Here is a 56,873-nt window from a genome sequence, read left to right as displayed (position 1 = left end):
TTGACTTTTGCCCACTCAGCCTTGAGCTTGGAGACGAAGGATTCTTTAGGGGTTTCCTTGCAGGCCGTTACCACCAAAGGAGTGATTTTGGCGATACCGTCTACATCCAGCACCGCATCTTCAACTTTGCCCTGTTTGTTGATGGCTTCGCCCAGGCCAACGGCGGTCGGCTGGAAGCTCTCATCCACGGCCAGGAAATCCGCGCACGTCCATTTTGCGACGGGTTGTTTGGTTTCAGCTTGTGCAAGTGTGGAAAGTGCCGCCAAACCCACAACGCCAACTAACAAAATGTGCTTTTTCATATGCCAATATCCCTATTATCAACGATTAAGTAACATTAGTTCTGCCGCAAACAACATAGTAGTGGATGGTGTATCTGTCTATTGTTGCGACAGAATCACCTTCATTGCCTTCTCCTTGGCTGCGTTCCCGAACACCTCGTAAGCCTGGAGGATGTCTGTGAGCGCAAAGCGGTGCGTAATCAGCTTGCCCGCATCGATTTTTCCGGACTGCACGGTTTTCAGGAGCAGAGGGGTGGTATTGGTATTGACCAGCCCGGTTGAAATGGTGACGTTCTGGATCCACAATTTTTCAAGGTGCAACTCGACACTTTTGCCATGTACGCCCACGTTGGCGATGCTGCCGCCCGGGGCTATCACTGATTGGCAGGTGTCAAACGAGGCAGGAATACCCACCGCTTCAATCGCAACATCCACCCCGACGCCATGGGTCAGCTCAAAAATACGTTCAACCGCGTTTTGCGTATTGATATCGATGATATCCGTGGCCCCAAAACGCTTGGCGACCTCAAGCCGGTTTGTATCACCATCCACCATGATCAATTGGGCCGGCGAGTAAAATTGCGCGGTCAACAGCGCTGCCATACCAACCGGCCCTGCCCCCACGATCACTACACTGTCGCCGGGCTTGACCTTGCCCGCGAGCACGCCAATTTCAAAACCGGTGGGCAAGATGTCACTGAGCATCACCAGGGCTTCTTCATCCGCCCCGGCGGGAACTGGGTACAGACTGTTATCTGCGTGGGGAATGCGTACTTTTTCGGCCTGGGTTCCGTTAATCAAGTGCCCCAGAATCCAGCCTCCATCCGCACAGTGGGAATACATCTGACGTCGACAATTGGCGCAGCTGCCACACGAGGTGATGCAGGATATCAATACATGATCGCCGGGCTTGAAATTGCGCACGGCCGAGCCGACCGCTTCAACCACCCCCACACCTTCATGCCCCAAAACCGTGCCGCGGGTCACTTCGGGAACATCGCCCTTGAGAATGTGCAGGTCGGTGCCGCAAATGGTGGTGTGCAGGATGCGCACAATGGCATCGGTCGGCTTGTCGATGACCGGATCGGGGATCTCGGCCCAGGCTTTTTCGCCGGGCCCCTGGTAGGTGAGCGCTTTCATGATGGCCTTCCTTTACCTGATCAAAAATCATCCGTGGCTGCCACTCAGGTACCCCTGTCTGGCAGCCGCCAAAATCACTGATGCAGTTAAGCAGCCTTTTTCTGCTGCGCCCTTGCCACAGGTCACAAAAAGGGTTTTCGGACTAACGGTGCGGGTGCACGGTAAATGACACCAGTTTCACTACAATGGGCCGCACCACCAGGATGCACAGGAACGCAACCGGCATTGCCAGCTGATAAGCATGCAGCGCATTGCTCAGGTAATCTTCCTCAATGCCGGAGTTGGCTGCGGTGATTACCAACGACATCAGAAAGGCCATGATCGTCGACATGTAGAAAGCAAAGACATAAGGCGTAGCTCGCGCGGAGAGCTTCATGCGCTTCGACGAAAGTACGGCGCTGGATGTTTTGGAGGTCATAAAAGGCCTTTTTTGAGCATGTAATAAAGAGATGACGCACCTTAGCAAGATCAAAAACGGTCAACTAGACGTTCTAGGACACTTACTTTATAAAGAAAATCTTACGAATAACCTGTAGAGCCCCTCATGAATCTGCTCGCGGCGATTGCCAGCTTTATTAAAGTGGTCGAAACGGGGTCCATCGTGGGCGCGGCAAAAAATCTGGGGCTCAGTGCCGCCGCCGTCAGCCAGACCATCAACCGCCTGGAGGAGCACCTTGGCGCTCGGTTGCTGCACCGCACCACGCGCAGTATGGCGCTGACAGAAAGCGGTGCGTTGTACTACGCAAGAGTCAGACGCGTCGCTGCAGACCTTGAGTCTGCACAAATGGCCATCAGCGCTGGCGAGACAGAACTGCAAGGGCGTTTGTGCATTGCATCGACCTCCGCGTTCGGCCGCCATGTACTGGCTCCCTTGATTGCCGGTTTTGCGGCACGCCACCCGCGCCTGCGCCTTGAACTGTGCACCACTGACGGCAAAATAAACCATATCCAGGACGGTATTGACCTGAGCCTGCGGATCAAGCCGCAGCTGGAAGAAGGCATTGTTGCGCGAAAGATCGCTTCAGTACCTTTTGTGGTGTGCGCCTCCCCTGCCTATCTGGAGCGGGCCGGTATCCCGCGCAGCCCTGAAGATCTTCAGAGGCATGCCTGCCTGGCCTTTCGCTACCCGCTTGACGGGCGCTTGTTGCGCTGGGGGTTTTTCCGCGAGGGGGAGCATTACTATGTAGCGCTGAACTTCACGGCTATCAGTGACGATATCGACGCACTGACCCAAATGGCCATTTACGGTGCCGGGATTGCCCGCCTGGCAGAGTTCGTGGCTGCCCCCCATGTCGATTCAGGCCGGCTGATTGCACTGCTCAAACACAGTCACGACTCGAGCCAGTCTTGCGTCGAGCCACTGGATATTTATGCCTGCGTACAGGATCGCTCTGCCCTGACGGCCAAGGTCAAAGCGTTCATGGATTATTTGACGGAGAACCTGGACAAGAGATGGCTTAGTGCTACTACCCCAATAACAACCGCCAACTTGCACTCACTTTCAGCTGCGCACTAAAAAAGTGCAAAACTCGTTTAGATGACCATCTAAATTTAATACATTCGAAACAATTTAGTGCAGCTAAAACTTGAGCATGGCGACATTCCTTGCCAGAAAAACACCCTCATACGGAGTAGTCCATTTATCCAAAAGTGCTGATACACTCAAAATATAAAATCTTTCAAGGATGAATAAGATGAGTACTGTAACTAAGCGCGGCTGGAAATGGGCTTATCGCAAGATGCGCGACCTGCACTGCACGCGGCCTTCGGCCTTCTACCGAGCGACCTTGTACGTACTGCGCGGCGATACGGGGACCTTTATGTGTGAACTCACCCGTAAAAAAATCCGCATCAGCCGCTGATGCTGCCCACTTTATAAACTTGCAGCATTGCTTACTAACACTGCAATTCAGGGCATGGCTTTTAAATTGTTCATCCCTACAAATCAAAGGCATTGATTGTCTCTTTGAATGATTGACCTCTGCACGAACTTCGCCCGACTACCGGGGCTTGCAGTTCCAAGGTGTGCACAAAGCACCCTATGAGTGACGCTGCCCACCATGATTGAATATGGGCCTTTCGCAAGATGCGCCGCTCATTCACATCGGCTTTCTACAGGGCAACCCTGTAGGCCATACGCGGAAATACCGGCAGATTTGCCTGCAAAAAAACCCTATGCAAATTCGTATTTGCCGCTGACGGCTTCTCATAGCCTCCATTAAAAGCAGGCTTCTCACGGGCCAGGCGAAATCCTTGGGCCGCTTGCGCTTCAAAGAGAGGTACCTGTCATACCAAACCAGGGTTTTGTGCAGTCAGCCAGCAAACACACTGAATCAGATGCCCGGTGCCATACAACTGTAGCCATACCTATGAGACAATACGCTCAATGTCCGGTTTGAATCCCGCCTTCATTTCCCAGCAGCTTGGCCATAGCGTCCAAATGTTGCTGTCAACGTATGCGCATTGGTTCGACTCAAGCTCAGATTGGAGCGAGCTGGAAAAGCTCCAAATTGGTCCCATATGGGTACCGGCTGAAACCAGCGAACTCTAAGCTATTGATAGGTAAAGTAATTGATCTCCACAGCAAATATCACGATGCAGTTCGGCGCAAAGCCGCTATTCGAGAACGTTTCAGTAAAATTTGGCGCCGGTAACCGCTACGGCCTGATCGGTGCCAACGGTTGCGGCAAGTCCACCTTCATGAAGATCCTCGGTGATGACCTTGAGCCGTCCGGCGGCCAGGTCATGCTGGAGCCGAACGTGCGTCTGGGTAAATTGCGCCAGGACCAGTTCGCCTACGAAGAATTCACCGTGATCGATACCGTGATCATGGGTCACGAAGAGCTGTGGAAGGTCAAGGCCGAGCGCGATCGCATTTATTCGCTGCCGGAAATGACTGAAGAAGACGGCATGGCCGTAGCCGAACTCGAAACCGAGTTCGCTGAAATGGACGGTTACACCGCCGAATCCCGTGCCGGCGAGCTGTTGCTGGGCTTGGGTATCGGTATCGAGCAGCATTTCGGCCCGATGAGCGAAGTGTCGCCAGGCTGGAAACTGCGCGTATTGCTGGCTCAGGCGCTGTTCTCCGATCCTGAAGTACTGCTGCTCGACGAACCCACCAACCACCTGGATATCAACACCATCCGCTGGCTGGAAAACATTCTGACCCAGCGCAACAGCCTGATGATCATCATCTCCCACGACCGTCACTTCCTGAACAGCGTGTGCACCCACATGGCTGACCTGGACTACGGCGAGTTGCGTCTGTTCCCGGGCAACTATGATGAGTACATGACCGTCGCGACCCAGTCGCGCGAGCAACTGCTGTCGGAAAACGCCAAGAAGAAAGCGCAGATCAACGAACTGCAAGCGTTCGTCAGCCGCTTCTCGGCCAACGCCTCGAAATCCAAGCAGGCCAGCTCCCGCGCCAAGGCAATCGACAAGATCACCCTGGCCGAGGTCAAGCCTTCGAGCCGTGTCAGCCCGTTCATTCGCTTCGAGCAGAACAAGAAGCTGCACCGTCAGGCTGTGATTGTCGAGCAAATGGCCAAAGGCTTTGATGGCAAGACTCTGTTCAAGGACTTCAGCTTCACCGTTGAAGCCGGCGAGCGCGTTGCGATCATTGGCCCGAACGGTATTGGCAAAACCACCCTGCTGCGCACCCTGGTCAACGAACTGACCCCGGATGCCGGTACGGTGAAGTGGACTGAAGCCGCCGAACTGGGCTACTACGCCCAGGATCACGCTCACGATTTCGAAGACGACATGACCCTGTTCGACTGGATGGGCCAATGGACCCAGGGCGAACAAATGGTGCGCGGTACTTTGGGCCGCATGCTGTTTTCCAACGATGACATCCTCAAGTCGGTCAAGGTTATTTCCGGTGGTGAGCAAGGTCGCATGCTGTTCGGCAAGTTGATCCTGCAAAAGGCCAACGTGCTGGTCATGGACGAACCGACCAACCACTTGGACATGGAATCCATCGAGGCGCTGAACCTGGCACTCGAGAACTACCCGGGCACCCTGGTATTCGTCAGCCATGACCGTGAGTTCGTATCCTCCCTGGCCACTCGTATTATCGAGCTGAGCCCAAGCGGCGTGATCGACTTCAGCGGCACCTACGATGACTACCTGCGCAGCCAGGGCGTTACGTTCTGATTCAGGCACTGCCTGATCAGCTATAACGAAAACCCCGTCCTGGTGATGGGGTTTTTCGTTTCTGGCCTTTAGCCACTCGCGTGAGGCCTGATACAGCGCAGCGCCTTTATCGCGAGCAAGCCCGCTCCCACAGGCTGTGTGCGTGGGCCAATATTACCGTTAGCCTGCTTTCTTTTATCCCGGGGCCGCGCCATCATGTCGGTTACCGATCGCCAGCCGGACTCCCCGCTAATGCCCGCGCAACACCCTTCCCCTGCAAGCTCCCTGTCGATCACCCTGCAGATCCTGTCGATCGTGTTCTACACCTTTATTGCCTTTATCTGTATTGGCTTGCCGATAGCCGTTTTGCCGAGCTATGTGCATGACCAACTGGGCTTCAGTGCGATCGTCGCAGGGCTGGCCATTGCGTCGCAGTATCTGGCCACCCTGCTGAGCCGCCCCTCAGCCGGGCGACTGGTCGACAGCATCGGCACCAAGCCCGCCATCGTGTATGGCTTGACCGGCATCGCCATCAGCGGCGTGCTCACGTCCCTGGCCGTAGCGCTGCAAGACTGGCCACTGCTGAGCCTGGGCGTTTTGATTGTCGGCCGGGTATTTCTCGGCATTGCCCAGGGCCTGATCGGTGTCGGCACCATCACCTGGGGCATTGCCCAGGTGGGATCTCAACATACCGCCAGGGCTATCGGCTGGAATGGCATTGCGTCCTATGGCGCGATCGCCATTGGCGCGCCTCTGGGCGTGGTGATGGTCGACCGGCTGGGCTTTGCCATGCTGGGTGTAACCCTGTTGCTGCTGGCGCTGGCAGCCTTGGGGCTGATTCGCAAAAAACCGGCAATCCCGGCGGTCGCTGGCGTGCGCCTGCCCTTTTGGTCAGTGTTTGGTCTGATTGCTCCCTATGGCATCAGCCTGACCCTGGCCTCTATTGGCTATGGCACGCTGACCACCTTTATCACCCTGTTTTATATTGACCAGGGCTGGGACGGGGCTGCGTATTGCCTGTCAGTATTTGGTGTGTGTTTTATCCTGGGCCGCCTGATCTTTACCAACAGCATCAGCCGCTTTGGTGGCTACAACGTGGCGATTGCCTGCATGAGCATCGAAACGCTGGGGCTGGTCATGCTGTGGCTGGCACCCAGCACCGCATTTGCCCTGGCAGGGGCAGGGTTGACCGGCTTTGGCTTGTCCCTGGTGTACCCGGCCCTGGGTGTCGAAGCGGTCAAGCAAGTGCCTGTTTCCAGCCGCGGCGCCGGGCTAAGTGCCTATGCCGTGTTTTTTGACCTGGCTCTGGCCATCGCGGGGCCGATCATGGGGGTTATTGCGCTGAACATGGGGTACCCGTGGATATTCTTCAGTGCAGCGGTGATGTGCATTCTGGGATTACTGTTGAGCGTTTGGTTGTCAAACCGAAAAACGCGTTAAAACTTCTTCTGACATGGCGAACTGATTACGCTCAGTAATAATCGGAAAAAGTTAAATCGTTTAGCCATCATTGTGCGAAGAGCACTTAGGGATATTATTTTCTGCGCTGTAATACCAATTATTTTGGATAACACTGCAGAGTATCATATGAAAAAGTATCTAACGATAATGGCAGTACCTTTTTTGTTCATGGGCCTGCAAGCAACAGCCCACGCGGAGTCCAAAGATTTTTATGACTTCCCGCCGGGATGGCCGTGCTGCCCGTTCAGTGATGCGAACCTTAAAACCAATATTCAGCCAATGAAAAATGCCACTGACACGTTACTGCAAATTCAGGGCGTAACTTTCGACTGGAAGGACGGTGACCGTAAAGATATCGGCGTTCTTGCCCAAAACGTACAAAAAGTTTATCCGCAGTTGGTGCGCGAGGATAACAATCAGTTACGCGTCGACTACGAGAAACTTGTCGCCCCCCTGATCGAATCAGTGCGCGAAATGGATGCGCGTATCAAACAACTTGAAGCCGCGCAAAAATAGAACTAACAGTGGCGTGCGCCCAACCGGCCAACAGGGCAAGTCTGGTGGTCGGTTGAAGCGGTTCTGCCCTGTGCTGCAGGTTCCAGGACCTTGCTGAAAAACCTCCCCGCCTCATAAATCAGGTCACGATGGATGTCTTCTCGATCAACCCCTTGAGCATCCGTGCATAAACCGGGCATAACCGCCATTTGCTCGTCGCTGCAGGGCGCCATGAAGACGAAGTGCCCGGCACCGGGGATCATCTTGAACTCAGGTTCCACGGGCAGCTTGCGCGCCAGGGCATCGGCATTCTTATCGGGAAATACCAACTGATCGTTGTCACCGCTGTACAGCAGCACAGGCACATTCACATCAGCCAGGGTTTGCCGGCCGAACATCAGGCTCAAAGGCGCCATCAGCAACAGGGCTTTTACGCGAGGGTCCGAGACAGCTACCAAGTCATCACGATCGGCGATCAACTCGCCCTTGGTAGTACAGGCATCACGGTCTTCAGGGCGTTCCTGGCAATAGCGGCGCAGTCGATCCAGGTCAGGCTGGGCGCCGGCCAGGATCAACGCCGTTTCGCCCCCTGCCGAGTAACCGATGACCCCTGCTTGATCGTCTTGCACATAGGGTGACAAATCGTGATCGGCCAGAGTCGCGCTGAGTGCAGCAGATATTTGCATCGGCCGCCCATAAAGGTTACTCAGTGTGCCCAGACGGCTGTGATCCTTGTAATTGTCGCCAGGGTGCAGCACGGCGACTACTACAAACCCCTTGCGCGCCAATGAGGTGGCCAGGTCATGCAACGCCAGTGGCGTGCCGGTGTTTCCATGGGATAGCATCAGCAGCGGATAACGGCCCATGGCGATTTTCGCGCCTTCGGTGGCTTGCACTTCGTAGCTGCCCATCTTGCTGACGCCTTCGGGATCCGTGGAAGGATAAAAGGCAATGGCGCGCATGGGCTGATCGTCCAGCGGATCGAGAAAGCTCAGGCGATGAAAACCCACGCTCCAGGGGTATACGGGCTCAGCTTGCACCATGACAGGGCAACCTGCGATCAACAACACCAGTACCGCACACAGACGCATCATGGAGGCTCACCTTCAACGGTGCATTGCTCGACAGCATCACACTCTGCACAACCCGGGCCAGACGCAAAAAACTCCGTACCCCGATCCTTTTACAAAGACCAGAATACAGAGTTTAGACAGTGCTGCGCCTGAGATTGCTTACGCTGCGCTGAACAGATCCTGCTTGATATGCGCATGTGCATCGCTCATGGCTTTGCTGCGTACCTCGTCGCCATAGGCCAGGCCGTGGGCGCGGACAAATTCGACGTCGGTAATGCCCATGAAGCCCAGCATCACTTTCAAGTAATCTTCGTGAGCTACGCCGGTTTCCTGACCCGCATGCAGGCCACCGGAGGTCGATACCACTACTACTTTCTTGTTGCCGCACAGCCCTACAGGGCCGGCTTCGGTATAACGAAAGGTCTGGCCAGCAACTGCGATGCGGTCAATCCAGGCCTTGAGCTGGGTTGGAATGGTGAAATTGTACATCGGCGCTGCAATCACCACCGCGTCAGCCGCGAGAAACTGGGCCAGGGTGTCAGCACTCAACTGGGCTTCGTGTTTTTGTGCCGCATCACGCAGCTCGGCCGGAGTACCGGCAGCCACCAGGGTGGCGGCCGAGAAATGTTCAATGGCTTCAGCGGCCAGGTCGCGGTAGCTGACCTCTACTTGTGGATCAGCAGCCTGCCATGCCTTGACCACTTCGCTGCTCAACTGACGGGATGCCGAGTTGTCGCCCAGAATGCTCGAATCGATATGCAACAGTTTCATGGTGATCTCCAGATGATGACCGCCTCTGGGCGATCTCGATGGAGGGATACTACCAATGAAAGCAATCGACGATAAGTTGGCCATTATGCGATAGTTCGTCCCACCTGCAGGACAGTGAGCACGCCATGCAAGACCTTAACGACCTTTACTATTTCGCCAAGGTGGTCGAATCCGGTGGCTTCGCTGCTGCCGGACGATTGCTGGGCATCCCCAAGTCACGTCTGTCGCGGCGCGTGGCCGAACTTGAAGAGCGTCTGGGCGCCCGCTTGCTGCAGCGCACCACACGTCAGCTCAAGCTGACCGCTGTGGGCGAGCGTTATCTGCGCCATTGCCAGGCCATGTTGCTGGAAGCCGAAATGGCCGACGAAGCCGTTGCCAGCATGTCCAGCGAGCCACGCGGCCCCTTGCGTGTGTCGTGCCCCGTGGGGCTGGCCCATGAATTTATGCCCGGGGTGATCAGTTCCTTTCTGCAGGCCTATCCCCTGGTGCAGCTGGAGGTCAACCTGCTCAACCGTCGCGTCGATCTGGTCACCGACGGCATCGATGTGGCCTTACGGGTGCGTGAAGAAGGCGATGAAGACCCGTCGCTGGTCACACGGCGCCTGCGTCAGGCCCGCACCGTGATGGTAGCCACCCCCGAGTTTGCCCGTAATTGGCCGGTTGATAGCCCTGAAGACCTGAAAAAAATCCCGCTGCTGGGCGCGCTCGAGGCCGATCGCATGGTTCACTTGCGCATGCTCGATGAGCACGGCAAGGGTTGCAACCTGGTGCTTGAAGCACGCCTGGGGGTTGACGATTTTATCGTGCGCAAAGCTTGCACCTTGGCCGGCCTGGGTTTCACCGTGTTACCCATGATGTATTGCGAGCAGGAGCTGCAAGACGGCCAGCTTGTTCAACTATTGCCCAAATGGACCCTGCCCGGTGGCTGGCTGCACGCTGTGTACCCCCACAGACGCGGGGTGATACCGGCCGTGCGGGCCTGGATCGACCACCTGGTTGAGTCATTCGAAAGCTGTGGAGACAAACTGCTATGACCGCAATGACCAAACAGGATGTAGCCGAATTCTGCCGAAACCTGCCGGGCGCTCAGGAAGCAGTGAAATGGGGTGGGGTCGAGGTTTTTTTTATCGACGACAGCAAGATGTTTGCCCTGTTCAACCTCAACAGCAACGGGCTTTCGTTCAAGGTCGAGAAAGAACTGTTTCTGGGCTACATCGATCGGCCGGGTATACGCCCGTCGCCTTATCTGGCGCGAGCGTACTGGATCAATATGCAAGCACCTTATCCGATGGGCGCTGAAGAGCTGCAGGACCTGTTGCGCCGTTCCCACCAACTGGTGGTGGGAAAACTGGCGAAAAAACGTCAGATCGGTTTACTGCTGTAACCGCAACAACTGGAGAAACGACCTGTTCAGGAACAGGACGTCGATCCATACCACCTGATGCACAGCCACAATCAACCAGAACAACAGCTGATAAGACAATTTGCGGGTTTTGTGGCGAAACATTTGTTGCGCCACCAGTGCCCCTGGCCAACCGCCCAGCAGCTCAACCCCGTGCAATACTTTCTCCGGCGTGCGCCACTGGCCAGCCGCTGCCTGTTGCTTGTCGTAGCGGTACAGGCCGAACGCCAGCAGGCTGGCCACTGCATAGGCCAGCAACGGCAGCGGGCTGCCCCCGGTGAGCAACACGCTCACCGAGCCACCCATCGGCAAGGCGCACAGCACTAGCAATACCAGCAACTTGAGCTTCAAGCCACGCACCGGTGCGCCGTTATGCCCATTCCTCACGCTGCAGCTGCCGTCCAGTCAATCCAGCCGAACTGCCAGGTGGCCAGGATCAACAGGCCAAAACCAATACGATACCAGGCAAAAACGGCATAGCTGTGATTGGAAATAAACTTCAGCAAGGCGCGTACTGCGATCATGGCGAAGATAAACGAGGTGACAAAACCGATCGCGAAGACTGGCAGGTCGTCAGGCTGGAACAGATGACGGTACTTGTAGCCGGAGTAAACCGCAGCACCGACCATGGTCGGCATGGCCAGGAAGAATGAGAACTCGGTGGCCGCCTTGCGCGACAGACCAAACAGCAGGCCGCCGATAATGGTCGAACCCGAGCGCGAAGTGCCGGGAATCATCGCCAGACACTGGGCAAAGCCGATTTTCACCGCGTCTTTCCAGGTCATGTCGTCCACGGTTTCAGCGCGAATCACATGCTGGCGGCGCTCGGCCCACAGCATGATTACCCCGCCAATCACCAGGGCCGTGGCCACGGTAATCGGGTTGAACAGGTACTCGTGGATCACATCGGCAAAAATCACCCCCAGCACCACCGCCGGCATCACCGCGATAATCAGGTTGGTGGTGAAACGACGTGCCTCGGGCTTGGTGGGCAAACCAACGACAACATCGATGATCTTGCGGCGAAACTCCCAGACCACAGCCAAAATCGCACCCAGCTGGATGATGATGTTGAATGCCATCGCCCGCTCGCCGCCAAAGTTGAGCAAGTCGGCCACAATAATCTGGTGGCCCGTACTCGAGATCGGCAAAAACTCCGTCAAGCCTTCAACGACGCCCAAAATCAACGCCTGAGCGGCAGTCCAAAGATCCATTATTCCCCCATAAAGCCCTGCCTCATGCAGAGCTGATTAGTCTTGATTAAGGTGTTGCAGCCACGGCTCCGGAGCAGGACAAAAGTGCGACATGCGCCCCGACGCGCTGTGAAAAAACTGTCAGAAATCAATAAAGATGAAGCTTTGCCAATTTCGGCCGAGATCCTATCAGACACGTTCCACTTTCGCTGCTATGACATGAGCTCGGTCTCGTCTGACAGGCAAGTCTGAAAAAAGTTGTTCTGTGAATCACCACAAGAAGAAAAACCAGGAGTGAGCCTTTATGAATACCCTGCGCGGGTTATCCATCAGCCGACGTTTATGGCTGATCTTGATTGTGGCCATGGCCATGCTGCTGGCGTTGGGATTGCTGATGCTAAAACAGATACATGACGATTTGTATGAAGGTAAAGCCCAGAAAACCCGGCACGTGGTACAAGCGGCCAGCGGGGTACTCAACTATTACCAGGGCCTGGAAGCTGCCGGCAGCTTGAGCCGTAAAGCCGCGCAACAGCAGGCGCTGACCGTGATCAGCCAGCTGCGCTATGACCACGATGATTATTTCTGGATCAATGACCTGCGCCCTTATATGGTCATGCACCCCACCAACCCCAAACTCGATGGCAAAGACCTGTCGGCCATCAAGGACCCGGACGGCTTTGCGATTTTCAACGAGATGGCCAGCCTGGCCAAAAGCAAAGGTTCGGGCATGGTGGACTACCGCTGGCCAAAACCGGGCGCCGAAGCGCCTGTGCAAAAAACCTCTTATGTACAACTGTTCGAGCCGTGGGGCTGGGTAATAGGCTCGGGCGTGTATATCGACGACATGCAGGCCGAGTTCCGCGCTCAAGCCTGGAAAGCCAGTTGGGCTGGCCTTGGCATCGCGTTGATCATGGCGCTGCTGGTGACCCTGATTGCTCGCAGCATCGTGCGACCGCTGCAAGAGGCCGTGCAGGCCATGGCCAATATCGCCAGTGGTGAAAGCGACCTGACCCGAAGCCTGGATACCCACGGCCGTGATGAGGTCACTTTACTGGCCCATCATTTCAATGCCTTTACCGCCAAGCTGCGCAATGTGATCAGCCATTTACAGGCCACTGCCACGGCACTCGACCAGTCCTCCACGGAACTGGGCAGTGACGCCAGCGCCGCGCAACAGCGCAGCCAGCAGCAAGCCCTGCAAATGGATCAGGTGGCCACGGCGATCAACGAAGTCACCTGCGCCGTGCAAGATGTGGCGAAAAACGCCGAGCACGCGGCCAGCGAAATGCGCGGTGCGCAGTCACAAGCCGAGCTTGGACAGCAGAATATCGATACCAGCCTGGAACAGATCGGCCAGCTGTCTGCCACCATCCATCAGGCCGTCGAGGTGATCCGCACCCTGGCCACGCAAAGCAGCGAAATTGGCAGCGTGCTTGAAGTGATCCGCTCGATTGCCGAGCAAACCAACCTGCTGGCCCTCAACGCTGCGATCGAAGCAGCCCGCGCCGGTGAGCAGGGTCGGGGTTTTGCGGTGGTGGCGGACGAGGTTCGACTACTGGCCCAGCGCACGCAAAAATCCACGGCCGAAATCCAGACCATGATCGAAGGCCTGCAAAAACACTCGGAAGCCGCCGTCAACGTGATCGGCAGCAGCAGTCGCGCCTCCCAGCTGACCATCGAACAGGCCACCCAGGCCGGGCAGAGCCTGACCAGCATCGGCCAGGCCCTGAGCAACCTCAACGACCTCAATGCCTCGATAGCCAGCGCTACCCTGCAACAGGCCCATGTCGTGGAAGACATCAACCTGAATGTGACCCAGGCCGCCGAACTGTCCCAAGGCACCGCCCTGGCGGCAGAGCAATCAAGCGCTGCCAGTGCCCACCTCAAGGAGCTCAGCGTGCAGCTCAATGGGCTGTTACGTCAGTTTAAGGTTTAGAGGCAACCGCAAGCGGCAAGTGACAAGCAGCACGCTTGAAGCTTGCCCCTTGCAACTCGCCGTCAGGCGATGACAATGTCCGTGCTCGCCAGGGAGGCCAGCCCTACACCCACCAGGGTCACCGAGTCGCTGCCAAAGCTGAGCACGGTGTCATGCCCCGTCGCGCTGGCATGGGCCCGGTAGTCCGCGTTGTAGCCACCATCCACCCCCAGGAATACCAACTTGTCACTGGGCTGGTAGCCCAGCAGCGTGTCGTTGCCAAAATGGCCGCTGAACACAAAGGTGTTATTACCGCCTGCCGACTCCAGCAAGTCATTGCCTGCGCCGCCAACAAACACCGTATTGCCGTGCAAACCGATCAAGTGATCGTTGCCGCCCTGCCCCAGCAGCCAGTCACCCTGCTCACCGGCCGTGAGGGTACTGTCCGCAGCCCCTGCCTTGACCGAGTGAGTGTAATCAGTGCGGTCTTTGCCGGCCCACAGCCCCTGATCATCAACTCGATGGCTGACTTCGCGGTGGGTCAGGCCCAGCCAGGCGGGCTCTTCGGTTATCAGGAAACTGATATCACGGGCAATAGTGATCCCGCCGTGGCTATCGCGCACATACAAGGCGCCCTGCCCGTCATTGACCACATCCACGCCGCTCAACGATTTTTGCAAGTCCAGCGTATTGACGCCTTTGCCACCCAGAATGATGTTGTAGCCGCCACTGTCACGGAAGGTGTCATTGCCGTCGCGACCTTCCAGGAAGTCATTGCCGCGTCCCCCTTGAATCAAGTCATTACCGTCGCTGCCTATGATAAAGGTGCTGCCCTTGTGCGGTTCGGCGTTGCGATTGAGGTCCTGCACCCAGGTGTTTTCCCGTGCCGGACTGGACAAGTTGGCGACCACAATGGTCGAGTCCTTTTCGGTCAGGTCATAAAACGCCGAGTCGAAAATCCGCGTCATGCCGCTTTCATAGCCACTGGGCAAGTGGGTGATCCAGGTCGAAATATTGGCAATCGAAAAGGGCATCAGATTCCACGCCGTGGAAGCGTAGTGATCATTGAAACTGACAATATTGTTGGTGGCGGATGGCTGATGCGCGTCATGCACGCCCAGCGACGACAGATTGAAATCCGAACCATTGAGGGCACGGAACACCGGGTCGTTCTCGTAGCCGATATTGAGCACGTTGTCGGTGCTTTCGCTCTGGGTGGGTGAAGCAAAGGCTATGTACTTTGAGTCGCGATAAAACCCCGCCCAATGATCGCCACTCAGGTCTGCCAGGCTGTTGACGGCCAGGCCGCCAAGGCTGTGGCCACTGACCAGTACGTCGCTGCCGCTCAACCCTTGCGCGCTGGCAAAGGTCGCCACTTTGCCCAGGAGCATGTCAAACGCGTTGGCGCTGTAGTTTTTAGCGTAATCGGCAGGCCCGATCGCTGCCAGCAAATCGCTGATGGCATCGCCGATGGAATCGCTAATCAGCGACTCACGCGGTCCGCTGGTGCCGCGAAAACCGATACCGATGGAAGTCAGTTGGCCATCGGCTGCGTACTTGCCGAGGATCTCCACCTGGGCAGTGCCGTAGCCGGCTTTTTCACCAAAAAAAGTCCCGCGCTGATCGACTTTGCCTGTGTAGCCCAACTGTTCTGCACTGATAGGGGTCCACCCGGCTTTTTCGACCGCCTCGCGGGCAAGCTTTTCCGAATCGGGGTTCCAGGGAATCCCCGGCACTACCCCTTGGGCATCGGTACCGCCGAGCAAGGCCTTGACCAGTGTGGCAGGCAGCCCGGTGCCAAGGCCATGTTGCTGGTAACCCACGGCAAAGCCGTTGTCCAGGTTGTGATAGCTGTACAGCATGATTGCCATCGCATCCTTGAACTGTGTTGCCGATACGCTGGAACCCACATCCTTGTAGTCAAACACTGCCATGGTTTTTCTCTCTTCGTTGATCAAATCAATATGCTTGCCCCGGCGCGATAAACGCTTCATCGACCCGTGCCAGGTCCTGTGCGCCCAGGGTGCCTGCGTAAAAATGCAGCTTGGTCCAGGCCAGCAGATAGTCGTAACGGGTTTGCGCAAGGTCACGCCGCGTGCTGTACAGCTGCTGCTCGGCGTTTAGCGCATCGAGATTGACCCGCTCCCCGCCCAGAATGCTCTGACGGGTCGATACGACCAGCGCCTCGGCTGAAATCAGCGCTTTTTGATAAGCCCGTAGTTTGCTCACGCCCGACTGGCAGGCATTGAACTGGCGTCGCAGTTCGATAAGGGTTTCACGGGTTTTGCCTTCCAGCTCGTACTCCACTTGGGCCAGATTGCTGCTGGCTTGACGCACCGAGGCCGACACCCCGCCCCCTGCATACAGCGGCACACTGATTTCAATGCCGATGGTGTTGGTGTCGTAGCGCTGGTTGTAGGTGTTGCCACTGTCGGATTCCATCTTTCGCACGCTGGCATAGGCATTGAGTTTGGGCAGATGCCCTGCCCGGTTGCGCTCAACTTCGTACCTTGCCACTTCCAGCGCCTCACGCTGCGACGCCAGTATCGGATTACTCTCCAGTGCCATTTCATGCCAGCTCGAGAAACTCCCCGGTTCCAGCGGCAATGAGCTGAAACTGCGGGTCAATGGCGTCAGCTCATCGATATCCAGGGTGGCCACGCCAATCAACGCGCCCAGCTCGCGCAAGGCCGCATCCTGTTCGTCATGGGCCTGGATTTCCTCGGCAGTGGCCAGCTCGTAACGCGACTCGGCTTCAAGAATGTCGGTGCGGGTGCCCTCGCCCTGGCGAAACATGTGCTCGTTTTGCCGAAACTGCTGCTCATAGGCTTTTTTCTTGGCCCGGGCATTGTCGATCTGGTCTTGCGCAAACAACGCCTGGGTGTAATGGGTCAGCACCCGCACCAGCAGTTCCTGACTTTTGCTGCGAAATGTCTCATCGGCAAACAGCGACTGGGCCACACCTTTACGATAATTGGCGTACGCCTCGTAATCGATCAATGGCTGCTGCAAGGTCAAGGTCGAGCCATAACTGTTGTAGTTACGGTCGTCGTGGGTATTGCCACGCTCATTCAAATAGGTGGCCTGGGAGTTATTGCGGCCTTTGTTGTAGTTGTACGAGAGTTTGGGCAGCAGCCCGGCACGACCAATATTGCGACTCTCCAGGCCCGCGTCCCGCGCCTTGATCGCGGCGAGGAACTCGGGATCATTGCGCAAGGCCTGTTCATATACCTGAAACGGCCCCAGTGCCTGTGCGCTGGCTGCGAGGCCCGCCCACAGCGCGAGGCCCAGGCCCAACATCGAAGCTGTTTTCATAAATGGCAGCATCCTAGCGCTCAGTCAACGCAGACCCTGCGCGATCCAGCAGCGGTTTAAACAGGTAATTGAGCAGCGAACGCTCGCCCGTGCGTACAAACATCTCGGCCGGCATGCCAGGTTTAATCACCAACCCGTTGAGTTTCTCCAGCGCCTGATCACTCACCGAACTGCGCAGCACGTAGTACGGCATGCCGGTTTTTTCATCGAGCAACTGGTCGGCGGAAACCAGGTTGACCTGCCCCGACACACGCGGTGTGCTGCTTTGATTGAATGCCGTAAACAGAATATCCACTGGCAACTGGCTGCCCACCCTGTCCACCAGATGCACCGGCAAGCGTCCCTCGACCTCAAGGCGTGTGCCCTGCGGCACGATCTCCAGCAGGGTTTCGCCCGCCCGCACCACCGCGCCTTCGGTATGCACGCTGAGGTTGACTGCGATGCCATCAGCTGGCGCAGAGATTTCACTGTGCTGCAGGTCAAACCCGGCCGAAGTCAGTTGCTGCTCCAGGGTCAGGGTTTTGAGCTGGGCATCGGCCAGTTGGCTACGCACTTCCTTCTGATATTCATCGATGTGCTGCGCCAGTTTGAGCCGCGACTCCACAATACCCTGCTCGATACGCCCGCTTTCACCGGCGTTCTGCGCCAGATCCTGCTGCACCTGTGACAGCTGCCGCTCGTATTCCATCAGGCGATTGCGCGGGATATAACCTTTTTCAGCCAGGGGGCGCAGGTTGCTCAACTGCTGGCGCAGGGAGTCGGCCTGCGCTATTTGATCGCTGCGCGCACGACGCATACCGTCCAGTTGCCGGGTTGCGCCTTCGACACTGGCCTTGAGCCCGGCCTGTTCACGGGCAAAGGCTTCGCGCCGGCTACTGAACAACTGCTGCTGCCCCTCCAGTACCAGGGCAAGCCGTGGGTCAGGGTCCAGACTCAATTCCGGCGCAAAACTCACCCGTGCCAGGTTGTCACGCTCGCTTTGCCAGCGCGCCTGGCTGGCCCAGGCCATGCGGTACTGCGCGCGCAAGGATTGCACGTCAGCTTCAACCTGGGTCTGGTCCAGCCGAAACAATACCTCGCCCTGAAGTACTGTCTGGCCCTCGCGCACCAGAATCTGGCTCATCACCCCGGCCCCCAACGACTGCACTGCCTTGCGCTTGCCCGAGACCACCACCGTACCCTGTACCGGTATGCCTTCGTCCAGCGGTGCAAGGCTGGCCCAGAGAAAAAAGCTGCCCGCCCCGACCAGGGTCAGCACCCAGCCTGCCCGCACGTAAAATCCCGCCCCGCGCTCGCGCACGGGTGGTTGATTGTGGTCATTCATCAATCCAGCGTCCTTGCTCATGCTTCAGCACTCTGACGGTTGATACTGGCCGCCTGCGGCGCGGCGTGTTGCTGCTGGGCCCCGGACAAGGCTTTGAGCACCTCGGCACTTGGCCCGAACACCTGGCAACGACCTTCATTGAGTACCAGCAGTTTGTCGGCCTGGGCCAGCGACGCCGAACGGTGCGTCACCAGCACCACGGTGCAGCCCTGCGCCTTGAGGTGAGCAATGGCCCGGGTCAGGGCTGCGTCACCGACGGCATCGAGGTTGGAGTTGGGTTCATCCAGCACCACCAGCCGCGGATTGCCATACAAGGCACGCGCCAGAGCGACCCGCTGCTTTTGCCCGCCCGACAGGCCGCTGCCCTCGTCACCCAGAACCGTGTCGTAACCTTGCGCCAAACGCAAAATCATCTCGTGAACCCCGGCCTGCTGCGCCGCAGCGACCACCTGCCGGGGATCTGCCTCACGAAAGCGGGCGATATTCTCGGCAATGCTGCCGCTGAACAGCTCGATGTCCTGGGGCAGGTAGCCGATATGTGGGCCCAATTGATCGCGGTTCCACTGGTGAATGTCCGCGCCATCCAAGCGCACCGTGCCCGCCAGCGTCGGCCAGACGCCTACCAGTACCCGCGCCAGGGTCGACTTGCCCGAACCCGACGCACCCAGCACACCGAGCACCTCGCCGGCATTGAGGCTAAAGCTGACCTGATGCAAGGTGGGCAGGCGCTGTCCCGGCGGTGCCGCACTGACCTGTTCAAAGCTCACCTGACCCATGGGGGCTGGCAGCTGCATGTTGTCTTCACTGGGCGGATGCTCGCGCAACAGACTGTCCAGGCGTTGATAGGCCAACTTTGCCGAGCTCCATTGCTTCCAGACAGCGATCAACTGATCGATGGGGCTCAGCACACGGCCCATCAAAATCGAACCGGCAATCATCATGCCCGCGCTCATATCACCGTTGATCACCAGCAAGGCACCCAGGCCGAGCACCAGTGACTGCAGGCACAAGCGCAAGGTTTTACTCACCGAACCAATCACTGCGCCGGTGTCACTGGCCTTGTTTTGCTCGGCCAGAAATCGCGAATGCAGGTTAAACCAGCGTTGACGCAACACACCCAGCATGCCCATGGCCTGAATGGTCTCGGCATTGTGCAGGTGGCTGGTAGCCAATTGGCTGGATTGTTGGGAGTACAGGCTGGCCTGGCTCAGGGGCTTGCGCGTCATCACCTCATTGATGCACGCCAGGGCTATGAGCAGCAGTGCCCCAGCCGTCGCCATAAGACCGAGCCAGGGACTGAACAGAAAGATCACGCACAAATAGACGGGAAACCACGGAGCATCAAAGAAGGCGAACAGCGCCGGACCGGTGACAAACTGGCGGATCAGGGTCAAATCCCCCAATGCCTGCCCGGCGTGGGCCTGGCCGCTGAACAGGTTGCGCTCGAACGCGGCGCGGTACACCTGTTGGTTGAACCTGCGCTCCAGCTGGCTGCCGATGCGGATCACAATAAAACTGCGGACCGTTTCAAGCATCCCGATAAAGATGAAAAAACCCACCACCATGAATGACAGCATGGCCAGCGTTGTTGTGTTCTGTGACGACAGTACCCGGTCATACACCTGGAGCATGTAAATCGATGGCACCAGCATCAATATATTGATCAGGGCAGTAAAGCAGCCCACGCTGACCAGAATGCTCTTATAGTCAGCCAGTGCATGTATCAACGGCGCAACGGTGCTATTTTTCAATCGCCTCATGAATCGTCCTTGATCGATAAGTACGGCTTTCGCACATAAATAAAACTGACAGGCGCACTTGCGCCGCTCCTAACAGGGGGCGCCCAGCCTCGCGCGATTGAAGTTACAATTTCAGTACAACTTAATGATTGCCACGCACCATCACCAACACTGTTTCGGGTTTGATCTTTGCTTCATAGTGACCGGGCTCAATCCGGTTCATATGCACCAGTGCTGTTCCATCCTCGCCCATCAGAAACAGACCGTCCGGTGTTGGTGACCAACTTTTTGGCACTTCGCCCAACCATGTTTTCAAACACTTCACTTGCGCACTGAAGGTTTTATGTTCGGCAATCAACTGCACCTTGCAGGCCTCTTTTGCATCGCCCTGCAGGTAAAACGTCCAACTGCCCGCCAGTTGTGCGGGGCTCATCAACAGCAAGGAATTGGCCATGGCGCTCTCTGTGGTAAAAGTCAGCAGTGCGGCGATACACCCCACTGCCCTGAATAAACGGTATGCCAAATGACTCATGATTTCAGGCTTCCTGGCAGAGGGCAGCGCTTGCGCGCTGCCCGTGTACCGGCAGGCTTAGACAACGATGTCGTAAGTTGCCACTTGGCCAACAGTGTTCACCAGGAAGTCGGCAACGGCATGACCGCTGAAATCGACCGCAAAGTGGCCCAGGTTGCTGGCCGTGTCATAGCTGACAATCGCTTCACCGGCACGGCCGGTAAAGGCCTCGACAAAGTTAAGCCCGGCCAGCTTGGTGATGGCCGATACATCAATTTTGTCGATACCGGACTGGAAGTCCATGATGATATCGGCTGCACCCGGCGCAGAGTCAGACACCGCGCCAAACACAAACACATCTGAACCCGTACCGCCCCACAAGGTATCAGCACCGCCGCCGCCATAGATAATGTCGTTGCCGGCGCCGCCCTTGAGCACATTGTCAGCGCTGTTGCCGATCAGCAGATCGTTGCCCGAACCGCCAATGGCGTTTTCCACGGTGACGCCTTGGGCAATCGACACGTTGCCGGTCATGCCGCCAACATCGGAGAACGAGCCTGCAGTCAGGTTGATCTTCTGGTTCTGGCTAAAGCCGGAGAAGTCCAGGGTGTCGTTGCCGCCACCGTCCCACACCGAGAAAATCAGCTTGGAACTGGCAGACGTCGCGCTGTAGAAATCACGATCGGCGGTGGAGTTGAAACCATAGACCGTATCGCCAGCGCGGGTTTCGAGGTTGGCGCCATAGAGTTTCTGCACCGCCGCAATATCATCCAGCAATGGCGCAGAGGCGTAAGCACCTTCGCCACTATTGGTGAAATGCTGGCCGGTGTTGCTTTCACTCCAGTAGCTCATAACACTGTAGGCACGGGTGTCTTCGCCATACACCGCATCCCGGTAGGTCGGGTTGCCATTGCCGGCGTTGTAGTCACCCGGGTGCGACAGGCCCAGTGTATGGCCGATTTCATGGGTCAGGGTCTGGCGACCATAGTTGCCTTCACCCGGGGTCTTGTTGACCTCATAGTCCTTGTTGATCAAGTACCACGACTCACCCTTGCGCGAACTGCTGGGTAGATAGGCAAACGCCGCACCGCCGTTACTTGCACTGAAATTGGCAAAGGTCATGTGGCCATCACCGCCACGGACTGCAGCGCCTTCAGTGAAGGTCACCTTGGCCACATCGGCCCAGGATTCCAGCGACAGCTTGGCCTGCTCTTTCTGCAGCGAGGAGAACTGGCTGAAAGTGCCCAGGCCACGGGTCGCGTAACCCACCGGCGGTGCCGTGAGGAACGTGTAGGTAAGGTTGATCACACCGTCGCCGTTGAGGTCGTGCCAACTGGCGCCGGAGCGCGTGAGCTGATCGGCGGCCTGGTCGGTAGTGAGCGAAGGTTTGCCATTGACCAGATGATCACCACGATCATAGAAATGGCTGAAGTTATCAATCTGAGTGAAGGCAGAACTGCTGGCGCTTGCCGCTTGTACCTGGCCAACGGACAGTGCCGCTTTCTCTTTAAGTTTCGACATGTAAACATTTCCTTGTTTAGCAGTAGAAAGTTTATTGACAGACCACGACGACCCCTTGGCGAGATCGTCCTATCACTCGCCGTTTATGGCGGAGCAAAACTGACACAACCTGAAATATTTAGTCCAGTACTTTTTTACGGCTTATTTGCGCAAACGGCGCAAGTTCCCGGAAACATTGAATACTTGACCGGCAGTATTTTTTTATCCGTTATCGGCCACTAACTGACTGCCTGGTCTAATTATAAAAAGTTAAATTAAACGGCTTCCCGCTCGTCTCTAACCTGGGCCGAAAGCAGATTGATATAACACTCGTCATATAACTTTATCGCCACGGCAACTTCTCGATTTTTATATGTGCAACGTCGCTAACTGACAAGTTTGCGTCGCAACTAGCAAGTTGCCTGATCGCTGTAGCCGCTGAGGAGCGAAGCGAGGCTGCGATCGGGCGCGAAGCGCTCGTAAAACCGGCAATTTCGGTATGCTTGAGAGGTCGAGCGGCCTGGTTTTACGACTGCTGCGCAGCCGATCGCAGCCTCGCTTCGCGCCTCAGCGGCTACAGGTCCGGGTATCCCTAAAACCATTGTCACTTGACGTCATCAGGGTATTTGGGTTTCCATGAAACCGGTTTCAGCGCCCACCCGCGAAATCGCCTGCGATAACACCAATAAAAGGTTTCAGGCCGTGAACAGTTTTTCCGCAGCTCAACGCTCCCGCGTAACCATGCTCGATGTTGCCCAGCGCGCCGGCGTCTCCAAGGCCAGCGTGTCACGCTTTATCGGCGAAGACCGCGCCTTGCTCTCCGTAGCCATCGCCGAACGGATCGAGCGCGCCATCAATGACCTGGGCTATCGCCCAAATCAAATGGCCCGTGGCCTGAAACGCGGACGCACACGGCTGATCGGCATGCTGGTGGCCGATATCCGCAACCCCTACTCCATTGCCGTCATGCACGGCGTCGAAACCGCCTGCCGTCTGCACGGCTACAACCTGGTGGTGTGCAATACCGACCGTAATGACGAGCAAGAGCGTCAGCATCTGGCAGCGCTACGCTCCTACAATATCGAAGGATTGATCCTTAACACCCTTGGCCATGACCCTGACGCACTGCAAGAACTGCATCAGGAAATGCCCATCGTGCTGATCGACCGCAAAGTCGAGCAACTGCATACCGATCTGGTCGGCCTCGATAACGCTGACGCGGTGCGCATGGCTGTGGAGCATCTTGAGCAGCAGGGCTATCGCGATGTGCTGATGGTCAGTGAGCCGGTCGATGGCACCAGTTCGCGAATCGAGCGCATCGACAGTTTTACCCGCCAGTTGGCCGCGCGCCCTGCCCTGCACGGCGCCGTAGTAAAAACCGGTACAGGCCTTCGCGCTGCCATCCAGTCCTTCATGCAAGCACCCGGCCACGGCCCCAAGGCCATATTTTGTGCCAACGGCCTGGCTGCGCTGGCTTGTACCCAAGTGCTGCGCGACTTGAATTGCCGCTTGTTTGAAGACGTGGGCCTGATTGCCCTGGATGACCTGGAATGGTTCCCGCTGGTGGGTAACGGCATCACTGCCCTGGCCCAGCCTACGCAACAGATCGGTGCCAGCGCTTTTGACTGCCTGCTTAAACGCCTGGGCGGTGACAAATCTGCACCCCTGGCACTGGATTTTGCCCCTCAATTGATTGTTCGCGGCTCAACCCGATCACCCATGACTGCCTGACACTTTACCGGCTGACAACCTTGACCCGGTTACCGGCCGTTTGATGCACAACAAAATGAAACCGGTTTCAGAGAATAATGACAATGACTACATTTCCCGTTTCCATCAGTTTGTCGAGCTACGGTGCCGATCTGGTTCGCCAGCGCGGCCAGGCCAGCTTTATTGAAGTGTTGGCCAACGCCGGTGTGTCACGCATCGAACTGCGCGAAGAACTGCTGACCACAGAAGATCCGACCACATTCAGCCAGGCCGTGCAGGATAACGGGCTTGAATGCGTGTTCTCATCGCCACTGGAACTGTGGGAAGCCGGGCAGTCGCGGCCCAATACCCAACTGCTGGCCACCTTGCAGCGCGCCCACGCTTTCGGCGCCCAATGGCTGAAAGTGTCACTGGGCTATTTCACCGAACACTGTGACCTGCAAAACCTCGCTGCCCTGCTCAACCAGCAACCTGTACGACTGCTGGTAGAAAACGACCAGACCTCCTACGGCGGGCGCATTGAGCCCATGCAGCGTTTTTTCGATCAGGTTGAACAACAGCAAGCGCCAATCAGCATGACCTTCGATATCGGCAACTGGCACTGGCAGGATCAGTCAGCCAGTACCGCAGCCCGCCTGCTGGGCCGCTACGTCACCTATCTGCACTGCAAAGGCGTGAGCCGTCGCCCGGACGGCAAACTGGTCGCCACACCGCCAACCGACACCGACCTGCAGCACTGGCAGCACCTGATGACCCATATGCCCCACGGTCTGACCCGGGCCATCGAATATCCGCTGCAGGGCTCGGATCTGGACGGCTTGACCCAGGAACACGTCGCCGTACTGGCGCGCTTGAGCCAAAAACAACAGGAGTTGAGCCATGTCTAAGGTCGATGTGCTGTCGTTTGGCGAAACCATGGCCATGCTGGTGGCTGAAGAAACTGGCGATCTGGCCCTGGTCGAACGGTTCCACAAACGCATCGCCGGGGCGGACAGCAACGTGGCCATTGGCCTTGCGCGACTGGGCTTCAATGTCGCCTGGTTGAGCCGAGTGGGCGCAGACTCCCTGGGGCGCTTTGTACGCCATGCACTGCAAGCCGAAGGGCTGAACTGCCAGTACGTGACCACTGATACGCAACATCCCACGGGCTTTCAGTTCAAATCCCGCGTTGACGACGGCAGCGACCCACAGGTGGAGTACTTCCGCCGCGGTTCGGCCGCCAGCCATATGGACCGCTCCGTGCTCAACCCGCAGTTGTTCGGCGCCCGCCACCTGCACGCCACCGGCATACCGCCTGCGCTGTCGGCCAGCTGCAATGAACTGTCCTTTGAGCTGATGAAGTCGATGCGCGCAGCAGGTAACAGTGTGTCGTTCGATCCGAATCTGCGCCCATCGTTGTGGGCCAGCGAACAACAGATGATTCGCGACATCAATGCGCTTGCTGCCCACGCCGACTGGGTTCTGCCGGGCTTGAGTGAGGGCCGGCTACTGACAGGTTTTGAAGACCCGTCCGATATCGCCGCCTTCTATCTCGATCAGGGTGCTGAAGCCGTGATTATCAAACTGGGGGCCAAAGGCGCGTTTTATCGCACCGCCCAGGTTGAGCAGTTTGTCCCGGCTGTGCCGGTGGCCAACGTTATCGACACCGTGGGTGCCGGTGATGGCTTTGCCGTCGGGGTAGTCAGTGCCTTGCTGGAAAATCTCGGTTTTGCCGAGGCCGTACAGCGCGGCAACTGGATTGGCAGTCGCGCCGTACAGAGCCGCGGCGATATGGAAGGCCTGCCCACCCGCGACGAATTGAACCACTACAACGCGCTGCACGCGCCTCTTGAAACACCGCTATCTGCTTGACCTGTCACCTGCTGCGAAAAAACAAAAACAAGCTCAGGAGCACCCTCTATGCAATCCCTAAAACTCGCCGCCCGTCGTTGGTGGTACATCATGCCGATCGTGTTTATCACCTACAGCCTGGCGTACCTTGACCGTGCCAACTACGGTTTCGCAGCTGCCTCAGGAATGGCCGAAGACCTGAACATCACTCCCGGGCTGTCGTCGTTGCTGGGCGCGCTGTTCTTTCTTGGCTATTTCTTCTTCCAGGTACCCGGGGCGATCTACGCCCAGAGAAACAGTGTGAAAAAGCTGATTTTTGTCAGCCTGATCCTCTGGGGCAGCCTGGCCACATTGACCGGCGTGGTGTCCAACGCCTACTGGCTGATTGTTATCCGTTTTACCCTCGGAGTGGTTGAAGCCGCCGTAATGCCGGCCATGCTGGTGTACCTGTGCCACTGGTTCACCCGTGCCGAACGCTCGCGGGCCAACACCTTCCTGATCCTGGGCAACCCGGTGACCATGTTGTGGATGTCAGTGGTATCGGGTTATCTGGTGCAGCATTACAGCTGGCGCTGGATGTTTATCGTCGAAGGTCTGCCTGCAGTGCTTTGGGCCTTTATCTGGTGGCGCCTGGCCGATGACCGTCCAAGCGAAGCCAAATGGCTGAGCAATCAGGAGAAACAAGACCTGCAAAGCGCACTGGATGCCGAGCAAGTGGGCCTCAAGCCGGTGAAAAACTACGCTGCAGCGTTCCGTACGCCCGCCGTTATCCTGCTGGCCTTGCAGTTTTTCTGCTGGAGCATCGGCGTCTACGGCTTTGTCCTGTGGCTGCCTTCGATTCTCAAGCAAGGCGCGCAGATGGACATGATCGAAGCTGGCTGGCTCTCGGCCCTGCCCTATCTGGCAGCCGTGATTGCGATGCTGGTGGTGTCCTGGGGCTCGGACAAAATGCAAAAGCGCAAACGCTTCGTCTGGCCACCGCTGCTGATCGCGTCTGTGGCGTTCTACGCTTCCTACATGCTGGGCGCTGAACACTTTTGGTGGTCCTACGCACTCCTGGTCATTGCCGGGGGCTGCATGTACGCCCCTTATGGTCCGTTTTTCGCCATCATTCCGGAAATCCTGCCCTCCAACGTGGCCGGTGGTGCCATGGCGCTGATCAACAGCATGGGCGCACTGGGTTCGTTTGCCGGTTCGTACCTGGTGGGTTACCTGAACAGCTCCACCGGCTCGACGGGCGCATCGTTTCTGTTGATGAGTGGCGCGCTGATGATTTCGGTACTGCTGACCCTCATGCTCAAACCCGCTGCCAAAGACCCTGCTGCGCCGCAACACAGCACCTCGCAACGTCTGGCCCACTCTTGAATTCAATGTCGGTGAATCCCTTGAAAAAGAATGTAGTGCTCTACAAAGAACTGTCCCCGGAACTGATGCAGCGCCTGCAAGCCCAGGCCGATGTCACGCTGATCAAGAAGCTTGACGCCGCAGGCATGGACCAACTGCGTGCCGCCCTGCCCCGGGCGCAAGGCATTCTGGGCGCAAGCCTGAAGCTGGATGCGCAACTGCTGGACCTGGCACCGAACCTTGAAGCAGTCGCCAGTGTGTCGGTGGGTGTCGACAACTACGACATCGACTATATGACCGAGCGCAAGATCCAGCTCACCAACACCCCTGACGTGCTCACCGAAACCACTGCAGACACCGGCTTTGCCCTGGTCCTGGCCAGCGCCCGGCGGGTGGTTGAACTGGCCAACATGGTGCGCAACGGTCAATGGCAGAAAAACGTCGGCCCCGAGCATTTCGGCACCGACGTTCACGGCAAGACCCTGGGTATTATCGGCATGGGCCGTATCGGCGAAGCCCTGGCCCAGCGCGGCCATTTTGGCTTCGGCATGCCGGTGATTTACCACAGCAACTCGCCCAAACCCGCAGTAGAGGCGCGTTTCAATGCGCAGTACCGCAGCCTCGACGAGCTGCTGCAAGAAGCCGACTTTATCTGCCTGACCTTGCCCCTGACCGCACAAACCGAGGGTTTGATCGGCGCCGAGCAATTTGCCCTGATGCGCCGCGAGAGCATTTTTATCAATATCTCCCGAGGCAAAGTGGTGGACGAAGCGGCGCTGATCAACGCCCTGCAACAAGGTCAGATCCGCGCTGCCGGGCTGGATGTGTTCGAGCGCGAACCGCTGGAACTGACCTCGCCCTTGCTGAAGCTGGATAACGTGGTGGCCACGCCACATATCGGTTCGGCCACCTTCGAAACCCGCGAGGCCATGGCCCGTTGCGCGGTCGAAAACCTGCTGGCGGCATTGGCCGGTGAACGCCCGGCCAATCTGGTCAACCCGCAAGCATTGCGCTAGTTACTTGCCGCTTTTGATATTGGTCCAGATACGCGTGCGTACCCGGTCAATATTCAGCGGCATGGCCTCCAGGGCAAACAGCTTGTCCATCATGGCGGGGGTTGGATAGACCTTGGTGTCAGCCTTGATTTCAGGGCTGACCAAGGCATCGGCCTGCTCGTTGCCATTGGCGTAGTGCACGTAGTTGGTGATCCCGGCCATTACATCCGGGCGCAGCAGGTAGTTCATAAAGCTGTAAGCAGCTTTTTCGTCAGGTGCATCGGCGGGCATGGCAACCATGTCAAACCAGATGGCGGCACCTTCCCTGGGAATCGAATAACCGATTTCGACGCCATTTCCGGCCTCTTTAGCGCGGGTTTCGGCCTGCAAGATATCGCCAGAGAAGCCTACGGCCACGCAAATATTGCCGTTGGCCAGGTCGCTGGTGTACTTCGATGAGTGAAAGTAGCTGATATAAGGTCGGACCTTGAGCAGCATCTCTTCAGCTTTCTTGTAGTCAGCCGGGTTTTTGCTGTGATGGGGCAACCCCAGGTAGTTGAGTGCCGCTGGCAAGATCTCCGGGCCATTATCCAGAATCGCCACGCCGCAGGATTTGAGTTTCTCCATATTCTCGGGCTTGAAGATCAGATCCCAGGAATCCACCGGCGCGTCATCCCCCAGCACGGCTTTTACTTTGGCGATGTTATAGCCAATGCCGGTGCTGCCCCACAGGTAAGGAAAACCATGTTCGTTGCCCGGATCATTGACCTGCAGTGCCTTGAGCAGCACCGGGTTGAGATTCTTCCAGTTTGGCAACTGGCTCTTGTCGAGCTTCTTCAGCGCCTTGCCCTGGATCTGCCGCGCCATAAAGTGGTTGGACGGAAACACCACGTCATAACCGGATGAGCCCGTCATCAACTTGCCGTCCAGCGTTTCGTTGCTGTCAAACAGGTCATAGCTGAAAGCAATGCCGGTATCGCGCTGAAAGTTCTTCATCGTGTCAGGGGCAATGTAATCCGACCAGTTATAGACTTTTACGGTTTCACCGGCCTGACACAAGGTAGTGGCCAGCATCAGGGGCAACAGGCTTATACGGATCATGATTCGATTCCTTGCATGTTTTGGGCAGCTGTTTTTATAGGCAGGTTTCGGCGATCAAAGGATCAATACATAGGTCTTGCGCACGGTTTCCTGGATATCCCAGATACCGGTGCTGTTGGCAGGCAACATCAGTGCATCGCCCGCTTCTATGGTCAGGGTTTCACCGTTGTCCGGAGTAAAGGTGCAGCGGCCTTGAATGAAGTGGCAGAACTCCTGCTCCATGATCTGCCGGCGCCATCGGCCCGGGGTGCATTCCCAGATACCGGTTTCGACGCCGTCGTTACGCTCCACGCAGGTCACCGAGGTCACCGCCACCGGTGTGCCGAGGGGCGCGGCCACGGGGAAAGACTCCTGCAACGTCACCTGGGCGGTGTTTTTGAACTGGGTAATGCTCATGGCGTGCTTCCTGTTGAACGCAAATGTCGGATTACTTCATAAAGCCTTCCATCACCCCGGCCAGGCGGCGGGCAAATTGCCGACGCCAAGGCGGGCTGTTGGCGTTGGCCAGGGTTTTGTCTTCGTACACAAAGCTGCGAATGATTGCGTTGTAGCCCAGCCAGCGGCACGGCTCTGGCTCCCAGCTCTTCAGCGCACCCAACCCGCCTTCGGTCAAGACCCAGGGCTGGCGGACTTCGAGGGTGTCGCGCTGCAGGATCAGGTCGGCCAGGGTGCGCCCGCCCAGATGGCTGGCCCCCACGCCCTCGCCACCGTAGCCGCCGGCCAGGGCAATGCCCTGCTGCCGATCACACAGCATGTGCGGCTGAAAACGTCGCGACATCCCCAGGTTGCCACCCCATGCATGGCTGATTTCAACGTTTTTCAGTTGCGGGAACAGTTCGCTGAACAAATAGCGACGCAGTTCGATTTCATCGCGGCTGAGGTCAAAGCTCTCACGCAGGCGCCCGCCAAACTGATATCCGCCCCGGGCACCAAATACCAGGCGGTTGTCGGCCGTGCGCTGGCCGTAAGTGACCTGACGGCTGCTCTCACTGAAGGCCTGGCCCTTGCACAGGCCAATCTCGTCCCACGTGGCTTGAGGCAATGGCTCTGTTGCCACGATCAGACTCTGTACCGGCAGTTGATAGCGGCCCAAAGGCGCCAGGGTGTTGGCATAACCTTCCACGGCAGGCACCACCCAGCGGCTGCGCACCTGCGCCCTGGCCGTGCGTAGGAACCCTGCCTGCCACCCGGATACCGGGCTTTGTTCGTAGATCTGTACACCCATGCGCTCAACGGCGCGGGCCAAACCACGCACCAGTTTGGCCGGGTGAAGGGTGGCGATGTGCGGTGTGAAAATCCCGCCATAAGGCCGGTTGATGCGGATCTGTTGCGCCAGTTCGGTCGGGGTGAGCCAGCGGTAGTCGGATTCGTTCAGGCCTTCGGCATGCAGGCTGGCCAGATAACTGCGCAAGCTGGTCTCCTGCTCCGGGTAGCGCGCCGCGCAATACAAGGCGCCCCCTTTACGGTAATCGCAGTCGATACCCTCACGATCGATAACATTCTTCACTTCATCAGGAATACCGTGCAACAAGCCGAAGGATTCCCGGCGTTGTTCCCCAGGCAACCCTGCAAGCAAGCGGTCTTCGCCCAGCAGGTTGCCCATCAGCCAGCCGCCGTTGCGTCCGGAGGCACCAAAGCCCGCTGTTTGTGCCTCGACGATGGCAATGCTCAGTTCAGGCGCATGGCGCTTGAGGTAGTACGCGGTCCACAGCCCGGTATATCCGGCGCCGATGATAGCGACATCGACATCCAGATCGTGCTCAAGGGACGGTCGGGGTGCGAGTTCCTCCCCAAGCTGGTCCATCCACAAACTGATTGAGCACCATGCTGGCATTGCCGACTCCACACCGATCCAGGAATGGCTCGATCCTAGTCGCAGGCATCAGGGCGCGTCTTGCGTGCGTGCCCGCAAAGAAATTTGTTTGGCATAGGCTTTGGGCGATTGCCCGGTGTGCTGGCGAAAACAGCTGTAAAACGCCGAAATCGAGTTGAAGCCTGCTGCAAAGGCCATTTCATCAACCTTGACCGGAGTAGCAGCTACGTCCATCGCCGCCAGAACATGGCGCAGGCGCGCCTGATTCACATAGCGGTAAAAGCTTTGTCCGAGCACCTGATTAAGCAGATACGACATTTGATTGCGCGTATAACCGCAGGCCCTGGCTACCTGCTGCAGGTCGAGTTCAGGGTCAAGAAAGGGTTGCTGGCGTTCAAAGTAGGTTTGCAGGTCTTGCGCCATAAAGCTCAGCTGACGGGCCGACAGCCCCAGACGGCTCACCGCCGGGCGCAACGAGCCCTGCCGGGCCGGGCTGGCCGCCGCTTCATGCACCAGCGAGGCGTACTCATTGACTTGCCAGATGAGCCCGTCGCGCACGGTAATCGCCTCACTGGCGCGAAATGACACCAGACCCTGGCTGCCGCGCAAAGTCATGCGGTATTGAATAAACGCGGTATTGCCATCCAGACGGATGCGATCACTGTGCTCAAGGGCTTCATCCGGTTCTCTGGGCATGGACGACTGCACATAATCGCGCAGTTCATTGAACACCATGACCCGATTCTGGAAGAAGTCGTTGTAGGTCACATCGGGGTGATACAACGCCATTACCCCGTCCAGATCCCGATGCTTCCAGCACAGGTGGTAACGCAGCACGGTTTCGCCGGTGGCGCGGGTATTTTCGGGACCGTCGTCTGGAGCTGGCATGGGGGGCTCGAAGGTAAAAAAACACAGAGTGCCGAGTTTGCCCATGGGCTTCAATGGGTACTGGCTGCGGATAAATAACCTAAGTGCATGATTCACATCAAAGTACGGGCAAACAACCGGGTTGCGGGAAAAATAAGGCTTAGCAGCAACTCTCCCGGGTGGTAGGTTTGATCACGAAATACTTGAAAACCTATGCGGTCAGAAACAACCGCCCCTTATCTTGAGCTAAAGGAATTGCTCTATGTACCCCATGGACAACATCAACAAAGTCACCTTCCCCAATGCCTGCCAACTGATGCGCTGGCATTTCCACCCGATGGGCTTCGAGGCAACCATGGACGCACCAGGCAGCATGGTCGCCCGCTTGTTTGACCGTGCCAGTGGTGAAACCGTGATTACCGTCGCCGGTATCCCCTGCTCGGCGGTCATGACCCCCGGTCAAGTGGGGCGCCTCATTCAATGCGTAGAAGACGAACTCGAGAGTTTTGTGCCGCCGCTGGCATGGCAGGCACAGGCCTGATTTTGCAGCGCCTGTAGATGCTCTGTGGCAGATCAGTACCCTCTCCGTGCGGGAGAGGGTTGGGCTAAGGGGCTTTTGACTGCGTATCAATCCCCTGATGCTGTACCTTCACGTCGCGGATCGGCACCACCAACCCAGCCGTTGTTGTCACGCACAATAATCTGCGTGCCACTGGTCATTTCGATCAGCGCCACCTTGTGCCCGCGGTCTTGTAACTGTTGCACCAGCGCCGGGCTGAACCGGCCAGCCTCAAGCTCAGTGTCCACATTGCGGCTGCCAAAGTTGGGCAGGCTGATTGCGTCCTGGGGGTTCAGCTTCCAGTCCAGCAGGCCAACCACCGACTTGTTGACGTACTCGATGATTTGCGAGCCACCCGGTGAACCAATAGTTGCGACCAATTCGCCACTTTTGCGTTCGAACACCAGGGTCGGGGCCATTGAAGAGCGCGGGCGCTTGCCCGGCTCGATGCGGTTGGCCACCGGCTTGCCGTTTTCTTCGGGAATAAACGAGAAGTCGGTGAGCTGATTGTTAAGGATAAAACCCTGGGTCATTACGTGTGAACCAAACGCAGCCTCAACCGAAGTGGTCATGGCGATCGCCCCGCCCTGGTCATCGACAGCGGATATGTGGGAGGTCGAAATGCGCAGTGGCGAGCGATCAGGAGCCAGGGCAAGGTTAATGCCTGCCGGAACACCGGCCTCGGCACGGCCCATGCTCTTGTCACCGATCAGAGCGGCCCGCGTCCTGAAATAGGCTTTATCCGTCAGCCCTTTCACATTGACTGGTACGAAGTCGCTGTCCGCCAGGTACTGTGCCCTGTCAGCGTAAGCCAGGCGCTCGGCTTCTGCGATCAGGTGTACCGCTGAAGGCGAAGGCTCAAGACCTGCACCGGAGCTGCTCGGTACGGGGGGCATGCTGGCGAGATCGAGGGCCGGGGATTTATCTTGCAGGGCCTCAAGAATCCCCAGGGTCTGCAACACCGCGACACCGCCCGAAGACGGTGGTGGCATACCGCAGACTTGCCACTGCTTGTAGTCCGCACACACCGGTGTGCGCTCCCTGGCCTGGTAACCACTGATATCCGCCAGGGACAGGGTCCCGGCACGAGGGTGGGATCGAACGTTGTCGACCATCGCCTGCGCGACGGCCCCCTGGTAAAACCCATCGGCGCCACGGCTGGCAATTGTTTGCAAGGTGCGTGCAAGTTCCGGGTTTTTCAGCAAGGTGCCAACCGGCAACGCTTGCCCTTGAGGTGTAAGGAAATACCGGGCCATTTCCGCCGAGCCGGCGATAAACCTGTCGGCGGCGATTTGCGTATGCAAGCGCTGGGAAACAGGAAAACCTTCGCTGGCCAGTTTGATTGCCGGTAGGAACAGATCACTCCAGGGCAGTTTGCCATGCTGCTGATGGGCCATTTCCAGCGCCCTGAGCACCCCGGGCACGCCGACTGAACGTCCGCCTATCTGGGCCTCGGAGAAAGGCATCGGTTGACCTTCTGCCCCCATGAACATCCCCGGGGTGGCACCAGCCGGAGCAGTTTCGCGGCCATCATAGGCCTGCACCCGCTTGCCGTCCCAGTACAGAATAAACGCACCGCCGCCCAGGCCACTGGACTGGGGTTCAACCAGTGCAAGTACGGCTTGCATAGCGATTGCTGCATCGATTGCCGAGCCGCCCTTGCGCAGTATTTGCTGCCCCGCCTCAGTGGCCAGCGGGTTGGCTGCAGCAGCCATATGCCGGGTGGCGTGTACCGGGGCCATATCGGTACGCAAACCCGAGGCTATTTCGGGCGCAGGTGGCAACTCGGAGGGCTTGTGCAGCTCGGACTCCCCGGTACTGCATCCGGCCGTCCACAGGGCCAGGGCTGACAAGGCGAATACGCGCAGACTGTTGTTTTTGGCAAACAGGAGATCAATCAAAAGGTATTCCTTCAATTATTGTCAGTGAGTCGCAAGTCCTGAAAGAACGCCTTGCCCTGGGGCACACGGTCCGAGGCCCTGGGGATATTCGGACCCTGGGCATCCTGGTTTTCCACATACCAGTAACAATGCTTCACTGCCCGGGTAATACCGACATAGGCCAGACGCAGGATTTCATCTTTCTGGGCATTGTCATACGGCTCGGGGTCACCCTCCTTACCCAGACCGGCCATGCGGTAAACCTGGTTCTTATAAGGTGAGGTTGTCAGATGCTGACAATCCCCCAGCAGGAAAACAGCATCCGCCTGCAAGCCCTTGGAGCTGTGATAGGTCAGCTGCTTAAGCCTGCGATCTTCCGGCGCCAACCTCGAATCAACATTAACTACTGACTGAATATCCTTTTCTATCATTAACTTATCGCTGCTTTTTCGAAACAACATCAAGATACTGTCCCCGGCGTTGTAATGCTCGATCAACTGCGCGGCCAACCCCTGGTCATCGCGATGCAGCACATTGACCGGGACTGCCACCTTGGGCTCACCGCTGGCCTTGGCCCGCTTGCCGGCAATGGACGGCGCGGCACGCACGATATGTTCTGCGGCATCGATGATGTGTTGATGGCTGCGAAAGTTGTCACTGAGCATCACCCGGGTGGTGGCAGGTGACGGAAATTCCTTGTTGAACTCCATGAAGTATTTGGGCGAACTGCCCCGCCAGCCGTAGATCGATTGCCAGTCATCGCCCACACACAACAACGATGAACGCTGGGCTCCACGGCCTACATGCATGGCCGGGCCACGGCTGCGGATCTCGCGCAAGCTGGCGCGTAGCCAGGACACGATCTGTGGTGAGACATCCTGAAACTCATCAATCATCAAATGCGACAACGGCCGCAGTTGCTCATGGCTGAGCAGCTTGAAGTTCTGCGGGGTGTTCTCGCCAAACAGGGAGAACATGCGGTTATAGGTCATCACCGGCGGGGTCTGTGCCAGCAGGTGGTCTTCCAGCGCCCGCCAGAACAGGCTCAAGGCCTCAAAAAAGAAACGGTCCGGATCATCCTTGGCAAAGCGCATATCGCCCACTGCGGCGGCCACGTCCAGCCCCAGGTTTTCAATAAAACTGGCGGCGGCGACAAAACTGTCGAGCAAAGGCGCCGAGCCCAACTCACCTTTGAGCTTGTAATCAAAGCCGGGGCCTGCGCTGGCATCCCCAGCGAGGGCACTGACTACACGCTTCGCAGATTCGTAGTTTTCCAGCCATATCAATGGCTTGCTGCAAAAAGCTTGAAACAGGGTGCGCTTGACTGCCCACTCGGCGCGCACGCTGAGCTTGGCACCGGGGCGGCAGATCTGCGGGTTTTCACGGGGATCGAAGCCCAGTACCACCCAGGCATCCAGCTCGGCAATATAGCCGTGGCAATGGAACTGCGCGCCATTGATCTCGATGGTTTCGCGGTTGGGCTCAATGCCTTTGATCGGCCAGGCGCCGGCGGCAAACCAGAGGTCTTCCAGGGTGTCGCAGAGTTCTTCGTCGCGCCTGGCGGCCAATTCGGTCACCGCCATGCGTTTTTGCACATCAGGATGGTCGCGCTCCAGCTCCTTGAGCTGCAAGGCATGCAGTCGCAGTGGTGCGAGGGTCTGACGGAAGCGCTCATCGCGGTTATATAGCCCGTGATAACAGGCATTCAGTTGCTGACGCTGGGCATCGTTGATCCGCAGGTCAAACGGGTTGCTGTCGATCTCGTCGTCGTTGAGCAGGCTGCGGCTATTCAGGGTCTCGAAGGCCTGTAACTGGCTATAGCCGGGCAAGCTGCGCACCATGGGCAAAATCCGCGAGTGAAAGGTACGCACCACATCCCGGGCTTCCTTGAGCGACAGATTGCGCCCCCACAAGGCGAAGATTTCCTGCAGCTTCTTGATAAAGTCCTTGCGCGACTCCCGGGTAAAGGTCACCACGGTCATCGAATCGAGTTCAAAGCCCAGGTAATGGGTCAGTAGCAGAATGCGCAACACCAGCGAGGTCGACTTGCCGGCTCCGGCGCCTGCAACCACCGAGGTCGACGGGGTATCACTGAAGATCATCTTCCACTGTGCGGCACTGGGCTGGGCATGCTCGGGCAGGTTGGCAGCCACGTCGGCCTTGATCAGCTTTTTCAGTTCCGGGCCCAGCGGCAGGCGCCAGTCATCGAACAGATTCTCGTCGATCCCGGGAGCACGCAGCTCCTGCGGGCGCATATCGCTGATAAACAGCACCTGGCGACCCTCTTCGAGCCCTTCGGCATGCCCCTCCTTGAAACCGTAATCCACCCCGGCACTGTGCCCGCTGCGGAACCCGTCTGCCTGGCCCTGCAGCCAGGACGGCGCATGTTGCGCGCGCAAACGGCTCAAGCCACTGCCAAACACACGCGCGGCAAGGCGCTTGAGCAAGGGCAATTGGGTAATGGGGGCAAGGTCTTCAGGCAGTTCGGGATTGTGTTGCGGCACGCTGACTCCAGGGTGTGAGGCTGTCCGGGTGGAGGGGCTATGGTCACCCCATTGCGCGCCGATTTCTAGCTAATTGCTTGGGCATCAGCCGTTTAGAGCCTGTATTAAAGGTAAATAGCGATTGACTGGCTTGCTAATGCATCTAGTAAACCGATTGGTTTAACGCATTTTTTCAGCTTTTTATCGATATGTTGCTGATGGAGAATCACCTCATCGCCAACCGGTCAACCCTTGGCACCCTTCTCAGGAGAAGCATCATGCTTGAACTCAGACCTTTCAATACGCTGGGCGGAGCAAACCACGGCTGGCTGGACGCCCATCATCACTTTTCGTTTGCCGAATACTACGACCCGCAGCGGATGAACTGGGGCAACCTGCGGGTCTGGAATGACGACGTGATCGCCCCCGGCACCGGCTTCCCGAAACACCCGCACCGCGACATGGAAATCATCACTTATGTCCGCGAAGGTGCTATCAGCCACGAAGACAATCTGGGCAACAAGGGTCGTACCGAAGCCGGTGATGTACAGGTGATGAGCGCCGGTACCGGGATTGCGCATAGCGAATACAACCTGGAGTCCACACCGACCCGGATCTTCCAGATCTGGATCGTACCCAACCAGCAGGGTGATGCTCCGGCGTGGGGCGCCAAGCCTTTTCCCAAGGGCGGCCGTGAGGGTTTTGTGACCCTGGCCAGCGGCAAGGATGGCGACCCTGAAAGCCTGCGCATTCGTGCCGATGCGCGACTGGTAGCGGCGAACCTGAAGGCCGGGGAAACCGCCGAGTACCGTCTGGACAACGGCCGGCGAGCCTACCTGGTGCCTGCCACCGGGGTGATTGAAGTCAATGGCCTGCAGGCCAGCGCACGGGACGGTGTGGCCATTGTCGATGAGACCGTGCTACGGGTCACCGCGATTGAAGACAGCGAGATTGTGCTGGTGGATGTGGCCTGATTCGCCTGTTGCGGCGGTCGACCAGCCTGTTAGAAGCAAGAGTGCGCTGCGTAATCTACTGTCGCCGCTGCCGAGGAGCGCAGCCTTCGTTGCCGGCAGCGGCGACAGGATCGTGGCAGGCTTTGCGCCTTTAACATCAGCCGTTTCGTACGACGTTTCGCTTTCATTCCAATGAAACATCCTAGAAAATCTTGCTCGCTTGCGCCGCCTAAAATCGGGGAATAGTCTCGTCCCATCGCTGCAAAATCAGCGGTCGGGTTTAGTAGCCCGGTTTTAGTGTTTGGCGCAAGGCGCCACCTCCGTGAGGCGCTTTTTACGGCCTGCGTTTTATGGTGGCCGTGCGCAGGGTGCCCTCGGGCACACCGGTTCCCAAACACGCCGGTCTACTAACCTGTGCACGGCTGCCACCCATTCGTTTAGTAGCTAAAAGTGGCAGCTTCCTTAACGTGTTTGGAGTTAAGCCATGAAAAAGATCACCCCCGACCCACCCGTTTTACCCCTCGATGCTGCTGACGGTAACGACCCGTTGCTGGACCGTGCCGCCACCGACCGTGCGCTCAATTTCTACCTGCAAGGCCATAGGCCCGTTCGCGCTTCGGGCACGGCCCTGTTTGCCATCCCGTCCAGTGTCAATTCAGAAGCGGCCCTGGCCCAGGCGTCAGACTTGTTGCGCTGTGCGGGTGCCTGCGCGAATGAGGCGGGGAATGGTTTGAGCGGCCCTGCGCGCGACCTGGTGTTGTCGACCCTGCACCTGGTGGAGCTGGCCAAGGGGTATGTCGACAAGTCGCTGGACACGCTGGTAACGCACTAAAGCAGCACGCGCCTGATTGGCGACAGGCGCGTTATTTCTTTCAGTGTGTTTGCTCCTCCGGGATCTATGGCCACGGGTTTGCAGCCCTCAAACCTGCAATAGCGGTGAGCAGCCACAACTGCTCAAGGTCAAAAAAGACCCCGGTGGGTATGGGGCAGCAAAACTTGATTGGGAGCGGGTTTTAGCTTCTTATCGATTCGCTCTGAACTTATCAGAGTCGTTATATCTAAATAGCCGTAAACATTTTTATCTACGTCATGGAGACATTCACGAATGCTTACCGCAAAACTGCTGCGTCACACCTGTGCCCTGGCGCTGTTCGGCGCACCATTGGCAGTGATGGCAGCCCCAAGCACTGACCCGCTCTTCACCGTCGGTTTACTGGGCTCCTACACCAAGTTCAAATTCGAAGGTGGTAGCAAATCCGACAAGGAGGATATGGGCCAGGCCGGTGTGTTCGCCAACTTTGGCAACAAGATGACCGCCGAATCCGGTTTCATCTACCAGATCGGTGGTGAAGCCAAATACAGCAAGAAAAACGACAACAAGCTCAAGGAAGCCCAGGCCGACCTCGACCTTGGCTGGCGCGCAGCGCTGGATGCCCGCAACTTCGTCGACGTTATCGTCGGTGGCGGTTACAGCTGGACCCGTTTCGAACCTGAAATCAACGACCTGGACACAACGTTGACCTTCAAATCGCCGTTTGCCAAGGCCGCACTGGGTTACAACCACCAGTTCGACACCTCGACCCTGCGTGTAGAAGTAGGCGCCCGTCACGCTATGGATGGTCGCGCACGGCTGAAAGTCGACGGCTTCGGCAGCGGCAACGTCGACATGAAAGACCGCACCAACCCCTACGCTGAAGTTTCGCTGCTGATGAACCAGAACGGTGATATGCCGATCAATGCAGGCGTGTACTACACCCGTACGGAGTACAAAATCGACGAAGATTCGCCAATTGCCGACAACACCAAACTCAAGCGTGACGAGTTCGGCGTGAAGGTCGGCCTGGCATTCTGATCGCTTCTGGCAGGTCCCTTCAGCTGTCGGGGCCTGCATCGGCCGCATCGCCGCGGCTGCCCTTGCCTGATTCAGGCATCACTCAATGAGCCTTTTGCTGCGGAAAATCTATTTAGCTTCCTGCAAATAGAGGACGCTATGCCGTTATCGAACTTTATGCCTGGTAAGCCGTCAAATTCTGCACAGGCAGGATTCTTACTCTCCTGCATACATCTCTTGATCACTTTCGATTCAGGTGAATGACATGCGTATTACATTACCCGCCCTGGTGCTGGGCATCGTGATTTCGCAGGGAGCAATGGCTGCCGGGGATGGATCTGCCGCGGTCGGAGGCGGTGTTGGCGGCGCACTGGGCAATATTGTCGGTCAACAGCTGGGCGGCTCTTCAGGAGCGGCCATCGGTGCAGGTGTGGGCGCCGCTGCCGGTAGTGCAGTGGGTGCACCCAGAGGCAGTAAAACCGAAGCCGCCATCGGTGGCGGCGTCGGTGGCGCTGGCGGCTCGCTTATCGGCGGTCAACTGGGCGGTTCCACCGGCTCTACCATTGGTGCCGGGCTGGGTGGCGCAGTAGGTGGTGCAGTGGGCAATAACCTTGGCGACGACGGCGACAGACACAGCTCCGGCGGCAAGGGTAAGCACAAGCACAAACATAAGCACCGTTGACTTTCCAGTGTCCAATGGCCAAGAGCCCGACTTCGTGTCGGGCTTTTTTATTCGATATCTGGCGGCCCGCCTTTAGAAGTCAATGGTCGCGGACAACTCAAAGGTACGCGGCGCACCCAGGCCCAGGCTGGACAACAGCGGCGTCCCCCAATAGGCCTTGTTGGTCACGTTGTTCACACTCCCACGCAACGTCACCGGTTGGCTGGCCACCCGGGTGCTGTAGCGTGTGCCCAGGTCGTAGACCGTGTAGCCCGGTATCGACTGGGTATTATCGGCGCTGATGTATTGCTTGGACACCGAGGTGGCGTTGGCCGTCAGTGTCAGGCCTTCGATGACCGGGGTGTCCCATTCCACACCCAGCTTGCCCTGCAGCCGGGGCTGGCCAATGGCGGTCTTGCCCTCGTTGGTGCCGCCCTGGGCCTTGGTGATTTTCGGGTCGACATGGGCCACACCGCCCATCAGGCGTACGTCGTGCAGCGGCGAGCCGAAAAAGCCCCACTCGACCCCTCGGTTACGCTGCTCGCCGCCAAAGGAAAAGATATTGGTATCCGGGTCCAGGTAGCTGCTGGGGCGGGTAATTTCATACAGGCTCAGGGTGTGGGTGAAGTCACCGAGGTCTACCTTGAGGCCTACTTCCTTCTGCTTGGACTTGTAGGGGGCGAACACGTCACCGAAGTTTTTCGCCGTCATCGGTGCCGCCGCGCCCTCGCTCAGGCCTTCGATGTAGTTGGCATACACCGACACCTGGTCGGTGATCTTGACCAGCAGTGCCGCTGCCGGGGTGGTGGCGCCTTCGTCATAGCGGTTGGTGCGTGCGCCGGTGGATGTGCTGAAGCTGTCGGTCAGCACTTGCTGGCGACGTACACCCAGGGTCAGTTGCACCCGGTCTTCGAGAACCGACAGTGTATCGGCCAGGCCATAGCTGGTCAGGCGGCTCTTGGTATGGGCAATGTACGGGAAGCTCTTGGCCGCAGCTGGCCCCCACTGTGGGTGGTAGATGTTGGTGACCCAGTCCGCGCCCGGCACCGAGCGGCGCCCGTAGTCCTTTTGAGTGTCGCCGTAGTGTGTGGCATTGAGGGTCCATTGATGCTTGATCGCGCCAGTGTGCAGGTTGCCCTTGAGGCCGACCTCGCCGGAGGTTTTCTCCAGGTCCATTTTCAACTGGCCCATGGAGGTCTTGAAGTCACCCGCGTCGTTGAACACCGTCGCCATCATGGTGCCGCTGTACTCGTAATGGGTTGTGCTCATGCCATACGCCGCATAAGCCATCAGGTTGTCGCTCAGGTCGAACTCACCGCGCACGATGGCCCCCCGGTCCGTGGTTTGCACATAGGCCCAGTCAGGGTTGAGCAGGGTGTCGGCCTTGGGCGGTTTGGGCACGGCCACGCCGGAAGCCAGGTTGATACCGCGGTTCTGCCCGCGCACACGGTCTTCACTTTGATACAGGTCGGCAGACAGCCGCACGCGTTCACCGCGCCAGTCCAGGCCCAGGGACGTGAGCTCGGCTTTCTGCCGCTGGTGGTTGATTGCGCCGTCACCGTCACGGTACACACCGTTGAAGCGTACGCCGAATTGCTGGTCTTCACCGAATCGCCGGCCCACATCGAGATGGCCACCGAACTGCGCATCGGACATATAGGTGCCCGTCAGCCGTGTCAGCGGTTCGTCGCCCGCCCGTTTGGGTACCAGGTTGACCGCCCCTCCGACCGAGCCTCCCGGCGGCATGCCATTGAGCAAGGCCGACGGGCCCTTGAGCACTTCGATACGCTCATACATTTCCGGTGAAATCCGGTAATACGGGGCCACCCCAAACAGCCCGCCCATCATCACGTCGCTGATATTGCTGGCGAAGCCACGGATAGAGTAGTTCTCACTGAAGGTCCCGGTCAGGCCGTTGCTGAACACCGAGGGATCGGTCGCGGCAATCACCTGGGTGATGTTCTGTGCCTGACGGTCGGCAATGTACTGCTCCGTATAGCTGATGGTACTGAACGGGGTTTCCATAAAGTCCTTGTTGCCCAGCAGCCCAACCCGGCTGCCATAGGCCACCTGCCCGCCTGCGTAACCGGGCGGCAAGTCGGCCGGGGTGGCCATATGGCCCTCAACCATCGTGGCAGGCAGCGTTGATGCGCCGGGTTCTTTCTCGTCGGGGATGGTCTCGGCATGGGCTGCCAGGCTTGTCATGGCCAGCGTCAGCAACACGGCATGTACCGCCGTGGCGGTACGGTTCAGGGCAAAAACTGCGCGCGGGGGCGCAATGCGGGTAGGAAAATGACAGTGACTCACGTGAAGACTCCGTTGGACTGGCAGGGAATGGTTTTTGTTAATCTGAATCTAAGGAATGGTTTTAATGAGAATCGTTATATGGCCAGAAAAATGCCTGGCAGCCGCCTTCAGGCGTTAGCCCTGATAGCCCTTGATGACATCGTCGATTACCAGTTTCAGGGCGGTCGGACTGGCACCTGTGACGTACCAGGCCTGGGGATCGACAACGATCACCCGGCCGTTTTTCCAGGCGTTGGTCTGGCGCAGCAACGGGTTGCCCAGGCTCTCGATAGCCATTGCCGGGCGGTGTTCCATTACCGCCGTACGGTCCACGATGTAGATGATGTCGGGGTTGGCCTGCTGGATAAATTCGCTGGATACCGGTTGCCCATGCAGCCCCGCCTCTGCCGTAGGGCTGGCGGGTTTGACACCCAGGCCGGTGAAAATAAAGCCGTAGCGCGACTGCACGCCGAAGGAGCTGAACGCGCCGTTGTTATGCAGCACCACCAGCGCTTTTTCAGGGCGCCCGCGGGTGATGCCTCTCGCCTCCTCGACTTTCGCGTCCAGTGCCCGGGCTTTTTCCTCCGCGAGCCCCTGTTTGGCGAACATCTGCCCCAGGGTCAGCAGGTGCTGCCTGATCACCTCGATATGGCGGGTCTCGCTGTCACGATAATCGACATCGAAATGAACGGTCGCGGCCATCTCGCTCAAGGCTTGATAGTGGTTGGCCTGCAGTGAGGTGATCAGGATCAGGTCCGGCCTGGCGGCATGTACCCGTTCCAGGTTGGGCTGCACAATCGACCCCAGATCCTCGACACCCGGTGCATCCCGATAGCGGGCGAGAAAGTGCGGGATGAAATCCTTGGGCATGCCCGCCACGGGGACACCCAGTTGATCGAGGAAGTCGACTTCATTCATGTCCAGTGCAACCACCCGCTGCGGTACACGTTCAATGACCGTGGTGCCCAACTGGTGTTGCACCGTAAGCGGCGCAAAAGGCGTCTGCACGGCTTGCACAGCGGTGGCGGCCCGTGGGGGCTCTGCCGGTTTGTCATTGCAGCCCTGCACTGCCACGGCCGCGCCGAGCAGCAGGGCCAACGGCCATAACCGATCTTTGTTGTGGATCATCATTTCGCGTCTCTTTCCAGGGGGTTGAAGTAGTTGCACAAGCGACCGCGCGGGCTGTGGGTGATCTCGAAGTCCAGCCCGTAGAGTTCGCCCAGCCGCGCTTCGGTGATCACCTCGTCAACGCTGCCGGCGCAATGCACCGCGCCCGCCTTCATCGCAACGAAGTGATCGCAGTAGCTGGCGGCAAAGTTGATGTCATGCACCACCAGAATCACCGTGCGCCCCTGTTCGTCGCACAAGCGGCGCAGCGCCCGCATAATCTGTACGGCGTGCTTGATATCGAGGTTGTTCAGCGGCTCATCGAGCAGCAGGCAATCGGTTTGCTGGGCGATGGTCATGGCCAGAAAGGCCATCTGCCGCTGCCCGCCGCTGAGTTCGTCGAGGTAGGCATGGCGCAGCGCTTGCAGCGACAGAAAGGCGATGGCCTCGTCGATGATCCGTTGATCTTCGCCGGTCAACACACCACGGCTGTATGGGAAGCGCCCGAAGGCAACCAGTTCCTCCACCCGAAGGCGCAGGTTGAAGTCCGGTGACTGGCGCAAAGTGGCCACGCGCCTGGCGTAATCGCCAATCGCGATACCCGCGACCCCACGCCCCTCGATGCGTACTTCACCGGCCGTGGGCTCCATCAGCCGCGCTATCATCATCAACAGCGTGGTTTTGCCCGCGCCGTTGGGGCCGATCAGCGCCGTCAGTTGCCGGGGCGGGAAACTCGCGTCGACACCGCGTAGTACGGTCTTGCTGCCATAGGTTTTATGGATGTCGTGAACAGTGATCATGGAGCTCCTCGGGTACGCACCATCAACACCAGGAAATACCCGCCGCAGACCAGGTTGACGAGAATGCCGACGGTGGTTTTGTAGTTGAAGACATGCTCGACCAGCAGTTGCGCAACGATGAAAATGCCGATGGCAATCACGCTGCCCAGCGCCAGCGTGACCCGGTGCCTGAAGGTGCGGGCCAGCGCATAGGTGATGTTCGCCACGAAGATGCCCATAAATGCCGTGGGCCCCAGCAGGCTGGTTGAGACCGCCACCAGTGCCGCAATCAGCGCCAGGTGCAGGCGCACGCTGCGCCGGTAATCGACCCCCAGGGACATGGCCTGGTCGCGCCCCAGCGCCAGCACATCGAGGGTTGCCAAGGTTCTGCTGCCCACCAGGCACACGGCGCCCACCAGCAGCCCCGCAATCAGCAACTGCTGCGGCTGGACGCGGTTGAACGAAGCCAGGCTGAAACCCTGCAAAACCGAAAACTCGCCGGGGCTGACCTTGAGCTGGACAAACTGGGTGAACGTGCCTATCACCATCGTCAGCACCAGCCCGACCAACAGCAGGAAATACACGTTGCTCTTGCCGTTGCGCAGCAGGTAACGATGGATAAGCCACGAGTAGCCAAGCAACAGCAGCACAGACACCAGAAAGTTGCCGTTACTGCCCAGTAACACCGCACTGCCGGTGCCCAGCAACAACACCAGCAAGGCTTGCAACAGCAGGTAAATGGCCTCGTAGCCCATGATTGCCGGGGTCAGTATCCGGTTGCCGGTGAGGGTCTGGAACGTGATCGACGACCAGGCGATGCACACACCGCCAATCACCATGGCCATAAGCCGGGCGATCCGCTTGGGGATTACATAATCAAAATCCATGCCCGACCCCAACAACACGAAGGTCAGCGCCAGGGCCGCCACCAGAACCCATACCCCATGCCGGGGTTGCAGACGCCTCATCGGTGCCTCCAGATGATCAGTGCCAGGAACAGCACACCGCCCACGCTGCCTGCCATCAAGCCGATGGGCACTTCAAACGGGTAAATCAGCAGCCGTCCGAGGATGTCGCACACCAGCAGCATTGACGCGCCGCCCAGGGCAACGATGGGCAGCGTACGGCCCAGGTGGTCGCCATAACGCAGCGCCACCAGGTTGGGAATGACCAGTCCGACAAAAGGAATCGCCCCTACCGTGATGACCGTGGCTGATACTGTGACCGCCACCAGCAGCAAGCCCAGGGCAACGTTTGCCGAGTAGTTCAGGCCCAGGCTTGTAGCCATGCCCTCACCCATGCCCAGCACGGTGAAACGGTGGGCATACAGATAGGCCAGGGCAACAATCGGCAAGATCAGGTAGATGATCTCGTAGCTGCCCTGCACCACCCTGGAAAAGTCGCCCAGCAGCCAGCCCTGCATGCTTTGCATGATGTTGTGGTGGTAGGCGTAGAACTCGGCAATGGCGCTCAGCACGCCGCCATACATCAGGCCGATGACCGGCACCAGCACCGTGTTTTTGAATCGGATCCGGCGGATGATCACGACAAATATCAACCCCGAGGCGAAGCAAAACACCAGCGCAAACAGCATGCGCCCTGTCATGCCGGCGCCGGGCACCGCAGCCAGCGATACCAGGATGCCGAGCCTGGCCGCATCCAGCCCGCCCGAAGTGCCTGGCTCGACGAACTTGTTGTGCACGATGTGTTGCAGGATCACCCCGCACACTGCCAGGCCAGCCCCGGTCAGCACCAGCGCCGCCAGGCGCGGCAAGCGGCTGGCCGTGAGCGTCAGCCAGGCATCGCCCGACAAGGACCACAGCTGCGACCACTCCAGTTGCCGGGCCCCCACCAGCAGTGATGTGACGCAGAGCATGGCAAATACCCCTAGCCATCGTGCCCGCATCATTGCAGCTCACTGCCGCTTGCCACCCGCCAACCCTTGGCAGCCCGACGCTGTTCAAGAAACTTCGCGTAACGCCCCTTGGCGGCAAGCAATGCCGCGGGCGTGCCCTGCTCGGCCACCCGGCCTTGATCGAGCACCACGATCCGGTCGGCCATCGACACCGTAGACAGTTGATGCGCAATGACCACCAGCGTGCGCTGCCCGCGCAACCTGGCCAGTGTCCGGGCGATCACGTGCTGATTCTCGGCATCCAGCGCCGCAGTGGCTTCATCCACCAGCAAGATGGCCGCCTCCTTGATCAGTGCGCGTGCAATTGCAATACGCTGGCGCTCACCGCCCGACAGCCGTGCACCACCCTCGCCCACCGGTGTGTCGAGGCCTTGCGGCAAGCGCCCGATAAGTTCGCCAAGCCCGGCCTGCTGCGCCGCCTCGAGGATTTCGTCAGCATTGGCGGTGGGGTTGCCGATGCGGATGTTGTCGGCAATGCTGCCCTGAAACAGGTAACAGTCCTGGAATATCTGACTGATCTGACCCGCCAACTGGCTGTCGGACATGTGCCGCACATCCACACCACCCACGAGCACGCACCCTTCGCGCGCATCGAAAAACCGTGCGATCAGCCGTACCAGCGTGGTCTTGCCCGAGCCCGAAGCACCGATCAACGCTGTCATGCTGCCCGGCTCAATACGCAGGCTGACATCATGCAGCACATCGGGTTGATCGGGCGCGTAAGCCATGCTCACTGCGCGCAACTCTATAGAGCCATCCCGTGGCGGTTGTGGCTGATCCGGCTCCGGCAAGGGCCGGGCGGCAAAGATGGCCTGCACCGCGTCAAGTTGACCGCTGGCACTGCGCAGGATCTCGGCATAACCGGCCACGTCCAGCAACGGCTCGATATAGCGGCTGCTCAACAACAGCGCAACGACTACCGCAATCACCGAAGCGTTATCCCGCGTGTCGCCCATCAGGCCGTTAAGCCACAAGGCGGCTGCGATCAACAGGGCCGCAAAGATCACCTGCACGACCCAGGTATTGAGTACCACCGAAAGCGATGACTGATAGATCAGGCGCAGCCCGGACTGGCGCTGGCGCTCGAGCGCCTGTTCCAGCAACTGCGTCCCGCCCCCTTCGCCATTGAACGCGCGCAGTACCGATTGCGCCTGGGCAAACTCGACCATGCGCTGGCTGGCATCCGCGAAGTGCCGCTGGAAAGCCCGGTCAGTACGCTGCCCCAGGCGCGCGCTCAACAGCAGCGCCCCTGCCAGTACCGCAAGCCCCAGCAGCGCAATCAGCCCCAGTGGCCAATGCACGGCAAACAGTGCGGCGACGATCACCAAAGGCGTCACCGCGCCACTGATCACAGGGGTGAAAACGTGCGCTGGCAACTGCGCCACCGCCATCATGCCCTGGGTAATTACATGCCCCAGATGGCCGGTGTTCTGCGTCGTAAACCAGCCCAGGGGCAATCGCGCCACATGGTCGCCGATGCGCTGGCGCGCCCCCTGCAAAAGGGCCACGCCCACCGCGACACCGGCGCGCTCCACCCGGCGCCGGCAGGCCCAGCACACAGCCATGCCGGCAAGCGTCAACAGCAGCCACAATGCTGCACCTCGTAGATCGTTAGCGAGCAAATGCCCCAGCACCGGTACCAGGGTGGTGAGTGTCAGCCCGCTGAGCAAACCATAAAACACTGCCATCCCGACATAACGATGCAGCACGGACGCGTCGTCGCCCAACAGTTCTACCAAGGGTTTCAGCATGACGGCACCGCCAGTTCTGCAGAGAATGAGTAGTCGCCCTGCGCCCACAGCCGGGCATAAAGGCCCTTGCGGGCAAGCAGTTCGCCGTGGGTGCCCTGCTCGTGAATCGTGCCGTTGTCGAGCACGATGATCTGGTCGGCGTGCATCACGGTGTCGAGCCGGTGCGCGATGACCAGCAAGGTGCGGCCGCCGGCAAAACGCGAGAGTGCATCCTGGATGGCCACTTCACTTTCGGCATCCGCCGCCGCCGTGGCCTCGTCGAGCACCAGCACGGGCGGATCGAGCAACACGGCACGGGCGATGCTCACCCGCTGCAACTCACCGCCGGAAAACTGCGCATCCTCACCCACCACCGAGTCATAGCCACGCGGCAGGGCAACAATGCGCGCATGGATATTGGCCGTGCGCGCAGCATCCTCAATCTGCTGGCGGGTGGCCGTTGGTCTGCCCAGGGCAATGTTGTCGTGCACACTGGCGTGGATCAGCCGCACCTCCTGCAATACAAAACCGATATGCCGGTACAGGGTTGCCGTCTCAATCTGACGCAGATCCACACCCCCCAGGGTGATGCGCCCTTGCGTCGGGTCAAAAAAACGCAGCAGCAGGCGCGCCAGGGTTGACTTGCCGGCGCCGGAGCACCCCACCACAGCGGTGGTCGTGCCGGGTTTGAGAACCAGGTTGATGTCCGCCAGCCCCCGGCCCGCGCTTTCATAGCAGTAGCCAACGTGCTCAAAACCAATTTCGCTGCCCCTGGGCATCTCCTGCATGCCCGGTGCCGGTTGCTCCAGCACCGGTGTATCGAGCAGGGCCTGCACACGCCGGGCCGCACCCACTGCATTGTTGAGGTCATGGGTGATGTAGTGCAGCAACAGCAAGGGGCCACACAGGCCCGGAGTCACCAGGGCGAACGGCAGCACATCCAGCGCAGCGATCCAGCCCAGTGCCACGAACAGGGTGCCGAACGCCAGCACGCCGCCCAGCACCGTGACCGGCGCGATCATTGCGTTGGCATTGGCCATCGAACCCACCAGCGGGCGAGTGAAACCGACAAAAGCCCGGGCGAAGGCATCGACGGCCTCACGGTAACTGCCGTGTGCCTTGCCCACAGCCCCGAACGACTTCACTACCGGGATGCCATTGACGAACTCGACCACGGCATTGTCGATACGCCCCATGCCCTCGACAAACGCCTGCATGTTGCTCTCGCTGGCTTTCATGGCGCGGGTAAAAAACAGGAAGAACCCCGGGAACGGCAGGATCGAGACAATTGCCATGCGCCAGTCCATTACAAACAGGTAGACCAGCGAGAACACAATGGCGCCGACCGCTCGCCCCACGGTGGTGTAGAAATGCGCCGTCAGACTGTGCAGGGTATTGATGTCATCCTGCATCGCCTGCTTGACCTCACCCGAGCCCCGGCTGGTGAACCAGCCCAAGGGCACGCGGCTCAGGCGCTGCACAATGGCCAGGCGCAGGTGGTGGGTAATACGGTTATCCGCCAGATGGGCCAGCAGCTCCCCGGTGGATATCAACAACATGCCCGCGCACAGACTCGCCACGCCGATACCTACTGCCCGCCACACCTCATGAGCAGTGATTGCGTTGTCACCCAGAACCAGCCCGGCGACATGCGCAATACCTGCCAGCGGTACCAGCGTCAGCATGGCGCCAACGCCCGCAAGCAGGGCGGCAATCAGCAGCCGCCCACGAATCGGGTGAAGCACCTGGCTGACAGGGCCACGCATCTTGGGTGTGGCCGCAGCCGTGTGAGGAGTTTCCATGCCAGTCAAACATCCGCAATGTCATAAGAATGGAAGGCCACTGGCATTCCGGTTAAGCGCAAACAAGGGGGGTGTATGCGCAACTGATAGTGGCTCGCAAATGAGAACCTTAATTAGTTGCATGACTATAAACTAATTTGCGAAATGCTGACAAGACAGCTACAAGACACTCCTCACCGATCAAGGAACGGCCATGAACGCCTCACAACCACCCGCGACCCGCGGGCGCCCTCGCACCATCACCCGCGAGCGCATCGTCGAAGCAGGCATCGAGATCGGCCTGCCGGGTATCACTTTTGTCGGCGTTGCTGCCGCTTTGGGGGTCAGTCATATGGCGCTGTACAAGCATGTTGCCAATCTGGAGGCGCTGAAGAATCTGATCGCCGAAGAGATCTTCACCCGCTGGCAGATACCGCGGGTCGACGCCGATCAGCGTGGTGAACTCAAGGACTACCTGACGGTGTTTGCCACCTCGGTGCGCCTGTTTGTAAAGGCCCACCCCGGCTTGACGCCCTACGTGATTCGCCGCTTGGCGGCGACCCAACCGATGCTCGCCAAGATCGACGAGCATCAGAGCCATATCGCCCAGGTCTACGGCATTACCAAGGCGCAGGCCCGCTGGCTGCTGGCAACCGTGGCCTTCCACGGAATTGCCGTAGCCGACACGGTGTATTCAGTCACCGGCCAGCCCGTTGAAGAAGCCCAGCGCCTGGCCGAAGAAATCGAGATGGAGGCCGAGCTGGACCGCGGCATGCGTGCACTGATCGTTGGCGCACTGGTGCTCATGGATGAAGAGGAATTCCAGGCAAAGCCATAGGTTTGACATCATGTAAATCAATAACTTGCATATGACTGTTCATGTAAATCATTTTGTTTGAGCCGTCATTGCCAGGGAACTACTGAGCGAAATCGAGTCCAATCAGGTTCATGTCGTTCAGGATCTAGATGATGAAAACGCAGGCACACCGATGAGCAGTAAAACCAACCACGGCTGGGCCTGGGCGTACCACAAGATTCGCGGCCTGCAATGCACACGGGTGACATCGGCCTACAGGGCCACCCTTTATGTGCTGCGTGGCGATACAGGCACCTTCCACAGCGATGCCAGTTGGCAAAAAAACCGCATCCGGCGCTAGTATGCAGCCATTACTTATGGCGCAATTTTTGACATGTCCAAGAAGCAAACCGCAGAAAACCCGGCAGCTACGGCAGCTGGCATAGAACAATCGATCCAGGCCCTCAACAAAATGGCCGAACGCCTGTGGGGTGATGGCCGCGAAGCCGAGGCCAAGGCCCTGATCGACGCGCTTGATGCTCTAAATCGGGCGCTGGACCGGATCCGGATTGGCGAAATCGGCCGGGCGGCGACGCTTCACTGATGCCGATACTGGCCAAGAGCCATTAAAGCCGGTGAAAAATCTGAGGCGTTGCGGTATAGATAGCGTTCATCCCCAGAATATGGACATTCAATGAACGCTTCCAAACTCTCGTCTGCGCTGTACTGTGCCGTGGCCATTTCACTGTTGAGCGGCTGCGCGGCCTCGGTTAAAAGCGGTGGCAGCCCCATGCTGCCGATCCAGGCAACAGCCAAGCAAAACCTGCGCGTCAACTTTGAAGGCAACAGCAAGGTTCAACAGAACGAGGACTGGCCCCTGCTGAAGCAAGAATGGAAGGAGGCCTTGCATGCCGAAGCCTCTGCAGAGGGCTACCGCCTTGCTGAGTCCCAACTGCTCAGCCTTGATGGAAAAGACGGTGTGGGCATCAAGATCAATGTAAGCAACTTCCGCTACATCACGCCGGGTGCACGGTATGGCGCAGGCATCATGGTGGGGAATGCCTGGGTCAACTCAAGTGCAGACTTCACCGACCTGAAGACCGGCCAGTTGCTGGGGACCCGGACCTACGATACGTCATCATCGGCCTGGGAAGGCGTCATGTCGGCCATGACCCAGGAGCAGGTCGAAGCCATCGCCCGGCAAATCATTGCCGATATCAAAAGCGCCAAGGCCTATTGACCTTTTGCCCCGCAAGCGGGCCCTTGTACCTCAAGGGCCAGTAGCACAGCGCTTTTTATCACCCCCGGTTTCAACACCGGCGCCACCGATATCACCCTGCAAGTGATACAGGGCGCACTTTGCGACTAGGCTGCATACGGAACAGACCTCCAATAAGAACAATCGAGTGTCGTGAGCCGCCATGAACATTCTCTACGATGAACGCGTCGACGGCGTCCTGCCGGACGTCGATAAAGCCGTATTACTGCGCACCCTGCGCACACGCTTGCCAAACCTAGAAGTCCTGCATCAGCGTGAAGAACTCAAGCCCTACGAATGCGACGGGCTTAGCGCCTATCGCACCACGCCCCTGCTGGTAGTGCTGCCACGCCAACTTGACGAGGTACAGGGCGTGTTGCGCATCTGCCATGAGTTGCGCGTGCCGGTGGTCGCACGCGGGGCCGGTACCGGTTTGTCCGCAGGGGCATTGCCCCTGGAAAAAGGCGTGCTGCTGGTAATGGCGCGCTTCAACTCTATCCTTCATATCGACCCCGACGCCCGCACTGCACGGGTTCAGCCCGGTGTGCGCAACCTGGCCATTTCCCAGGCAGCGGCGCCGTATGACCTGTACTACGCGCCGGATCCGTCCTCGCAGATTGCCTGCTCGATCGGTGGCAACGTCGCTGAAAACGCCGGTGGCGTGCATTGCCTCAAGTACGGTTTGACCGTGCACAACCTGCTAAAGATCGAAATACTGACCGTTGACGGCGAGCACCTGACCCTGGGGGCGGATGCCCTCGACTCCCCCGGTTTCGATCTGTTGGCACTGTTTACCGGTTCCGAAGGCATGCTCGGGGTCATTACCGAGGTCACGGTCAAACTGTTGCCCAAACCGCAAACCGCCAAAGTGCTGCTGGCAGCCTTCGACTCGGTTGAAAAAGCCGGTCGCGCCGTGGCGGACATCATCGCCGCCGGCATCATACCCGCAGGACTGGAGATGATGGACAATCTGGCCATCCGCGCCGCCGAAGATTTTATTCATGCCGGTTACCCGGTCGAGGCCCACGCCATCTTGTTGTGCGAACTCGACGGCGTCGAAGCCGATGTACATGACGATTGCGCGCGCGTGCGCCAGGTGCTTGAACGGGCTGGCGCCAGCTCCGTGCGCCAGGCCAGGGACGAAGCTGAGCGGGTGCGCTTCTGGGCCGGGCGCAAGAACGCTTTTCCCGCCGTAGGTCGCCTTGCGCCGGATTACTACTGCATGGACGGCACCATTCCGCGCCGTGAGTTGCCCGGCGTACTGCAGGCCATTGCCGGATTATCGACCCACTACAACCTGAGAGTGGCCAATGTGTTTCATGCCGGTGACGGCAATATGCACCCGCTTATTCTGTTCGATGCCAATCAGCCCGGGGAACTTGAGCGCGCCGAAGCCCTGGGCGGCCAGATCCTTGAGCTCTGCGTCAAGGTCGGTGGCAGCATTACCGGCGAACACGGCGTAGGCCGCGAGAAGATCAATCAGATGTGCGCGCAGTTCAACAGCGATGAACTGATCCTGTTTCATGCCGTCAAGGCCGCCTTCGACCCCGGCGGCTTGCTCAACCCCGGCAAGAACATCCCCACCCTGCATCGCTGCGCCGAGTTGGGCGCCATGCACGTGCATATGGGGCAACTGCCCTTCCCCGAACTGGAGCGGTTCTGATGCGCAGTGCAGACAATGTCGATACCAGCGCCCTGTTGCTGGAGCAGGTCAATCAGGCGCTGCAATACGCCACCCCGCTACGTATCCAGGGCGCCAACAGCAAAGCCTTCCTTGGCCGCAGCGTGGCCGGTGAAGTGCTCGACACCCGCGGCCATCGGGGCATTGTCAGCTATGACCCCACCGAGCTGGTGATCACCGCACGCTGCGGTACGCCTCTGATGGAGCTGGCGCAGGCGCTGGATAAAGCCGGGCAAATGCTGGCCTGCGAACCGCCCTCTTTCGGTGCCGCCACGGTCGGCGGCATGGTTGCCAGCGGCCTGTCGGGGCCGCGCCGGCCCTGGTCAGGTTCGCTCAGGGACTTTGTCCTCGGCACCCGGGTGATCACCGGGCACGGCAAGCATTTGCGTTTTGGCGGCGAAGTCATGAAAAACGTCGCTGGCTATGACCTGTCCCGTTTGATGGCCGGCAGCTACGGCGCACTGGGAGTCATCACCGAAGTGTCACTCAAGGTGCTGCCCAAGCCGCGGCAATCCCTGAGTATCAGCCTGGAACTGGACACGGCGCGAGCCCTGCTGCGCCTCGCCGAATGGGGCCGGCAACCGCTGCCGATCAGCGCTGCCTGCCACGATGGCCAGCGCCTGCACCTGCGCCTGGAGGGTGGCGAAGGCTCGGTGATGGCGGCTCACGAACGCCTGGGCGGCGAGCGCCTGGACGCTTCGTTCTGGACACGGCTCAACGAACACCAATTGCGCTTCTTCGATGAGGGCCAGCCCCTCTGGCGCCTGTCCTTGCCCAACAACACCCCGGAACTTGAGCTGCCCGGTGAGCAGTTGATCGATTGGGGCGGTGCCCAGCGCTGGCTCAAGTCGGATGCTGAGGCGAGCTTTATCCGCACGGTCGTAACCGAGGTCGGCGGCCATGCCACCTGCTACAGCCACGGTCTTGTCGACAGCCCGTTCCAGCCGTTACCGGAGGCTCTGATGCGCTACCAGCGTAGCCTCAAACAACAACTCGACCCGCAGGGTATTTTCAACCCCGGGCGCCTGTACGCGGAGCTTTGAACCATGCAGACCACGTTGAGCGAACAGGCCCGCCAATTGCCCCGTGCCGGGGAGGCTGAACGCATCCTGCGCAGTTGCGTGCACTGTGGTTTCTGTAACGCCACCTGTCCGACCTATCAGTTGCTCGGTGATGAACTGGACGGCCCGAGGGGGCGTATTTACCTGATCAAACAGGTACTGGAAGGCAATCAGGTGACGGAGAAAACCCGACAGCATCTGGACCGTTGCCTGTCTTGCCGCAATTGCGAAACCACCTGCCCCTCAGGCGTCGACTACCACAACCTGCTGGACATTGGCCGGGCAATGGTTGACGCCCAGGTACCCAGATCGCTCGGGCAACGCTTGCTGCGTCAAGGGCTGCGCAGCGTCATACCGAATGCGGGCCGGTTCAGGTGGCTACTGCGCAGTGGTCAGATCTTGCGCCCCTGGCTGCCCGCACGCCTGCAAGACAAACTGCCAGGCCAGGTCCCCGCGCCCGGGCTGCGACCGACCACCCGCCATGCCCGGCAAGTACTGCTGCTCGAAGGCTGCGTGCAACCGAGCTTGTCACCCAACACCAACGCAGCAGCTACCCGAGTGCTGGACCGATTGGGCATCAGCGTGATTCCTGCCCGAGAAGCCGCTTGCTGCGGTGCAGTGGACTACCACCTGGACGCCCAGGCCGCAGGACTTGATCGCGCCCGGCGCAATATCGATGCCTGGTGGCCGGGGATTGAACAAGGGGCCGAAGCAATCGTGCAAACCGCCAGCGGCTGCGGTGCCTTTATCAAGGATTACGGCCACCTGCTCGGCAACGACCCGGCCTATGCCGAAAAAGCTGCCAAGGTCAGTGCGCTGGCCAGGGATCTGGTTGAAGTGCTGCGCGACGAGCCACTGCACACCCTCGGTGTGCACAGCAATCAACGGCTGGCGTTCCACTGCCCCTGCACCTTGCAGCACGGGCAAAAACTCGGCGGCGCGGTTGAAGGCATTCTCACCCGGTTGGGGTTCAACCTGACCGCGGTGCCCGACAGCCACTTGTGCTGCGGCTCGGCAGGCACTTATTCGCTGACCCAGCCCGAACTGTCCCGGCAACTGCGCGACAACAAACTCAACGCACTGGAAAGCGCGCACCCCGAGGTTATTGTCACGGCCAATATCGGCTGCCAGGCACACCTCGACAGTGCAGGCAGAACCCCGGTGCGGCACTGGATCGAGCTGGTCGAGGCGGCGTTGCCCTAGCCTGAAATTGCCCCATAAAAATCCGCCATGTGCTGCCACATCGCAATCGGGTTGGAATACATCGGGAAGTGGCCGCAAGCCGGGATCTGCCCCAGGCGTACGCCGTGAGCCGCGATATGCGGCAGGTAGGACAGTGACGCGTTCTGGTCGCCAAACATAAACATCTTCGGGCACGGCAAGCCGAGAAACTTGCCCATCAGGTTGGCGTTATCGGACAGCTCGACCATCGATTCGAAAATCCCCCGCACCGCTTGCACACGCACCTTGTGCCTCAGGTTCGCGGCATACAGGGCACTGGCATAGGCCGGGGCATGGCGGGCACGCTCGATAAAGGCCGTAAAAAACAGCTCAGGATCATCACTCGGGCAGTCGATGATCTGACGGCTGAGAAAGCAGTCCTCGGGGGCAATATTGCCTTCGATATCGACAAAACTGAGTACCCGCTGCGGGAACTGATGGGCCAGCATCAGGGCGGTCAACCCGCCCATGGAATGGCCCACCAGATGGAAGCGTTCGATGCCGAAATGCTCGAGCACTTGCAGCGCCGTTTGCTGCAAAAAAGGGATGGAAACCCGGGCAAGATCACTGCACCCGCTGTCACCACACCCCGGCGCATCGTAGGCCAGAAAGGCATGCCCGGCGAACTCCGCACGCAGCGCGATATCGGCATAGTCTTCCTTGCTCGAACCGAAGCCATGCAGAAAGACAATCGGTGCCAGTTCCCCTTCTCGGTGAAGAGCGGCAATAGTCAAGTCCACACCCTCTACCTCCAGCGGCACTTGGGTATGGGCAAAGGTTGCGGGTACGGGCACGGGCATGACTCCTGAAGCGTTAAGGCGGCGGACCAATGTCAGGCACATCGGCCCTGGTGTAAATGCCTAAGACCAGAAGGTTTACATAGGCCAAACCTATCAAAAACATCATGCCTTGGCGCTTAAACGAGCAATGATCGCCTCTATCAGCGGGTTCGACCGATTGGCATTCCATGC

At 58.7% G+C, this 56,873-nt stretch carries 53 protein-coding genes and 1 pseudogene (2 of these 54 cut by a window edge); 26 read left to right on the top strand and 28 right to left on the bottom strand.

What is annotated here, in order from left to right; genetic code table 11:
• The 3 genes from hdeA to EQV96_RS01065 form a co-directional block, all read right to left on the bottom strand.
• A protein-coding gene (hdeA, locus tag EQV96_RS01075; RefSeq protein ID WP_095000165.1) for an acid-activated periplasmic chaperone HdeA crosses the window boundary here: on the bottom strand, positions 1–302 show its 5' portion. The gene continues 13 nt to the left of window position 1, outside the view; only the first 302 of its 315 coding nucleotides appear in the window; it begins with the start codon at positions 300–302; its stop codon lies beyond the left edge, outside the window.
• A 78-nt stretch (positions 303–380) separates the two neighbouring features.
• On the bottom strand, positions 381–1,421 hold the full coding sequence (locus tag EQV96_RS01070; protein WP_095000164.1) for a zinc-dependent alcohol dehydrogenase family protein: 1,041 nt from the start codon (positions 1,419–1,421) through the stop codon (positions 381–383).
• A gap of 142 nt (positions 1,422–1,563) precedes the next feature.
• Positions 1,564–1,839 carry a DUF2798 domain-containing protein gene (locus EQV96_RS01065; protein WP_095000163.1) on the bottom strand — a complete coding sequence of 92 codons (276 nt, stop codon included), beginning with the start codon at positions 1,837–1,839 and terminating at the stop codon, positions 1,564–1,566.
• Between the two features lie 126 nt (positions 1,840–1,965).
• Here EQV96_RS01065 and EQV96_RS01060 point away from each other — a divergent pair, with 126 nt between their 5' ends.
• The 6 genes and pseudogenes from EQV96_RS01060 (at position 1,966) to EQV96_RS01035 (ending at position 7,535) form a co-directional block, all read left to right on the top strand.
• On the top strand, positions 1,966–2,937 hold the full coding sequence (locus EQV96_RS01060; protein WP_095000162.1) for a LysR family transcriptional regulator: 972 nt from the start codon (positions 1,966–1,968) through the stop codon (positions 2,935–2,937).
• 178 nt (positions 2,938–3,115) lie between these two features.
• Entirely contained in the window at positions 3,116–3,283 is a 168-nt protein-coding gene (locus EQV96_RS01055; RefSeq protein ID WP_169916325.1) for a hypothetical protein, read from the top strand.
• Between the two features lie 485 nt (positions 3,284–3,768).
• Positions 3,769–3,972: pseudogene (locus EQV96_RS01050) on the top strand (hypothetical protein); the annotation flags it as partial.
• A 20-nt stretch (positions 3,973–3,992) separates the two neighbouring features.
• Positions 3,993–5,579, top strand: coding sequence for an ABC-F family ATPase (locus EQV96_RS01045; RefSeq protein ID WP_029611422.1), 1,587 nt, complete (start codon positions 3,993–3,995; stop codon positions 5,577–5,579).
• A 231-nt stretch (positions 5,580–5,810) separates the two neighbouring features.
• The gene (locus tag EQV96_RS01040) at positions 5,811–6,998 is read left to right on the top strand and encodes an MFS transporter (RefSeq protein WP_095000161.1); all 1,188 of its coding nucleotides are present in this window, start codon (positions 5,811–5,813) and stop codon (positions 6,996–6,998) included.
• 147 nt (positions 6,999–7,145) lie between these two features.
• On the top strand, positions 7,146–7,535 hold the full coding sequence (locus EQV96_RS01035; RefSeq protein ID WP_240881066.1) for a tail fiber domain-containing protein: 390 nt from the start codon (positions 7,146–7,148) through the stop codon (positions 7,533–7,535).
• Positions 7,536–7,537: 2 nt separating this feature from the next.
• Here EQV96_RS01035 and EQV96_RS01030 read toward each other — a convergent pair whose 3' ends face one another.
• Together EQV96_RS01030 and EQV96_RS01025 are read right to left on the bottom strand one after the other, a co-directional pair.
• Positions 7,538–8,608: a dienelactone hydrolase gene (locus EQV96_RS01030; protein ID WP_138737964.1), complete on the bottom strand. Its 1,071-nt coding sequence runs from the start codon at positions 8,606–8,608 to the stop codon at positions 7,538–7,540.
• A gap of 138 nt (positions 8,609–8,746) precedes the next feature.
• On the bottom strand, positions 8,747–9,358 hold the full coding sequence (locus tag EQV96_RS01025) for an FMN-dependent NADH-azoreductase (RefSeq protein WP_095000158.1): 612 nt from the start codon (positions 9,356–9,358) through the stop codon (positions 8,747–8,749).
• A 125-nt stretch (positions 9,359–9,483) separates the two neighbouring features.
• Here EQV96_RS01025 and EQV96_RS01020 point away from each other — a divergent pair, with 125 nt between their 5' ends.
• A complete protein-coding gene (locus EQV96_RS01020; protein ID WP_095000157.1) occupies positions 9,484–10,392 on the top strand; it encodes a LysR substrate-binding domain-containing protein in 909 nt (302 codons plus the stop codon).
• A 5-nt stretch (positions 10,393–10,397) separates the two neighbouring features.
• Positions 10,398–10,742 (top strand): MmcQ/YjbR family DNA-binding protein, encoded by a 345-nt coding sequence (locus EQV96_RS01015; protein WP_095018561.1) that lies wholly within the window; start codon positions 10,398–10,400, stop codon positions 10,740–10,742.
• Here the strand turns inward: EQV96_RS01015 and EQV96_RS01010 are convergent.
• Positions 10,731–11,147, bottom strand: a complete 417-nt coding sequence (locus EQV96_RS01010; RefSeq protein ID WP_095000156.1) for a DUF1294 domain-containing protein — start codon at positions 11,145–11,147, stop codon at positions 10,731–10,733. The genes EQV96_RS01015 and EQV96_RS01010 overlap by 12 nt on opposite strands.
• Positions 11,144–11,974, bottom strand: coding sequence for an undecaprenyl-diphosphate phosphatase (locus tag EQV96_RS01005; protein ID WP_095019896.1), 831 nt, complete (start codon positions 11,972–11,974; stop codon positions 11,144–11,146). Before EQV96_RS01005 ends, EQV96_RS01010 begins: the two co-directional genes overlap by 4 nt.
• 283 nt (positions 11,975–12,257) lie before the next feature.
• On the opposite strand from EQV96_RS01005, the gene EQV96_RS01000 reads away from it, so the two are divergent.
• A complete protein-coding gene (locus EQV96_RS01000) occupies positions 12,258–13,892 on the top strand; it encodes a methyl-accepting chemotaxis protein (RefSeq protein WP_240881065.1) in 1,635 nt (544 codons plus the stop codon).
• 62 nt (positions 13,893–13,954) lie between these two features.
• On the opposite strand, the gene EQV96_RS00995 is transcribed toward EQV96_RS01000, so the two are convergent.
• From EQV96_RS00995 to EQV96_RS00970, 6 genes are all read right to left on the bottom strand, one after another.
• Positions 13,955–15,805, bottom strand: a complete 1,851-nt coding sequence (locus EQV96_RS00995; protein WP_240881576.1) for a polyurethanase — start codon at positions 15,803–15,805, stop codon at positions 13,955–13,957.
• Between the two features lie 25 nt (positions 15,806–15,830).
• The gene (locus EQV96_RS00990; RefSeq protein WP_095018559.1) at positions 15,831–17,186 is read right to left on the bottom strand and encodes a TolC family outer membrane protein; all 1,356 of its coding nucleotides are present in this window, start codon (positions 17,184–17,186) and stop codon (positions 15,831–15,833) included.
• 13 nt (positions 17,187–17,199) lie between these two features.
• Entirely contained in the window at positions 17,200–18,531 is a 1,332-nt protein-coding gene (locus EQV96_RS00985) for an HlyD family type I secretion periplasmic adaptor subunit (protein WP_276616734.1), read from the bottom strand.
• Complete coding sequence (locus EQV96_RS00980; protein ID WP_138737961.1) at positions 18,528–20,270, bottom strand: type I secretion system permease/ATPase; 1,743 nt, start codon at positions 20,268–20,270, stop codon at positions 18,528–18,530. The genes EQV96_RS00985 and EQV96_RS00980 overlap by 4 nt, the downstream gene beginning before the upstream one ends.
• A 121-nt stretch (positions 20,271–20,391) precedes the next feature.
• The gene (locus tag EQV96_RS00975; protein ID WP_176464969.1) at positions 20,392–20,703 is read right to left on the bottom strand and encodes an AprI/Inh family metalloprotease inhibitor; all 312 of its coding nucleotides are present in this window, start codon (positions 20,701–20,703) and stop codon (positions 20,392–20,394) included.
• A 135-nt stretch (positions 20,704–20,838) separates the two neighbouring features.
• Positions 20,839–22,281 (bottom strand): serralysin family metalloprotease, encoded by a 1,443-nt coding sequence (locus tag EQV96_RS00970; RefSeq protein ID WP_095038912.1) that lies wholly within the window; start codon positions 22,279–22,281, stop codon positions 20,839–20,841.
• Between the two features lie 681 nt (positions 22,282–22,962).
• Between EQV96_RS00970 and EQV96_RS00965 the strand changes: the two genes are divergently transcribed.
• From EQV96_RS00965 to EQV96_RS00945, 5 genes are all read left to right on the top strand, one after another.
• A complete protein-coding gene (locus tag EQV96_RS00965; RefSeq protein WP_095018558.1) occupies positions 22,963–23,991 on the top strand; it encodes a LacI family DNA-binding transcriptional regulator in 1,029 nt (342 codons plus the stop codon).
• 83 nt (positions 23,992–24,074) lie between these two features.
• Positions 24,075–24,857: a TIM barrel protein gene (locus tag EQV96_RS00960; RefSeq protein WP_095000149.1), complete on the top strand. Its 783-nt coding sequence runs from the start codon at positions 24,075–24,077 to the stop codon at positions 24,855–24,857.
• Positions 24,850–25,821, top strand: coding sequence for a sugar kinase (locus tag EQV96_RS00955; RefSeq protein ID WP_095026224.1), 972 nt, complete (start codon positions 24,850–24,852; stop codon positions 25,819–25,821). Before EQV96_RS00960 ends, EQV96_RS00955 begins: the two co-directional genes overlap by 8 nt.
• 48 nt (positions 25,822–25,869) lie before the next feature.
• Positions 25,870–27,165 (top strand): MFS transporter, encoded by a 1,296-nt coding sequence (locus EQV96_RS00950; protein WP_095018532.1) that lies wholly within the window; start codon positions 25,870–25,872, stop codon positions 27,163–27,165.
• A 20-nt stretch (positions 27,166–27,185) separates the two neighbouring features.
• Positions 27,186–28,160: a D-glycerate dehydrogenase gene (locus tag EQV96_RS00945; protein WP_095000620.1), complete on the top strand. Its 975-nt coding sequence runs from the start codon at positions 27,186–27,188 to the stop codon at positions 28,158–28,160.
• On the opposite strand, the gene EQV96_RS00940 is transcribed toward EQV96_RS00945, so the two are convergent.
• The 4 genes from EQV96_RS00940 to EQV96_RS00925 are packed head-to-tail and all read right to left on the bottom strand — an operon-like array spanning position 28,161 to position 31,941.
• Entirely contained in the window at positions 28,161–29,240 is a 1,080-nt protein-coding gene (locus EQV96_RS00940) for a polyamine ABC transporter substrate-binding protein (RefSeq protein WP_240881062.1), read from the bottom strand.
• A 54-nt stretch (positions 29,241–29,294) separates the two neighbouring features.
• The gene (locus EQV96_RS00935) at positions 29,295–29,636 is read right to left on the bottom strand and encodes a cupin domain-containing protein (protein WP_095000145.1); all 342 of its coding nucleotides are present in this window, start codon (positions 29,634–29,636) and stop codon (positions 29,295–29,297) included.
• 31 nt (positions 29,637–29,667) lie between these two features.
• On the bottom strand, positions 29,668–31,074 hold the full coding sequence (locus EQV96_RS00930; protein ID WP_240881061.1) for an FAD-dependent oxidoreductase: 1,407 nt from the start codon (positions 31,072–31,074) through the stop codon (positions 29,668–29,670).
• A 48-nt stretch (positions 31,075–31,122) separates the two neighbouring features.
• Positions 31,123–31,941, bottom strand: a complete 819-nt coding sequence (locus tag EQV96_RS00925; protein WP_150628316.1) for a helix-turn-helix domain-containing protein — start codon at positions 31,939–31,941, stop codon at positions 31,123–31,125.
• A gap of 241 nt (positions 31,942–32,182) precedes the next feature.
• On the opposite strand from EQV96_RS00925, the gene EQV96_RS00920 reads away from it, so the two are divergent.
• Positions 32,183–32,461: a DUF1652 domain-containing protein gene (locus EQV96_RS00920; RefSeq protein WP_176464278.1), complete on the top strand. Its 279-nt coding sequence runs from the start codon at positions 32,183–32,185 to the stop codon at positions 32,459–32,461.
• 86 nt (positions 32,462–32,547) lie between these two features.
• Here the strand turns inward: EQV96_RS00920 and ggt are convergent, their stop codons facing one another.
• Entirely contained in the window at positions 32,548–34,323 is a 1,776-nt protein-coding gene (gene ggt / locus EQV96_RS00915) for a gamma-glutamyltransferase (RefSeq protein WP_240881574.1), read from the bottom strand.
• Positions 34,324–34,391: 68 nt separating this feature from the next.
• Positions 34,392–36,863: a UvrD-helicase domain-containing protein gene (locus EQV96_RS00910; RefSeq protein ID WP_240881060.1), complete on the bottom strand. Its 2,472-nt coding sequence runs from the start codon at positions 36,861–36,863 to the stop codon at positions 34,392–34,394.
• A 257-nt stretch (positions 36,864–37,120) separates the two neighbouring features.
• Between EQV96_RS00910 and EQV96_RS00905 the strand changes: the two genes are divergently transcribed.
• The 4 genes from EQV96_RS00905 to EQV96_RS00890 all read left to right on the top strand — a co-directional run bounded on the left by EQV96_RS00905 (position 37,121) and on the right by EQV96_RS00890 (position 40,308).
• Positions 37,121–37,816, top strand: a complete 696-nt coding sequence (locus EQV96_RS00905) for a pirin family protein (RefSeq protein WP_240881059.1) — start codon at positions 37,121–37,123, stop codon at positions 37,814–37,816.
• Positions 37,817–38,279: 463 nt separating this feature from the next.
• Positions 38,280–38,627 carry a DUF3077 domain-containing protein gene (locus tag EQV96_RS00900; protein WP_095023364.1) on the top strand — a complete coding sequence of 116 codons (348 nt, stop codon included), beginning with the start codon at positions 38,280–38,282 and terminating at the stop codon, positions 38,625–38,627.
• Between the two features lie 273 nt (positions 38,628–38,900).
• On the top strand, positions 38,901–39,647 hold the full coding sequence (locus EQV96_RS00895; RefSeq protein WP_095000140.1) for an outer membrane beta-barrel protein: 747 nt from the start codon (positions 38,901–38,903) through the stop codon (positions 39,645–39,647).
• 244 nt (positions 39,648–39,891) lie between these two features.
• On the top strand, positions 39,892–40,308 hold the full coding sequence (locus EQV96_RS00890) for a hypothetical protein (protein ID WP_095000139.1): 417 nt from the start codon (positions 39,892–39,894) through the stop codon (positions 40,306–40,308).
• A 72-nt stretch (positions 40,309–40,380) separates the two neighbouring features.
• On the opposite strand, the gene EQV96_RS00885 is transcribed toward EQV96_RS00890, so the two are convergent.
• From EQV96_RS00885 to EQV96_RS00855, 7 genes are all read right to left on the bottom strand, one after another.
• Positions 40,381–42,594, bottom strand: a complete 2,214-nt coding sequence (locus EQV96_RS00885) for a TonB-dependent siderophore receptor (RefSeq protein ID WP_095000138.1) — start codon at positions 42,592–42,594, stop codon at positions 40,381–40,383.
• Between the two features lie 114 nt (positions 42,595–42,708).
• Positions 42,709–43,704: a siderophore ABC transporter substrate-binding protein gene (locus EQV96_RS00880; RefSeq protein ID WP_095023362.1), complete on the bottom strand. Its 996-nt coding sequence runs from the start codon at positions 43,702–43,704 to the stop codon at positions 42,709–42,711.
• Positions 43,701–44,480 (bottom strand): ATP-binding cassette domain-containing protein, encoded by a 780-nt coding sequence (locus EQV96_RS00875; protein ID WP_095018525.1) that lies wholly within the window; start codon positions 44,478–44,480, stop codon positions 43,701–43,703. Before EQV96_RS00875 ends, EQV96_RS00880 begins: the two co-directional genes overlap by 4 nt.
• Positions 44,477–45,427, bottom strand: coding sequence for an iron chelate uptake ABC transporter family permease subunit (locus EQV96_RS00870; RefSeq protein ID WP_095024638.1), 951 nt, complete (start codon positions 45,425–45,427; stop codon positions 44,477–44,479). Before EQV96_RS00870 ends, EQV96_RS00875 begins: the two co-directional genes overlap by 4 nt.
• The gene (locus tag EQV96_RS00865) at positions 45,424–46,365 is read right to left on the bottom strand and encodes an iron chelate uptake ABC transporter family permease subunit (protein WP_138738086.1); all 942 of its coding nucleotides are present in this window, start codon (positions 46,363–46,365) and stop codon (positions 45,424–45,426) included. Before EQV96_RS00865 ends, EQV96_RS00870 begins: the two co-directional genes overlap by 4 nt.
• Positions 46,365–48,125, bottom strand: a complete 1,761-nt coding sequence (locus EQV96_RS00860) for an ABC transporter ATP-binding protein (RefSeq protein ID WP_240881058.1) — start codon at positions 48,123–48,125, stop codon at positions 46,365–46,367. Before EQV96_RS00860 ends, EQV96_RS00865 begins: the two co-directional genes overlap by 1 nt.
• Positions 48,119–49,906, bottom strand: coding sequence for an ABC transporter ATP-binding protein (locus EQV96_RS00855; RefSeq protein ID WP_240881056.1), 1,788 nt, complete (start codon positions 49,904–49,906; stop codon positions 48,119–48,121). The genes EQV96_RS00860 and EQV96_RS00855 overlap by 7 nt, the downstream gene beginning before the upstream one ends.
• Positions 49,907–50,099: 193 nt before the next feature.
• On the opposite strand from EQV96_RS00855, the gene EQV96_RS00850 reads away from it, so the two are divergent.
• The 7 genes from EQV96_RS00850 (at position 50,100) to glcF (ending at position 55,884) form a co-directional block, all read left to right on the top strand.
• The gene (locus EQV96_RS00850; protein WP_095023357.1) at positions 50,100–50,723 is read left to right on the top strand and encodes a TetR/AcrR family transcriptional regulator; all 624 of its coding nucleotides are present in this window, start codon (positions 50,100–50,102) and stop codon (positions 50,721–50,723) included.
• A 151-nt stretch (positions 50,724–50,874) separates the two neighbouring features.
• Positions 50,875–51,042, top strand: coding sequence for a hypothetical protein (locus tag EQV96_RS00845; RefSeq protein WP_165446467.1), 168 nt, complete (start codon positions 50,875–50,877; stop codon positions 51,040–51,042).
• A 33-nt stretch (positions 51,043–51,075) separates the two neighbouring features.
• Complete coding sequence (locus EQV96_RS00840; protein WP_095000131.1) at positions 51,076–51,285, top strand: hypothetical protein; 210 nt, start codon at positions 51,076–51,078, stop codon at positions 51,283–51,285.
• 90 nt (positions 51,286–51,375) lie between these two features.
• Positions 51,376–51,921, top strand: a complete 546-nt coding sequence (locus EQV96_RS00835) for a DUF4410 domain-containing protein (RefSeq protein WP_095000130.1) — start codon at positions 51,376–51,378, stop codon at positions 51,919–51,921.
• A 181-nt stretch (positions 51,922–52,102) separates the two neighbouring features.
• Complete coding sequence (gene glcD, locus EQV96_RS00830; RefSeq protein ID WP_095019881.1) at positions 52,103–53,602, top strand: glycolate oxidase subunit GlcD; 1,500 nt, start codon at positions 52,103–52,105, stop codon at positions 53,600–53,602.
• Positions 53,602–54,663: a glycolate oxidase subunit GlcE gene (gene glcE, locus EQV96_RS00825; protein WP_240881054.1), complete on the top strand. Its 1,062-nt coding sequence runs from the start codon at positions 53,602–53,604 to the stop codon at positions 54,661–54,663. Before glcD ends, glcE begins: the two co-directional genes overlap by 1 nt.
• Positions 54,664–54,666: 3 nt before the next feature.
• Positions 54,667–55,884, top strand: a complete 1,218-nt coding sequence (glcF, locus tag EQV96_RS00820) for a glycolate oxidase subunit GlcF (RefSeq protein ID WP_240881052.1) — start codon at positions 54,667–54,669, stop codon at positions 55,882–55,884.
• On the opposite strand, the gene EQV96_RS00815 is transcribed toward glcF, so the two are convergent.
• Together EQV96_RS00815 and EQV96_RS00810 are read right to left on the bottom strand one after the other, a co-directional pair.
• On the bottom strand, positions 55,881–56,702 hold the full coding sequence (locus EQV96_RS00815) for an alpha/beta hydrolase (protein ID WP_240881051.1): 822 nt from the start codon (positions 56,700–56,702) through the stop codon (positions 55,881–55,883). The genes glcF and EQV96_RS00815 overlap by 4 nt on opposite strands.
• Before the next feature lie 102 nt (positions 56,703–56,804).
• Positions 56,805–56,873 carry the 3' end of a LysR family transcriptional regulator gene (locus EQV96_RS00810; protein WP_095018516.1) on the bottom strand. The gene runs 825 nt beyond the window's last position, so 69 of the gene's 894 nt are visible here — the last part of the coding sequence; the start codon falls outside the window, past its right edge; it ends in the stop codon at positions 56,805–56,807.

Source organism: Pseudomonas sp. TMW22080 (genome assembly GCF_022496745.1).
GTDB lineage: Bacteria > Pseudomonadota > Gammaproteobacteria > Pseudomonadales > Pseudomonadaceae > Aquipseudomonas > Aquipseudomonas bubulae.
This window is presented reverse-complemented; position numbering and strand designations above follow the sequence as displayed.

Excerpts from the sequence above, each read along its gene's own strand:
- glcD (WP_095019881.1), top strand. The coding sequence starts at position 52,103 with ATGAACATTCTCTACGATGAACGCGTCGACGGCGTCCTGCCGGACGTC.
- EQV96_RS00870 (WP_095024638.1), bottom strand. The coding sequence starts at position 45,427 with ATGAGGCGTCTGCAACCCCGGCATGGGGTATGGGTTCTGGTGGCGGCC.
- EQV96_RS01040 (WP_095000161.1), top strand. The coding sequence starts at position 5,811 with ATGCCCGCGCAACACCCTTCCCCTGCAAGCTCCCTGTCGATCACCCTG.
- EQV96_RS01030 (WP_138737964.1), bottom strand. The coding sequence starts at position 8,608 with ATGATGCGTCTGTGTGCGGTACTGGTGTTGTTGATCGCAGGTTGCCCT.
- EQV96_RS00835 (WP_095000130.1), top strand. The coding sequence starts at position 51,376 with ATGAACGCTTCCAAACTCTCGTCTGCGCTGTACTGTGCCGTGGCCATT.
- EQV96_RS00975 (WP_176464969.1), bottom strand. The coding sequence starts at position 20,703 with ATGGCCAATTCCTTGCTGTTGATGAGCCCCGCACAACTGGCGGGCAGT.
- EQV96_RS00875 (WP_095018525.1), bottom strand. The coding sequence starts at position 44,480 with ATGATCACTGTTCACGACATCCATAAAACCTATGGCAGCAAGACCGTA.
- EQV96_RS00985 (WP_276616734.1), bottom strand. The coding sequence starts at position 18,531 with ATGAGCAAGGACGCTGGATTGATGAATGACCACAATCAACCACCCGTG.
- EQV96_RS00855 (WP_240881056.1), bottom strand. The coding sequence starts at position 49,906 with ATGGAAACTCCTCACACGGCTGCGGCCACACCCAAGATGCGTGGCCCT.
- EQV96_RS00895 (WP_095000140.1), top strand. The coding sequence starts at position 38,901 with ATGCTTACCGCAAAACTGCTGCGTCACACCTGTGCCCTGGCGCTGTTC.
- EQV96_RS01070 (WP_095000164.1), bottom strand. The coding sequence starts at position 1,421 with ATGAAAGCGCTCACCTACCAGGGGCCCGGCGAAAAAGCCTGGGCCGAG.
- EQV96_RS01035 (WP_240881066.1), top strand. The coding sequence starts at position 7,146 with ATGAAAAAGTATCTAACGATAATGGCAGTACCTTTTTTGTTCATGGGC.
- EQV96_RS00920 (WP_176464278.1), top strand. The coding sequence starts at position 32,183 with ATGTACCCCATGGACAACATCAACAAAGTCACCTTCCCCAATGCCTGC.
- EQV96_RS00925 (WP_150628316.1), bottom strand. The coding sequence starts at position 31,941 with ATGCCAGCTCCAGACGACGGTCCCGAAAATACCCGCGCCACCGGCGAA.
- EQV96_RS00905 (WP_240881059.1), top strand. The coding sequence starts at position 37,121 with ATGCTTGAACTCAGACCTTTCAATACGCTGGGCGGAGCAAACCACGGC.
- EQV96_RS01060 (WP_095000162.1), top strand. The coding sequence starts at position 1,966 with ATGAATCTGCTCGCGGCGATTGCCAGCTTTATTAAAGTGGTCGAAACG.
- EQV96_RS00900 (WP_095023364.1), top strand. The coding sequence starts at position 38,280 with ATGAAAAAGATCACCCCCGACCCACCCGTTTTACCCCTCGATGCTGCT.
- glcE (WP_240881054.1), top strand. The coding sequence starts at position 53,602 with ATGCGCAGTGCAGACAATGTCGATACCAGCGCCCTGTTGCTGGAGCAG.
- EQV96_RS00890 (WP_095000139.1), top strand. The coding sequence starts at position 39,892 with ATGCGTATTACATTACCCGCCCTGGTGCTGGGCATCGTGATTTCGCAG.
- EQV96_RS01020 (WP_095000157.1), top strand. The coding sequence starts at position 9,484 with ATGCAAGACCTTAACGACCTTTACTATTTCGCCAAGGTGGTCGAATCC.
- EQV96_RS01000 (WP_240881065.1), top strand. The coding sequence starts at position 12,258 with ATGAATACCCTGCGCGGGTTATCCATCAGCCGACGTTTATGGCTGATC.
- EQV96_RS00840 (WP_095000131.1), top strand. The coding sequence starts at position 51,076 with ATGTCCAAGAAGCAAACCGCAGAAAACCCGGCAGCTACGGCAGCTGGC.
- EQV96_RS00950 (WP_095018532.1), top strand. The coding sequence starts at position 25,870 with ATGCAATCCCTAAAACTCGCCGCCCGTCGTTGGTGGTACATCATGCCG.
- glcF (WP_240881052.1), top strand. The coding sequence starts at position 54,667 with ATGCAGACCACGTTGAGCGAACAGGCCCGCCAATTGCCCCGTGCCGGG.
- EQV96_RS01065 (WP_095000163.1), bottom strand. The coding sequence starts at position 1,839 with ATGACCTCCAAAACATCCAGCGCCGTACTTTCGTCGAAGCGCATGAAG.
- EQV96_RS00845 (WP_165446467.1), top strand. The coding sequence starts at position 50,875 with ATGAGCAGTAAAACCAACCACGGCTGGGCCTGGGCGTACCACAAGATT.
- EQV96_RS00970 (WP_095038912.1), bottom strand. The coding sequence starts at position 22,281 with ATGTCGAAACTTAAAGAGAAAGCGGCACTGTCCGTTGGCCAGGTACAA.
- EQV96_RS01025 (WP_095000158.1), bottom strand. The coding sequence starts at position 9,358 with ATGAAACTGTTGCATATCGATTCGAGCATTCTGGGCGACAACTCGGCA.
- EQV96_RS01055 (WP_169916325.1), top strand. The coding sequence starts at position 3,116 with ATGAGTACTGTAACTAAGCGCGGCTGGAAATGGGCTTATCGCAAGATG.
- EQV96_RS00980 (WP_138737961.1), bottom strand. The coding sequence starts at position 20,270 with ATGAGGCGATTGAAAAATAGCACCGTTGCGCCGTTGATACATGCACTG.
- EQV96_RS00880 (WP_095023362.1), bottom strand. The coding sequence starts at position 43,704 with ATGATGATCCACAACAAAGATCGGTTATGGCCGTTGGCCCTGCTGCTC.
- EQV96_RS00815 (WP_240881051.1), bottom strand. The coding sequence starts at position 56,702 with ATGCCCGTGCCCGTACCCGCAACCTTTGCCCATACCCAAGTGCCGCTG.
- EQV96_RS01005 (WP_095019896.1), bottom strand. The coding sequence starts at position 11,974 with ATGGATCTTTGGACTGCCGCTCAGGCGTTGATTTTGGGCGTCGTTGAA.
- EQV96_RS00955 (WP_095026224.1), top strand. The coding sequence starts at position 24,850 with ATGTCTAAGGTCGATGTGCTGTCGTTTGGCGAAACCATGGCCATGCTG.
- EQV96_RS00865 (WP_138738086.1), bottom strand. The coding sequence starts at position 46,365 with ATGCGGGCACGATGGCTAGGGGTATTTGCCATGCTCTGCGTCACATCA.
- EQV96_RS00990 (WP_095018559.1), bottom strand. The coding sequence starts at position 17,186 with ATGAAAACAGCTTCGATGTTGGGCCTGGGCCTCGCGCTGTGGGCGGGC.
- EQV96_RS01015 (WP_095018561.1), top strand. The coding sequence starts at position 10,398 with ATGACCAAACAGGATGTAGCCGAATTCTGCCGAAACCTGCCGGGCGCT.
- EQV96_RS00860 (WP_240881058.1), bottom strand. The coding sequence starts at position 48,125 with ATGCTGAAACCCTTGGTAGAACTGTTGGGCGACGACGCGTCCGTGCTG.
- EQV96_RS00930 (WP_240881061.1), bottom strand. The coding sequence starts at position 31,074 with ATGCCAGCATGGTGCTCAATCAGTTTGTGGATGGACCAGCTTGGGGAG.
- EQV96_RS00940 (WP_240881062.1), bottom strand. The coding sequence starts at position 29,240 with ATGATCCGTATAAGCCTGTTGCCCCTGATGCTGGCCACTACCTTGTGT.
- EQV96_RS00850 (WP_095023357.1), top strand. The coding sequence starts at position 50,100 with ATGAACGCCTCACAACCACCCGCGACCCGCGGGCGCCCTCGCACCATC.
- EQV96_RS00995 (WP_240881576.1), bottom strand. The coding sequence starts at position 15,805 with ATGGCAGTGTTTGACTACAAGGATGTGGGTTCCAGCGTATCGGCAACA.
- EQV96_RS00935 (WP_095000145.1), bottom strand. The coding sequence starts at position 29,636 with ATGAGCATTACCCAGTTCAAAAACACCGCCCAGGTGACGTTGCAGGAG.
- EQV96_RS00960 (WP_095000149.1), top strand. The coding sequence starts at position 24,075 with ATGACTACATTTCCCGTTTCCATCAGTTTGTCGAGCTACGGTGCCGAT.